Source organism: Alteromonas sp. G4i13, from assembly GCF_054960505.1.
In genome coordinates this window covers 1-57,671 of the sequence record NZ_JBHNYX010000026.1, presented here as the reverse complement: position 1 = coordinate 57,671, position 57,671 = coordinate 1, and the positions used below count along the sequence as shown (strand labels likewise).

The window sequence follows — 57,671 nt, the reverse complement described above, 5'->3', positions numbered from 1 at the left end:
CGGGTTACGTCAAACTGCTTGCCTACTTCTTCAAGGGTGTGGTCAGTATTCATGTCGATACCGAAGCGCATACGAAGTACTTTTGCTTCACGGGCTGTTAGGCCTGCTAATACTTCCTGCGTTGCATCTTTCAAGCTACCGCCAGTTGCTGAGTCGAGGGGCTGAATAATCGTGCTGTCCTCGATAAAGTCGCCAAGATGTGAATCTTCATCATCACCGATAGGGGTTTCCATCGAGATTGGCTCTTTAGCAATTTTAAGTACCTTACGAATTTTGTCTTCAGGCATTAACATGCGCTCTGACAACTCTTCAGGGGTAGGCTCACGACCCATTTCCTGAAGCATTTGACGAGAGATACGGTTAAGCTTGTTGATCGTCTCAATCATGTGAACAGGGATACGGATAGTACGCGCCTGGTCAGCAATAGAGCGAGTAATCGCCTGACGAATCCACCACGTTGCATAAGTTGAGAACTTATAACCACGACGGTATTCGAACTTATCCACCGCCTTCATTAGACCAATGTTACCTTCTTGAATAAGGTCTAGGAATTGAAGACCACGGTTGGTGTACTTCTTAGCAATTGAGATAACAAGACGTAAGTTAGCTTCAACCATTTCTTTCTTCGCGCGGCGTGCTTTCGCTTCACCGATTGACATGCGACGGTTGATGTCTTTGATATCTGCGATCACCAAGCCAGTTTCCTGTTCAACTTGGTTCATCTTGCTAATACAGCGCTCAATTTCTTCCTGATTTACAGCAAGGTCAGCGGCGTATGGTGCACCTGATTTAACTGCTTCATGTAACCATGCATTAGACGTTTCGTTGCCCGCAAATGCTTTGATGAAGTCTTTCTTCGGCATTTTTGCGTTAACCACGCAGAACTTCATTACTAGGCGCTCTTGAATACGCACTTTGTCCATCATCTCACGCATGTTCTTAACCATGCGATCGAACTGTTTTGGAACTAGGCGGAATTCTTTGAAAACATCGCTTAATGCATTGATTTGCGTGCGAGAGTCAGCATGAGCACGGCCTTTCTTCTCGATAACTTCACGAGTTTTAAGGTATTGCTCACGAAGCTCAGTGAAACGCTCACGGGCTAACTCTGGGTCAACACCGCTATCGTCTTCGTCACTATCGTCATCATCTTCATCGTCGTCTTCATCATCTAACTCTTCTTCAGATAATTCAGAACCAACGTGAGTAGCCGTTGGAGCAAGGTCTTGCTCATCGTTAGGATCAACAAAGCCAGAGATGATGTCGCTCAAGCGAATTTCTTCTGCTTCGTAAAGATCCCACTGGTCTAATAGATAAGTGATAGCTTCTGGGTATTCAGCAACTGAACATTGTACCTGGTTGATACCATCTTCAATTCGTTTAGCGATTTCAATTTCGCCTTCGCGAGTAAGAAGTTCAACCGTACCCATTTCACGCATGTACATGCGAACTGGGTCGGTCGTACGGCCAATTTCACTTTCTACAGTAGCTAGTGCCTGAGCTGCCGCTTCTGCAGCATCTTCATCAGCATTCGCTTCTTGCATGAGAAGTTCGTCTGCATCAGGAGCTGATTCAGAAACTTGAATTCCCATGTCGTTAATCATGCGGATTATGTCTTCGATTTGATCAGAATCGACAATATCTTGCGGCAGGTGGTCGTTTACTTCTGCAAAGGTTAAGTAACCTTGCTCTTTACCTTTTGCAATCAGGAGTTTAATCTGAGACTGCTTGCTTTGCGCCATATAACCTACACTTCTCACATTCAATTAGTTTGCAATAGAAAAGACAACATACGTCTAGGTATGTTCCCCGTTCTGCTGTAGTACTGCTTTTGTATCAAGGCCGTTAATGCTCGATGCCACGCTGGTCTAAACCATTATGTTGCGATGCACATCTGCTCGGGTTCGGATCTGCCCGTTATGTTCGGCTATATCTTTGCTACTCGTGCTGCTGTATTTTTGTTCACTTTATAGTGAATGAGACACGTTTATCTGTGTCCACAGCGAATTAGCCAGTATAGCAGAATAAGCGGTGGTTTTACCAGATTGATGGCCGATTTTTTAGCCAGTGTTTTTAAGCTATGAAACAGCACATACTTACAGCGCGTATTCTTGCTAAATTAATCTCGTTAACTCAATCTCACTAACACAAGCGTTTAAAAAAGCCTTATGCAAAAGCCTACAGAAGAACAGGCTAACCTCTAGGTCAGTTTGCCCAAGGTTAACTCTTCTGTCTTTCCCTCATAAGCAGGTTCAATTCCTGTTTTTCCGCCTGTGTCAGCGGCTGAACCCGCGAGCGTGAAATTAAGGTTTCAATGCGGCTATCGAAATGCCCGTCCAGTAAGCGAGCGAAGCTGTCGTTATAAACCCGTTCAGCATCCTCGTCTTTAACCAAGTGTTCTTGTAACAATAATTTCGCGATAGTAGAAGAATGGGGATGGTCGCGGAAATTTTCAACAAGCTGCGCGGTTTTTGCTTGAGGGTGACTCACGCAATAGCGATGCACATCGCGTAATAAATCCATGCCAGCAGCGTTGCTGCCCGCAAAAATATCAATTTGAACGTCTTCACATAGTGTGGCTAATTCAGGTTTATCAAGCAGCAAGCGTATCAGCATACGAAGCGGTGACAGTTTAGGCTTGTTTACTTGATTGCGATTCGGAGAATAAGCTTGCTTCGAACCTTGATTGGCTTTGGTGATATCTTGCTGAAGTTTAAACCGATCGAACTCGCCAGTGTGCTTGGCTAATTCTTCCAGCAGCATTTGCTTTTGATCATCACCTAATGTGCTCTCGATAAGCGGCATTGCCGCTTTCTTAAGGGCAATTTTACCTTCCGGCGTGCCCACATTGTGCGTCTTTAATAAGTTTTCAAAGAAAAAGCGGGATAAAGGCATGGCGTCATTTAGCATCTCCATAAACGCATCTTTCCCCACCTGACGCACCATAGTGTCAGGGTCTTCGCCATCGGGTAAGAATAAAAACGAAATACGTACGCCGTCTTTTAGTGCGGGTAGGGCGTTTTCTAACGCGCGCCATGCGGCCTCACGACCAGCGCGGTCACCGTCGTAACAACACACAATGTGAGACGTAGCGCGAACCAGCATTTGAATATGTTCAGGCGTGGTAGCTGTACCTAGCGCAGCAGTAGCAATATTAATATCGAACTGACTGAGTGCCACTACGTCCATGTAGCCTTCTACAATAACGACGGTATCCAGGCTACGATTTTTTTGTCTGGCAGAATAAAAGCCAAAGAGCTCACTGCCTTTGTGGAAAATGCGGGTTTCTGGCGAGTTTAAGTATTTAGGGCCGCCGTCATCTAATACTCGGCCACCAAAACCCACCACACGACCCCGTTTGTCCCTGATAGGAAACATAATGCGGTCGCGGAAGAAGTCGTAGGTACGTCCTTGGTCATTCTTATTGACTAGCTTTAAATCGACCAGCTGTTTGACGCGCTGTGGATCTTTGCCAAAGGTATTTAGCAGTGCGTCCCAACTGTCTGGCGCGTAGCCAATTTCCCATAGCTTAACGATATCGCCGCTTAACCCACGGTTTTTCAAATAGTCGATGGCTTTTTTGCTATTACCATTTTGGCGTAACTGATGCTGGAAGAAGCGCGCAACTTGCTCCATGACTGCATAATCGTCTTGCTGTTGCTGCTTTTTCTCTTCGCTCATGGCAGGGCGACTGCCTTTTTCACGGGGGACTTCAAGCCCGTGATAGCGCGCTAGCTCTTCAATGGCCTCGACAAATTCTAAGCGGTCGAATTCCATAATAAACGAGATAGCGTTACCGTGAGCGCCACAGCCGAAACAGTGGTAAAACTGTTTGTCTTGACTAACAGTGAAAGATGGCGACTTTTCGTTATGAAAAGGGCAGCACGCTTGGTAGTTTTTACCTGCTTTTTTAAGTTTAACTCGGCTATCTACCACTTCTACCACATCGGTACGTGACAGCAAGTCGTCTATAAAATCGCGAGGTATCTTTCCAGCCATGAGGGTACTTTCAAAAAGGGTTAGTTAAAAAAGAATGAGAAAAGCACAAGTCGTAACTGCGCTTCAAGCGACAGGCAACAACATTACGAAAACAGTAATCTACTGTAACAGGGAAGTATAAAAATGAGAACAATGAAGGTGTGACAATGCACACCTTCTACACGCTTCACTTTTACGAAAGGGCAGAGTTTAAGCGTTCAAACGCGCCTTAATTTTTGCACTCAAAGCACCCATGTCGGTGCGGCCTTGAACCTTAGGTTTCAAGGCGCCCATGACTTTACCCATATCCTGCATACCCGATGCTCCAGTCGCAGCCATGGTTTCGTCGATAAGTGCATTTAGCTCATCGTCAGTCAAAGGCTGAGGTAAGAAATCTTCAATGTAAGTGATTTCTTCACGCTCTTTGCTAGCTAGGTCGTCGCGATTGGCTGCGTCGTATTGCGCGGCGGCGTCTTGGCGCTGCTTAACCATTTTGGTCAGTACCGCTAAGATTGCGCTGTCGTCTAGCGTAATTTGTTCATCGATTTCTTTTTGTTTAATGGCAGCCATTGCCATGCGAATAGTACCAAGACGTACTTTTTCTTTTGCACGCATCGCATCTTTTTGCGCTGCTTTTAAATCATCAATTAGTGCCATGATGTTTCCTGATTTTTTATTAGTAGAGTTTATACCAATCCGCATAGATCATTGCCCACTCAGAAGGCGCTGGCAAGTTTCCTAGCGAAGCGTGGGAATGCAGGAATGGTTGTTCCCTTTCAAATTCCCAGAATGAAGCTAGGAAGCTTGCCAGACCTTCCCGAAGGGCGAGTTTAAAATGTCCGTACTCTTTGTTGTGTCACCTTGATGTAGAACCACTATACCTGCGGTAACACGCCGCGATTACGAACATTTTAAATCTCGCTGAGTGGATAATCATCTATGCGGACTGGTATTATTAAGCCCCAGGTTGAAAATCAAATGCAACCATTTGAAAAGGAAAAAATGGAGTCGATAAGAATAAGGCCAAAAAATAGAGGCCCAGAAACGCGAAAGGTGCTGCAATTGCAACACCTTTCAGACTCGTTACTTAACCCTATATTAGTAGAGTTTTACGCGACGTGCGTTTTCACGAGCTAGCTTCTTAAGATGACGCTTTTTAGCGGCAGCTTTCTTGCGCTTGCGTTCCCAAGTTGGCTTTTCGAAGAATTCACGACGACGAACTTCAGAAAGAACACCTGCTTTTTCACAAGAACGCTTAAAACGACGCAGCGCCACATCAAACGGCTCGTTTTCTCTAACTTTAACGATAGGCATTAAACACTCACCTCAAAACTTTTACTGTGTAAATCCGGGTAAAATTGTGCGCTAAAAAGGCCACCCGGGTTAAAAATGGTGCGAAATTCTAATCATATCTACAGAGAAAGTAAAGGATGAATTGCCAAAAAATAGCCAATATTGTGCATTTACCGTTCATTTACCTGTTCACTGGCATTCCATGAATGCAGGATTAAAGGTAAACTCTGCGCTCGTTAAGCACCGTGTTGTTTAACTCGGCTTGTATAAGCGCCCTTTTCAGAATGTTTTCTTGCTCAATTCCCTTTTGAAAAATGAGTGATCAAAAGTGTGGAATCAGATGATCCTGAGTAGGGTAGTGTTATGATCGCGGCGGGATCATAAAGATGATCGCATCAGATCGCCAGAATTATTTTCTCAGTTTTTGATATTTGCTTAGTCATTATGGTTCTCAACAATTGTGTGAACACGTGTTGTGATAAAAAGACGACAGCAAATCCAAAAACGAAGCATTGAAGTTAGTAGTAAAAGGGTTACTCCCCATGCGTATTTTAGGAATAGAAACATCTTGTGACGAAACTGGCATCGCCGTTTACGACGATGAAAAAGGGTTGCTGTCGCACGAACTATATAGCCAAGTAAAGCTGCACGCAGACTACGGTGGTGTTGTGCCTGAACTTGCGTCACGGGATCACGTGAGAAAGATCATTCCTTTAATTGAAAAGGCTATGGAAGACGCTAACACCCAACCATCAGAGATCGACGGCGTTGCTTTTACCCAAGGCCCCGGTTTAGTGGGCGCATTGTTAGTGGGTTCGTCTGTCGGGCGTTCATTGGCCTACGCGTGGAATGTGCCAGCAGTGGGCGTTCATCATATGGAAGGGCATTTATTAGCGCCTATGCTTGAAGACGACGCTCCTGAATTTCCTTTCGTTGCTTTATTGGTTTCAGGTGGCCACTCAATGCTAGTTAAAGTCGAAGGCATTGGTCAATATGAAGTACTTGGTGAGTCTATTGATGATGCCGCTGGTGAAGCCTTTGATAAAACCGCCAAGTTACTTGGCCTTGATTACCCAGGCGGCCCTCTTTTAGCAAGATTGGCTGAAAAGGGAGAAGCGGGACACTATAAGTTTCCTCGCCCGATGACCGACAGACCAGGACTAGATTTCAGTTTCAGTGGTTTAAAGACCTTTGCGGCGAACACCATTCGCGATGCTGACCTAACTGGTGGTGATGCTGAGCAAATTAAAGCCAATATTGCCTACGCGTTTCAAGAAGCAGTAGTTGATACGCTTATTATAAAATGTAAGCGAGCATTAAAGCAGACTGGCATGAAGCGTTTGGTTATTGCTGGCGGCGTAAGTGCAAATACAATGTTGCGCAGTGAGATGAAAGCCCTGATGCAAGAGCTAAAAGGTGAGGTGTTTTATCCTAGCTTAGCGTATTGTACAGACAATGGTGCCATGATTGCCTATGCGGGCATGCAGCGTTTGAAAGCTGGGGAAACCTTGGCCTTGTCTTCACAAGCCAAGCCGCGCTGGCCCCTTGATACTTTATCGGCGATTTAGGTATTCATAAAAAACCGGTAATTAGGCGCCACACCTCGTTGTAAACGCTACTATGTCTTCCCTAAGTTCACTGGGGAAATATTGAGCATAGCAAGCAGGTAAAACAAAAAAGCATAAATAGAAGGCAATGGGAGCGCATTCCATTGCCTTTTGTTTTACTAAAATGAACATTGAGTAAGGACGTTAAACACCATGCGCTTAGCAACAGACGGAACAAAACAAAATGCACCGCTATTCTATTTAGCATTGTCGTTATTTATTTCGCTTACCTTTGCAGCGCTCACTGCGTCCAATGCATTTGCATCAAGCAAAGCACCCTTGAATGACTTTGTAAAAGGCCTGAAGCAAGAGCAGCAAGATCAGTATGTCGTGCTCATTTCTCTTGATGGATTTCGCCACGACTATATCGAATTACACAACGCGCAACACCTTGGTGCTATTGCAAAGAAAGGGGTAAGAGCGTCGTCTATGACCCCTGTTTATCCTTCAAATACTTTTCCCAACCATATTTCACTGATCACTGGGTTATTACCGAAACACCACGGCATCGTGAACAATCGATTTTTTGATAAGTCTCGCCCAACGAAAGAAGGCTACGCGCAGTACAAGCTGGGTTACGGCGGCATGGACAGCACGTGGATTACGGCAACGCCGCTATGGAACTTAGTGGAATATCATGGCATGAAGGCAGCTACCTTCTTCTGGCCAGAGTCTGATTCACGCATATCAGGTACCTTGCCTAGCTACTTCTATCACTACTCTAAATACGCCGATTACCAGCAGCGGGTAGATCAGATCATAACTTGGTTGAAACTGCCTGAGGTGTCGCGCCCTCGCTTTATTGCGGGTTATTTCTCGCTTACCGATTCGGTAGGACACGACGAAGGACCTTTTGCCGACAAAACCAATGATGCGGTGCAGGAAGTGGATGCACTTATTGGTCAACTTTATGAACGCATTAACGCATTAGATTTGCCGGTAAACTTGGTGGTGGTGTCGGACCACGGCATGACACCCATTGATGAAAGTCAGCTTATAGAAGTTGAGTCTTTATCTATACCTGATAGCTTCATTATTGAAAATGAGGGAGCGCAAGTCCATCTTTACGCCAAAGCGGGCGTGAACGATAAACAAATCACCGAAGAAACAGAACGTCTTACCCATATAGCCGAAAACCGATACATTGTGCTTAACGATACCCAGCGCGCCGAGCGACATATGGAAGTGGGAAATAGAACCGGCGATATTATTATTGAGATAGCCCCGCCAGCACGCTTTAAAAACGCCAACAGCATGCATATTAGTAAAGGTGGGCATGGCTACATGAACACGCTGCCTGATATGGGGGCGACGTTTGTAGCAGTGGGACCTGCGTTTAAAACTAATACCACCCTACCTGTGTTTAGCAACCTGGAGGTTTATCCTGCGTTGGCCAAAATACTTGGCATTGCGCCGGTTACGCCGATAGATGGTAAGTTAGATGTGCTGGAAAAGGCGCTTACTCTTTAACTTTTCCCTTATCCCATACTTTACTCTCATTGCCCGCTAGAAGTCGGGCAATGTTGTCTTTGTGGCGTAGAATGATAAGCAGCGAAAGCATTGCCACGGGCACAGTATATAAAGGCTTAATTAAAAATGTAAATAACGGCGCAAGAGATACTGCGATAAGCGCGCCCAATGAAGAATAGCCCGTAAGAAACACCACTACTACCCAACTCAAAATAAGCAAACCTGCTAAATCGAGGCCTATAGGGAGCATAGCGCCAAACGCAGTGGCGACGGCTTTTCCACCTTTGAAACCAAAATAGAGCGGAAAGATATGCCCCAAGCACGCGAAAATAGCAATGACGCCTAACATGATTGGCTCTATGCCCAGAAAGTAACTGCCGTAAACGGGAATAGTGCCTTTTAGTATATCCATGACAAGCACGAGGAGTGCTGGAACACGACCGCCCAGTCGATACACATTGGTAGCACCTGGGTTTTTAGAGCCGGCGGTTCGTGGGTCTGGTAAACCAAACAGCTGGCTTATAACCACAGCACTTGAAAGTGAACCGAAAAGATAGGCAACAGCGATCATCAAAAGAGTTAGCGAAATCATTTTGTCATTCTAATTATTAAAAATATTGCCTTTTATTACGTTAAATTTGGTGTGTGCAAGTTCAATGGGCTTTAGTCGCATTAAATTGTGAAACCTTGGTTGCTCCCAGTTGTCATACAGCGGTATAGTTGTGCCACACAAGCGTAAAGCTACTCCATCCAAACGCGATATACCACCGTTTACCAGCAATATGTGGGTGAAAGCGCAGTAGTAAGACCAGTAGTAGGGCCAATAAAAACGGCGATAAACTGGTTTGATAACAGTACAAGATGAAAAATTCCATGGGAAAAATTTATATAACAGGGCTTGAAGTAGACACCCTGATTGGTGTTTATGATTGGGAGCGAGTAAGAACCACCCAGCTACTTCTTGATGTAACACTTGATGTTGATTTAAGCGCTGCGATGCAAAGCGACGATGTTGCAGACACTGTAGACTATGCAAAAGTGGCAGAGTGTATTGTAGAAGTAGGCAAAGAAAGCACATTTGAGCTACTTGAAGCTCTAGGTAATAAAGTGATGGACGCCGTTCTTGATAATTTCACCGTTGCGTCAATAACGCTTAAAATTGTTAAGCCTAATATCCTTCCCAATGCGCAAACGGTTGCTGTTGAAATGCGTAAAGAGCGCAATTAATGTCACAACACACCATCTTAATCAGCATTGGCTCTAATATTGAGCGCGAGCATTACACTAAGCAATCTTTGGTTGCCCTAAAACAACACTTCTCTGATGTTACAGTGTCTTCGGTTTACGAAAGCGAAGCGGTGGGCTTTAACGGCAGCCCTTTTTATAATGCTGCTGCCCGTGCGACGACGTCAAAAAGTATTAAGGAAGTGTGCACAACCCTTAAAGCCATTGAGAAAGACAATGGCAGGGTGCATACAGACAAAAAATTCTGTGCCAGAACCCTTGATCTCGACTTGCTTACCTATGATAGTAAGGTGACCACAACCCCTGTGGTTTTACCTCGCGAAGAGATTTGCTACAACGCGTTTGTGCTTTGGCCGTTAGCTGAACTTGTTCCCAACGACATTCACCCTGAAACGCAAGAAACCTATGCCAAAATGTGGCAAAACTTTGATAAACAGAAACAGCAATTATGGCCGATTGACTTTACTTGGAGTTAAGCAAAGGAATGACACTTTTTGAAATTATTATTTTAGCAATTATTCAGGGCGTTACTGAATTTCTTCCTATCAGTAGCTCTGGACACTTGTTGTTGCCCGCTGAACTTTTTGGTTGGGTAAGTCAGGGCTTAGCGTTTGATGTCGCCGTTCATGTGGGAAGCCTGCTTGCGGTTATGATCTATTTTCGTCAAGAAATCGCTCAGATGACCGTTGCGTGGGTAACACAAGGGTTTAGCAAGCAACAATCTACCGACAGTAAGCTTGCTTGGTACGTTATTGTGGCAACTATTCCAGCGGTTATTATTGGCTTTTTAATGAAAGGCTGGATAGAAGAAAACGCACGTACGGCGCTGGTAATAGCGGGTACCACTATTATTTTTGGTTTGCTGCTATGGTACGCCGATGCCACTGCAAAACGCGAACAAGAGCTAGAAGGACTGACACTTAAGCAAGCCATCTATATCGGGTTAGCCCAAGTATTGGCACTCATTCCTGGCACATCTCGCTCAGGTATTACGATGACCGCAGGTTTGATGTTAGGCCTTAAGCGCGAAGCGTGTGCACGCTTTTCCTTTTTGCTGTCTATTCCAGTTATTTTAGGCGCGGGGCTTTTAGCCACTCTCGACCTGCTTAATGCCAACGAAGCGGTAGACTGGTATGCGCTGCTTTATGGCGCGGCGTTTTCATTCATAAGTGCCTACCTTTGTATCTATTTGTTCCTAAGCTGGATATCGCGTATCGGCATGCTGCCTTTTGTTATCTATCGCTTGGCGTTGGGCGTAATACTACTGTGGTTTGTTTTCGCTTAAGTAAAGAAAAAGGGCGTTGTCCTTCGTATAAGGGGGGCTTCGTATGAGGGGGGTTATTCGCATGAGAATGTGCCCCAGCGCCGCACAATAGCACTTAATTTTTAATTATGTTCGCAGGCTAATGTTTTAACACCGCTAACATAATTGGTAATCACCTAATTGGTAAGGGAGTGAGATATGGCAGAAACAATATTTGATAAAATCATCAGCAAGGAAATTCCAGCGGACATATTGTACGAAGATGAATTGGCGCTGGCGTTTAAAGATATAAACCCTCAGGCACCGACTCACTTTCTGGTTATTCCGAAAAAGCAAATTGCAACGGTAAATGATATAGCCGAAGAAGATCGCGAAGTGGTGGGGCACTTGTCATTTGTTGCAGCAAAAATTGCAAAGGAGCAAGGGTTTGCTGACCAAGGCTTTCGTACGGTAATGAACTGTAATGAATACGGTGGTCAAACGGTGTATCACATTCATCTTCACGTGTTGGCAGGCAAACCGCTAGGCTGGCCTCCGTTTACTGAAAATATGAAGCAACACGTAGAGTAGCGTGGAAAGATAAGAACACAAAAATGCCGCCCTTGATAGTTATTTCAGGGCGGCATTTTTATTTAATGAGTACAGTGCTTACTTAGTTAGCAAGCCCCAGTACTTTCTTACCTTGGTTGAAGTGAATATCAACTGGAATGCTCGCTGCCTCTAGGCGCGCTAAATCCGAAGCAAGATCGGGTTTAATTACACCCATAGTTTCTACTAGCTTCGCTACGCCATCGTAATCGCCGTCACCTTGTAACGTAAGGATTAGTTCAGATAGTGCTTCTACTGCGGCGCCCATCTTCTCCATATTTACGCGATACATGCCGTCTTCTGTTTTCTCGAAGGCGCCTTGCTGGGCAAAAAAGTTAAAGCGGATCATGTTCGCTTTTCCGTGTGCAGAACTTGCGCCGAAACGCACAGAACGGAAAATGCCAGCCATAAAGGTAACGTAATAATCTTCTAGTGTACCTTCAGTGATTTCACCTTTTTCAAGAAGACTTTGTACCATATACAAACCTAGTATATCCGCTTTGCCTTCTTCAAGAGCCGACGCATGCTCTTTAAGTGCTCCGCGCACAGTCCCTGTACCATCTAGGGTGTTCTTAATCCCTAAACCGTGTGCCACTTCATGAAACATGGTGTTCGCGAAAAAGGCGTCAAACGTAATGTGTTCACGTTGCTCTGGTACAATTAACGTATCCGCAATAGGCACCAAAATAGTATCGAACTTTGCACGCATTGCGTTTTTAAGCTGCAGACGGCGGGTACCTTTTTCTAGCTGTACTCGCTCATCATTGGGCAAGTTAATTGCAATGGTCTTACTGCCTGCATTAGAGTGGCCGGCATAATAAATAACATCATAAGCGTTAAGGTCTGCATCAGAACCTGGCATTTCCGCTTTATATGCCTCAGCAACCGGAAGGCCTTGCTGTAATTCAGGTAAGAAGGCCGCGTATTTAGCTAGCTTTTCACTCCATGCTAAATCTTTAATGAGTACATAGGCTTCAAACGCTGCGCGATAGCCAAAGAGTTGATCTTCGTAGCTTTCAATAGGACCGATAACCAGCTCAATAGGGTTGGTTTTCATATCCATCCACGCCATGTCAGAAGCCAGGTAGTCGTTTGATAGTAGGGCTTCAGAACGCAGCTGCAAATATTGTTTAAAGCTTTCATCTTCAGCAAGCTCTGACGCTTTTTTAAGTAAGTCAGATGCCTTCATTAATTCGCTTTTAAAAGCTTCAGAATAAGGCACCGAATAAAGGTTGCCCGCTTCATCGCGCTTCACCATGGAATAAAGGCCTTGTTTGTCGCCAAAATCTGCCGTGGCAAATTCCTTTTTTTCCATATCATGGGGATAGAACTCAGCGCCCAGCGCTTTGTCTTCATAGCCACTTAAAAAAGGTGTATCGCCATTTAAACGATCCCAAGGTCCATAGTTTATCGCTGCAAAGTGGCGAACTTTTTCGTCACTAATTGACGAAAGAAATGCATCTTTATCTTCAAAGAACGCTTGTTTCCAGAACAAGTCGTCCATGATTTTCGATGCATCAATTAACAGTGAAAGCATTTTGTGTTGATTGTCACTAAGGTGTGACAAATCGCTGGTAAGATCTACGCCGTGATAAATAGATAAGCGAGACTCATCAACAAGTAAGGTTTGCTCGGAAGCGGTTTCAGGCTTTGCTGTTTGAGTTGGTGTTGTATCGGCGCTTTTGCTGCACGCGGTCAGCATAAATAAACCCGCTACTGCAGCTGCAATAGGAGAGTAAGTTGTAATTGTTTTTTTCATAATGACTCTTACCGTGTGGTTTAACCGCATTGATTTAAAGTATGCGGGGCGGTGAATAGATAGCTCACTATAGCTATGCTTTTGATTTAATACAAAAGTATGAAAAATATTTGCTTAATATCAATAGTGGTTTGCTACCAGTTGACTATACTTTAAAAAAGCTCTGGTGGTTCTGCCGTTGCTAATGATTCGCATCGACACTGTATTTTTTTAGTTGGTCGAAACTAAAGAGCTACTATAGTATGGTGATAGAAATACCATAATAAAACAATAAACGGTTTGTATTTTAGCGTGAAGCATAGAGGCCTATGTTAGTTAACGCACGGAATGCAACGCACAAACATCGAATCTATTTTAGTCATCAGTTTTGCTGGTGGTCGAGATGATTAACTGGTAAAGCAACCTATCGCCTTCACGAGGCTATTTGGAACTTTCTAAGGGTAGAAATATGTCTACACAGAACGCGCTTTCAACCATTTTGGTTGAAAAAATTAACAATGACACACTCGTCCTTCCCACGCTTCCTGCTATTGCATTGAAAGTCCGCAAAGCGGCAGACGATCCCGACATTAATTTAAACGCGATGGGAGATGTGATTGGTCAAGATCCATCGCTTAGCGCAAGAATGATTAAAATTGCGAACAGCGCTTACATGGGCCGCAGCGTAAAAGTGACCTCTATCAGCCAAGCGGTGACTCGAATTGGTCTGCGCCAAATTAAGAATATTTCTACAGCATTGGCCATGGAGCAGCTATTCGTTTCTAAGAACGACGTTGTCGCACGCTATTTGCAGCAAGAGTGGGCAAATACAGTTAATATCGTGGCTAACTCTATGGCGGTGCTTCAGCTTTACATAGCGCGTACCAAAAAGCGTGAAATGAGCATGGATACCATGACACTAGCGGCACTGGTTCACAACATTGGTGTTCTGCCTATTTTGACCGAGGCTGAGCGTCACCCTGAAGTCTTTGCGAACCCTTCATTCCTTGAAGTGGCAATCGATAAATTAGCTGGCCGTATTGGTGCAAGCATTATGACAGAGTGGGGCTTCGGAGAAACCTTCGTTAACGTTTCAAAAAATTGGAAAGACCTAAGCTACATGCCAGAAGAGTTAACCTACATTGATTTCGTTCGTGTTGGCGCTGCAGTCTCAGGTGCGGTAGACAGTCAAAAAGATGCGATCTTAAACTTAGCTATTCAGCGCGGTGTGGTTGAAGATATGGGCGAGCTTCATTCTGATGAGTTTGAAGAGCTTGCAAGCGCAGCGAAGCAGATCTTCTTGTAAGTGTTTTAAGCGACAAAATACTGCAAAGGCCGGTACTGAAGCATAACTTCAGTACCGGCCTTTTCGTTATGGAAAGCTGACAATGAAACAGCACAAAGCAAATAAATGCTGCTACGCGCTAACAGGCTTCTTTTGAACGTAAAGCAGCAATAAACCTAACCCCAATCCCCACACCGCTGAGGTCATGGAATATAAACTAAATCCTGACGCCGTACACAGCATGGTAAGCAACGCAGGAGCCCTGTGGTGCTCTACTTCCATAGCGCGAACCACCGCTCCTTGCAGCGTAGCTAATAGGGCTAGTCCAGCAAGCAGATGAATAATGATACTGGGCATACTCACAAATAGCGCAACGACCACAGACGCTAATAACCCCATGAACAAATACGCCACCCCCGCTGCTATAGCGGCTTTATAGCGCTGCGACTTTTCATCATCCGCTTGCTCGCCCATGCATAGCGCTGCTGTTATCGCCGCTAAGTTAAAGGTAAAACCACCGAAAGGTGCTAATAAGGCTTGAACAATGGCAATGCCTGACAAAATGGGTTTGTGGTCGGGCGTATATCCATGGGCGTGATGAATAGCTATGCCTGGCAAGTTTTGAGAAAGCGTGGTGATAAGAAAAAGGGGAAATGCTAATCCAATGGCAGCACTCAGTGAGAAAGTGGGCGTTACCCAAATAGGCTCGGGCAGGGTGAATATTGATGGCAGCCCTGGTGAGTCGCTTGATAGAGCAACCACACCATCTGCACTACTCATAAACAAGCTAATGGTCACCGACATGATCAGCAACAACAGCATAAGGTAGCGGGGAAATAGTCGACTTCCTACTAAATAAGCCGCGATAAATAACGCAACTAAGTACGGTGCGTCATTAACATCACTGAATATCGCAAGGCATATAGGTAAGAGAATGCCGGCCAAAAGCGCCGATGAGATTGCAGGGGGAATCCGACTTATTTGTTTGAGCAGGCTACGGCTTTGCGCAGTTACAAGAGAAAGCAAGGCACATAGTATAAATGCACCAATGGCTTCACTTAAACGGTAGTCACCGATACTGGTTAACAAAAAAGCCGCGCCAGGGGTAGACCAAGCGGTAACAACGGGCAGTTTGGATAGCCACGAGAACAGAATGCAGGTAATGCCCATACCGAGCCCAAGCGCCAACAACCAACTCACTACCATGTCGTCGCTGGCGCCGGCTTTACGCGCTACATCAATGATAATGACAACAGAACTACTGTAACCTACTGTAACCGCGGTTAGCCCTGCGCTGATATGACTTAACTTCCACTTGCTCATGAAAACCCTCGTGATGGAATTTCGATTTGGAATCGACCGAGCGATGAAACACGCTTTTAGTGTCTATCGAATGTGCTACTCTACCTTTTTGTGCGCTATAACGTACAATAGTTAACTTAACATCTGTGCGTTATAGCGCACAACTGGTTTATTAAACTCAGCGTCAAAATAAAAGGCCTTCATTACATGACAAAAGCAAATGCGCAGCCTTCTGCTATTTCAAGAAGTATTGCACACCACCTGCAGTCTGTTCGTAAAGCTCGGGGGCTTTCCCTTGATAAAACCGCGCAGTTGACGGGAGTGTCTAAAGCCATGTTGGGGCAAATAGAACGAGGCGAGTCTAGCCCCACAATCGCTACCTTGTGGAAGATAGCAACCGGTCTTGCGTGTTCTTTTTCTTCTTTCTTGTCAGGTGATGAAACCGCACCTACGTCCCAACATGCCGACAACAAGTTCGCTAACGACCCAAACGTAACCATAAAAACGCTATTTCCGTTTAACTCAGCCACCCAGTTTGAAATGTTTGAACTATGCTTAACGGACTTTCATGAGCAGCACTCTTCGGCGCATCAAATAGGCGTCACCGAACATATTCACGTACTACAAGGAAAGTTAGGGGTTTTGCAAGATGGTCAATGGCAAACTTATCAAGCGCAAGAGCAGTGTATATTACGCGCAGACCAGCCCCACGGTTATCGAGATGAAGTAGGAGAAACGCGCTTTATTGTGGTTATTCACTATCCAACTTAAAGCGGTTGGGCAACTTTCTTGCAAAAGCTAGGAGAAAGGCTAGGAAAAAAGCGAAGAAGTATTTGCGCTACATGACGGTTGCCACAGTTCAAACAAGCAAGTTAATTAACAGAGCCTAATAAAAAGCCTAACTACCCCTAGGTAATTAGGCTTTTCGATAGCGCTAGGCTATCTTTTTCATCGGCTTAATATTTATTTGCCATAAGTTTATAAACTATCGTCGTTAAGATTAAGCGCACCACGAAGGAAGTTAAGCAGTGTACAAATTTCGGCTGACATAAGCGCGAACTCTGCATCAAGGCGCGCTTCAACCTGATCTTTTGGCACATCGTCAGTTTCTTCTTTAATGCGATCGGTGAACTTAACACGTTTAATGGCGCCATCCTCACACATAATAGCCGTCAACGTCTCTGCATATTCGAATGCAACCTTTTGAACCAGCTTACCGGCATCCAAATGAATACTAATTTCTTCGCTGTCTAACGGCTGGTTTTTACAACGAATAACGCTGCCAGTGTCATCGGTAGATTTAAGTTCAGCTTCTTCAAGTAGACCTACACCTTCTGGTGTTGACTCAGTAACCCAGTGCGTAAGCTCGCTTTGAAGGCTTCTACGCGTAAATGGCACTACTGGAAGTGAGCCTATGGCTTTTCTTACCATGGCCAAAAAGGCTTCGGCTTTGCCATCAGATGATGCGTCTACTACGACTAAGTTGTCAGCAAGCGAAATAAAGCCGTGAGTGTAGGTGTTTTTCGTAAATGCCTGGGGCAGCAAGCGGGTTTGAATTTCTTGTTTAAGATCTGCCTTGGCTTTTTTACCTACCGGCGAACCGGTTTCCATTTCAATTTTGGCCACCATTTCGTCAAGCTCGGCATTTACCACTGCGCCGGGCAAGATCTTTTCTTGTTTCTTTAGGGTTATCCAAAAACGCTGTTGAACAACATGGAACATGGTGCCTTGCTTACCCGCCTGAGAAAACGGAGAGGCGAACCCCATGGTTGCTAAGTCTTGGCTACCGCACGGGCGAAAAGCGTGTTCGTTAAGGGCACGTTCTAAATCGCCCTCGTCTAGCGATAACGGCTGAGTAATTTGATAGGCTTTTACATTTTTAAACCACATAGTGTAAGCATTCTCTTGATAAAAATAGGGCGCAAGCCTACCAACGTAAGACTCGCGGTGCAATTGAATAAAAGGCCCTAGAAAGCGGGCACCTTAGATTGATAGTGGCAAGAAAGGTTAAGCACTCTTTTTCGGAAAACGAATGGTGTACTGTAAGCCGTTGCCAAGCGTACTGTCGGCCTCTATATGTCCATGCAGTGACTGCGTAACTAGGTTGTACATAATATGCGTGCCTAGACCGCTACCACCTTCTCCGCGTTTGGTAGTAAAGAAGGCATCAAACAACTTACTGAGCTCTTCTTCGCTTAAACCTTTTCCGTCATCTTGGTAGTGGATCACAACATTATTACCATCTTCTTTTACATCTAGTGTTACAGAGCCGGCCGCTTTGCCTTCAAAGCCGTGCGTAATTGAGTTAACCACCATATTGGTAACGATTTGAGCGATGGCGCCAGGTGCACAGGTCACAACTAAATTATCGGGGCAGGATACGTTAATTTGATGTTCAGTATGCTTAAAACTTGGCTTAAGTGACTGAATAATTTCGTTAATATAGTCGCCCAACACAAATTCGCGCTCGGTTTCACTGGTCTGGTCAACGGCCACCTGTTTAAAGCTGGCGATAAGATCAGATGCGCGTTCTAGGTTACTTAAAAGTAGTAGCGCAGTTTGTTCTGCTTCATCGATGAAGCTTGCCATGTTCTTACTGGTCAGGCTTTTATCTTCGAAGTCGGTTTTTAAATTGTTAAGTCGCTCTTGTAGAAAGCTGGCAGCGGTCACACTCACGCCTAATGGCGTGTTTACGTCATGCGCGATACCGGCCACAAGACCGCCCAGCGACGCCATGCGCTCCGACTCGACTAATTGCTCTTGCGCTTGATGAAGTGTATCCATCGAACTGGCTAGCTCTTGGTTACGTTTGCGCAGTTCGGCTTCTATATACTGACGATTTTCGTTTTCTTGGCGAAGCTCTCGTTGGTGGGCAATAAGCTCGTCTTTTTGCTGCTCTAAGTCGAGCATGATCTGAGACAACGACGCTGTTTTCTTTGCCACTTCTTGTTCTAAAATCAGGTTTTGGTCGTCTAGCTTCTTGTTGGCAAGAGTGAGTTCATTCTGCGCGTCTTTCAGCTTATTGTTTGAAATAATCAGGTCGTCAATAACGTGGTTGTAAGATTCCTTAAGCTGTAATAGCTCGTTGTCATCATCGAGCTTTATGCTGAGTTTGCTCTCTTCTGGGTGTTGAGGATCGAAATTACCCATTTGCTCGGTAATGGTTTGCAGCGGTTCAGAAAGCATGGTGCGAAATGCGGTCATGAACAAGAAGACCAGAAAGGTGGTTTTTACTAACGCATTACCGATAAGAAAAAATACGCCTACTTCAATACGGCTAAAAATAGTATCAAAGCTAGAATACAAGGTAACGTCGCCAACCGTAGATTCGCGACCTGAGAATTTAAATACTAGTGGGAAGCTGTAGCTAAATACGCCGCCGGGATGATCTTCAATTATTTCACGGTCAACCGGAGCAGGAGAGCGCTGAGCACGGATGCCGTACTCGGCAATGTAGTTACCGTTTTCACCACGAACTTGAAGCCCTTCAACAATAGGCAATGACATAAGGCCTTCGGCGATGGCACGCACTTGGTCGTGGTTAAGTTCCCACAAAGCGCGGGTCAGGCTAGAAGAAAAGGTGTTTTTTAGCGTTTGAAGCTCGCCTTCAACGTGATTTTTCGTGCTGAGGTATTCTGTAAAGATCTGTCCTACCGTCACTAGCAGCGTGAGAGAAAAGTACACTGACAACACTCTGGCTAAGAGTTTCCTTGATAACCCTGTCTTGACCGCAGCCATCGATAAACACACCCCTGTTACATCAGACCTTTTAAATCACCGACAACGCTTGGTAGTTGCTCACCTTTGCAACAATAACAGTCGGTTTTATGTAATTTCAAGAATATGCGTAATCGTATGAATAAACAAGATTATGTATTTAAACTTTGGAACAAGCTTGTATTAAACTTGACACATAAATGTAATCGTTTTAATAAAACTGTCACAGACCACATTAATAATAACGGCGTTTAAAAATGAGCAGGAATATTACGATGTCTCGTACAGTGTTGGTGGTTGAGGACGAAGCGCCTATCCGTGAAATGCTTAAGTTTGTGCTTGAGCAATCTGGTTTTAACATTATTGAAGCCGAAGATTTCGACATCGCGCAAGAAAAAATTTGCGAACCTTACCCAGATTTAATCTTACTAGATTGGATGTTGCCGGGAGGAAGCGGTGTACAGCTAGCTAAAAGTTTAAAGCAGCACGAGTTTACTCGTGACATTCCCGTCATCATGCTTACAGCCCGTGGCGAGGAAGAAGACAAAATTCGCGGCCTGGATGCAGGTGCTGATGACTACGTTACTAAACCATTCTCGCCGAAGGAACTTGTGGCAAGAATCAAAGCAGTGATGCGAAGAGTTACGCCTACATCAAGCGAGGAGCCCATTGAATTTAATGGTCTTAAACTTGAACCGGTATCACATCGCGTAATGGCGAATGAAGAACCGTTAGACATGGGGCCGACTGAATTTAAGTTGTTGCACTTCTTTATGACGCACCCAGAACGTGTCTATAGCCGAGAGCTACTGCTAGATAATGTTTGGGGAACCAATGTTTATGTAGAAGACAGAACGGTAGATGTACATATTCGACGTCTACGCAAAGCTATCTCTCGCCACGGACATGATGCTATGATCCAAACAGTACGCGGCGCGGGTTACCGTTTTTCTACTAAGCTGTAATAGATGTAGTGTTTAGGGAGTAACATGGTGTTATTCCCTTGATGTCGCTGCGCCATCTGGGCATGCGCCCAATTCCACCTTAAACAACGCGAGCTATTTCATGTATTACCCGTTCTCTTGGTTGAGAAGTACATTGCGCTTAGTGCTATTCCTTGTGGTTTTTGCGCTAGTCGGGTGGTATTTAGATGATATGTTATTCGCCGTTGCCATTGGCGCAACCCTGCTACTGCTATTTAACTACTGGCATCTATACAAGCTAAATCGCTGGTTATGGCATAGTCGTAAAATGTCTCCACCTACCGTGCGTGGCGTGTGGGAACATATTTATGAAGGTATTTATTACCTTCAGCGTCGTAACCGCAATAAGCGCAAAGAGCTTGGTGAATTGGTAAAGCGCTTTAGAGAGGGTTCTGAAGCCTTGCCTGATGCGGCGGTAGTGGTTGATGCTAAGGCCTGCATTATTTGGTGTAACCGCCTTGCTCGCTTGGATTTAGGGCTTAAATGGCCGCAAGACTCTGGGCGTCGAATCGACAACTTGTTGCGCCATCCGGAGTTTATTCAGTACTTTCATGCAGGGAATTATAAATACCCCATTGAAGTACCGTCGCCTACCAACCCCAACAAAACCTTTGAATACCGGATTATGCCTTATGGCGATGAGCATTTGTTGCTGATTGCCCGTGACATAACGCGGGTGTCCCAGCTTGAAGAAATGCGTAAGGACTTTGTGGCAAATGTGTCTCATGAATTGCGTACACCGCTAACGGTCATTAACGGATACCTTGAAATTCTTCCTATTGATGAAGACTCCGATCCATTCATGCAAAAAGCGATGAAAGAAATGACATCGCAAACCCACCGTATGCAAAACTTGATAGAAGACTTGCTGGTGTTGTCGCGCATTGAAGCAAGTTCGGAACGCATCTACGAAAATGTTGTGAATATTCCTGTGGTCCTTGCGCAAGTGGAAAGAGAAGCGCAGGCGCTTAATAAAGAGAAAAACCACACAATAAACTTCCACATCGACAAAGAACTCTATGTTTTCGGTGTAGAGACCGAGCTTCGAAGTGCTTGCTCAAACCTAGTGTTTAATGCGGTGCACTACACACCTGCTGGTGGCAAAATTAATGTGTACTGGCGACGTAAACCAAATGGCGCGCAATTTTCTGTGGTAGATAACGGTGATGGTATTGAGCCAAATCATCTAAACCGTCTTACCGAGCGCTTTTATCGCGTGGATAAAGCGCGCTCTCGCAAAACCGGTGGCTCTGGCTTAGGTCTTTCCATTGTAAAACATGTACTAAGTCATCATAATTCCCGTTTAGATATAACCAGTTCATTGGGTGAGGGTAGCAATTTCTCGTTTGTGCTGGATAACGAGTTGATTGCAGAGCAACTGTAACCCTAAGAGGCGAGAAGTGTTGGTGAGCAAAAAGCATGACAAGATGAAAGAGCAACGCTATCGCCTTTCAACGTTACTTTTAGTAATAGGCTTATTGTTACCATTTGGAACCCTGGCTGATTCTCAAAATACTCAAAGCTCGTCATCTGCTTCTGGTAGCTATCAAGTACCTGCCTATGAACGTAAGCCTGGGGTGGCAGGAAAAATATCCTCTGTTGGCTCAGACACGCTGGCAAACTTAATGACCTTTTGGTCACAGGAATTTAAAACCCTTTATCCTCAGGTCGGCTTTCAAATACAGGCGTCCGGTTCATCTACCGCTCCGCCGGCACTTATTGAAGGTACTGCCACCATAGGCCCTATGAGCCGAGAATTAAAGCCCAGTGAAATACGGGATTTTACGCGAACCCACGGTTACCCGCCTACGGTATTAAAAGTGGCAATGGATGCCATCGCCATTTTTGTGGATAGACGCAATCCGCTGCCGGGTATGACCCTTGAGCAAGTTGACGCGGTGTTTTCTGAAACCCAGTTTTGTGGCAGCAATACAGCCATTACCAATTGGTCTCAGCTCGGCGTTGACGATATAGGCTATCGTTCTCCTATCAGGCTGTACGGTCGAAATTCAGTATCGGGTACTTACGGCTTGTTTAAAGTGATGGCGCTGTGCGATGGTGACTTTAAGAATACGGTAAACGAACAACCTGGCTCTGCATCTGTAGTATTGTCCGTGGCCAGCGGTACAGGCGCGATTGGCTATGCCGCTTACGGCTATAAAACCGCAGGAGTTCGCGCTCTGCCTTTAGGTGAGTCGCTAGATAGCTTAATCCCTCTTTCTATTGATACGGTGCGCAACGAAACGTATCCGTTTGCCCGTTTTCTTTATTTAGTGATAAATAAAAAGCCTGGTGAGCCTTTACCTACTCTGGAAAGGGAGTTTTTGCGCTATATCTTGTCACAGGAAGGGCAGCAGCAGGTGTTAAGAGACGGATATTTCCCCATTCGTGAAGACGTACTGGTACGCCAACGCCGACTGCTTGACGAATAATAAGTGCCATTCAGAACAACGCTAACCACTCTAATGCCGCTGAACAAATCAACAAGTTTTTTAGGTGGAAGCCTCTTTAAAGTCTACTTCACCCTAGCTGCAATGTCATAATTACGTCACAAATCAAGAAGGTATATTGACGAAAATCTGACTAATTGCGATTAAAAAAAGGGGCGGTTGATAATAAATAAAGTCTACGTTCGGTCAAAAATTTCAGATTTTTACCAATTAAGTTTTAGAAAAATATACAAAAAACAAATTCTCAGTAGCCAAAGTAAGTCTTCTAAACGTGTTTCTAGCCCAAAATTGAACTTTTTCTATGAAACTTTTGTTACAGCGACTTAATGTAACAAATGTGTCATCTACCTCAGTTAAAGTTTCCGCGTTTTCAAAATCCATAACTATACCGTACCTGGAGAAACACATGGAACTTAAGCAACTTTTCAAGGCTTCAGCTATTGCTACTGCACTTGTTCTAGCAGGCTGTGGCGGCGATATTAATATCAGTGAAGGTGATATTGATAACAGCGTAACTAATAATAATGGTGGAAGCACTGGTGGCGATACTGGTGGCGATACTGGTTCAGATGATACAGCTCCAGGTGAAGTAAGCTCTTTCCTAAGTGGTGAAGTTTCTGATGCGTTCGGCCAGTCGGTTGAAGTACGTGTTCTTTCTGGTCGTTTAACAGCTGATGATGCTGACGCTCAAGGCGTTATCACGCTAACTAATGACACAGTGTGGGCACTTGAAGGACCAGTATTTATTGGTAACGACAAAGCAGACAGCGTAACGCTAGCAATCGAAGAAGGTACAATCATCTTTGGTCGCACTGGTGCAGATTACCTTGTAGTTAGCCGTGACTCTCAAATTGAAGCAGAAGGTACAGCATCTTCTCCAATCATCATGACATCTTTCAACGATGTTGTAGGTGACGAAGTTGGAGCAGGCCAATGGGGTGGTGTGGTTATCCTTGGTAACGGTACTTCAACTAAATGCCCGCAAGACGGCTCTGACTGTGCGCTTCAGGTTGAAGGTGCAGAAGAGGGTGCAGTATTTGGTGGTACAGACGATACAGACAGCTCTGGCATCCTTAAATACGTAGTAGTGAAATACGCTGGTTTTGAAATTGCGCCAGACAACGAACTTAACGGTATTACATTTGGTGGTGTTGGTTCAGGTACAGAAGTTGACTATGTACAAGTACACAGCAACGCTGATGATGGTGTAGAATTCTTCGGGGGCGCGGTAAACGCGAAACACTTAGTTTTAACAGCTAACCAAGATGACTCAGTAGACTGGGACAACGGTTACAAAGGTAAGCTTCAGTATGTTTACGTTCAGCACGCTGCTGACAACTCTGACGCAAACCGCGGTATTGAAGGTGACGGCGACGGTGGTGACGGCCTAGAATTCTCTAAGCCAATGATCGCAAACATGACAGTTATTGGTAACACTTTCGATACAGCTGACGCTGACTCTGAAGGTTTACTACTTCGCGACCAAACTGGCGCAAACCTAATGAACTTTCTTATCACTGGTCCAGAAGCAATGGGCGAGTGTTTAGAAATGGACACTGACGAAACGGTTCAAGCTAACCTTTCTGACGGTGACCTAACCATGACTTACTCAGCAATTGCTTGTTCTGAGCCGTTCAACACGCCAGAAGGTGCAGTTGACCTTGAAGCATGGTTTACTGGTCAAGAAGGCAACCAGTTAATCGCATTTGAAGACCGTGCAAATCTTGGTCTTAACCCCGACGGCACGCTTACAGCGCAAAGTGAACTTCTAACAGCTGGTGGCGATGCGTCAACATTGCTTGATACATTCTTTGAAGCAAACACATTCATTGGTGCGATTGGTGAAGACGACTGGCGTCAAGGTTGGGCATTTGGTTTCGGTGGCGGTAACATCGAACTAGTACAATCTGCTTCTGGCTGTCCATCAGGTACGACTTCTATCACGCCAGTAGACGGTTCAACCACTACGTGCGAAGTGTCTGGCACTATCACGTCTGACCTTACGCTTACAGAAGGTAACTTCTACGCGCTTTCAGGTGCAGTATTCGTAGGTGGCGACAAAGAAAACAGCGCAACCCTTACTGTTGAGCCAGGCGTTACCGTTTACGGTGCATCGGGTAATGACTACCTAGTAATTAGCCGTGATTCAGAAATCAATGCAAACGGTACTGCTGAAAACCCAATTACTTTCACATCACGTGACCACGTTGTTGGCGGCCTTGAGGCGGGTGAAGCTGGACAATGGGGCGGCATGATCGTTCTAGGTAACGGCGAATCAACTAAGTGTCCTCAAGACGGTACAGATTGTTCACTTCAAGTTGAAGGTGCACAAGAAGGTGCAGTTTTCGGCGGAACTGACAACACAGATAGCTCTGGTACACTTCGCTACGTTCGCGTAATGCACGGTGGTTTTGAAATTGCACCAGATAACGAACTAAACGGTATTACGTTTGGCGGTGTGGGTTCTGGTACTACTGTTGAGTATGTACAAGTTCACAAAAACGCAGACGACGGTGTTGAGTTCTTCGGTGGTGCAGTAAACGTTAAGTATCTTACGCTAACAGGCATTCAAGATGACTCAGTAGACTGGGATAACGGCTACGTAGGTAAGCTTCAGTTTGTACTTGTTAAGCACGCTGAAGATAACTCTGATGCTAACCGCGCAATTGAAGGCGACGGTGACGGCGGCGACGGCACAGCGTTCTCTAACCCTATGGTTGCTAACATGACTATCATTGGTAACGAGTTCGACACTGCTGATGCAGACTCTGAAGGTGTTCTACTTCGCGACCAAACTAATGCACAACTTTACAACTTTGTTGTAACTGGTCCAGCGGGTATGGGTGAGTGTTTTGAAGCCGACTTAAGCGATGGCGATACTACGCTACTTGCTAACATGGATGGTACCAACACGCCTCAGCTTACTTTTGAAACATCTGTACTAGCGTGTGCTGAAAACATCAAAGACTCTGGCGACTTTAGTCAAGAAGATTGGTTCACTGCGCAGGCAGGTAACAGCCTACTTGATAACACTGCAACAGTACTTAACGGTATTTACACAGTAGATGCAACAGTAGCGACTGACGTATCGACGCTAGACAGCTTCTTCTCTTCAGTAGACTTTATCGGCGCAGTTAAAGACGCTGATAACGACTGGACTGCGGGATGGACTGTTGGTCTTGAATAAGACTCAGTTCGCATAGCTAAAAACAAGCAAGTGCGTTGCAAAAGTGGCGCACTTGCTTTTAAGTTTGTAAAACACGAATAATTATCGTGAAAGTATTCCTTTCTAAAGAGGTTCATCATGAACAGACCTGCTAACAGGTTTCTTCTAAAGCCCATTAGCTTAGCCGTTGCAGCAAGCATTTTGTTTCCAACGACTATAGCCAACGCTCAATCAAACGAAGAAGAAGTGATTGAGGAAGTTGTCGCTACCGGTACGCGCTTAAAAGGTACCGCGACAGCAGTAATGGAAGAACGTAAAAATCAAGCCTTCGTAGCTGACATCATGGGTGCTGAGCAGATAGCTCGTACTGGTGACAGTGACGCTGCGGGCGCACTTCGCCGTGTAACTGGTCTAACACTTGTAGATGGTCGTTTCATCTATGTTCGTGGCCTTGGTGAGCGTTACTCATCAACACAATTAAACGGCGCAATCGTGCCAAGCCCAGATCCAACGCGTAACGTTATCCCTCTCGACTTGTTCCCGTCGAGCATTATCGAAAGCCTTGCGGTTCAGAAATCGTATTCACCATCTATGCCCGCGGCATTCGGTGGTGGTAACGTAAATATCCGATTGAAATCTATACCTACACAGCGTGTTTTCAACGTATCGGCTGCGGTTGGTATCGATACGGAAAACTCTGGTGATGTGTTAGATTATGCTGGTGGTGGACGCGATTGGACAGGTGAAGACGACGGTACTCGTGGCGTTTCAGCAGCTATTCAAGAACGTTGGGATTCAAAAAATTTCTTAGACGATCTTGAGCCAGAAGAAGCATTAGAACTATTCAAAGGTGTTAATAGAGAATACGGGCTAGAAAGAGAGTCTGCCGATCCTGACATGCGCGTTAATGTCACTTATGGTGACAGCTATGATTACGATGACGACTGGCGCTTTGGCTTTTTGGTAACTTCACGTTATTCAGCCCAAACCCGCTCTTCTGAAGAATACGAGCTACAAGACCCTGACTTAGTCGGCGATGACATTATCAATGTACGCTTCTTTGATGATATCCAAGGTACAGAGCAAACGGTGACTTGGTCTTCACTATTAACACTAGGTGTAGACTATAACCGTCAACATCGTATTGATTATAGCCTTATCGTGCTAAACGATACGCGCGACGAAATCCGCGAGATGTTCGGTAATACTGAAAACCTGAACCAAGCAGAAGGCTTGCGTATTAGAGATATTGATGTTCAGTACGAAGAACGCTCGCTATATACCAATCAACTTAAAGGCCAGCATACAATCCCAGAGCTAAACTTCATGGGTATTGACTGGACATACTCATTAGGCCGCTCGGTACGCTATGCGCCAGGTAACTTCAATGCACGCTTCGTTATGGAAGATGTGAATGAAGATGGTATTTTTGACGATGAAAACGAAATCTTCTTATCTGATGCACAAACTGCTGCTCGTTATACTTTCCAAAATCTTCACGACCGCTTGGAGAACTTTGGCTATAACGTGACTTACCCGATGACAATGGGTAAGTGGGAAACTGAGTACAAAGTGGGTGCAAGCTTTGTAACCAAAACTCGTACTGCAGAAAACCGCCGTTTCGATATCAATACGTTAGGTGTTGAAGACCGTTCAATATTAGATGGTAACGACTTTAGCGAAATCTTCAGCGACAGCGTTTTAGACACCCTGTCTTTGTCTAGCCGACCTATCATTCGTGATACGACTATTGCTGGTGATGACTATGTAGCGGGTCAAAAAATTGATGCGTACTATCTAGAAGCTGATTTCTTCTATGACAACAAGTGGCGTTTCACTGGTGGTGCCCGTTATGAAGACTTCCGTCAGGTAGTGGCGCCATTGGATCCGCGAACAAACCAATTTGACTTGAGTGATGAAGCAGATCGTTCACAGCTAGCGTTTCAAGAAGACGGGTTTTATCCAGCGCTTGCTGTAACTTACTTCTTAGAAGACGATATGCAGTTAAGAGCGAGCATCGGTCAAACAGTTGTGCGTCCTGATCTTCGTGAAGTGTCATCAGCAACTTACCTAGACCCATTAACTAACTTCCCGATTGCAGGTACACCTGGTGTAAGCACAACAGATATCATTAACTATGATTTACGTTGGGAATGGTACCGTGAAGCAGGCAACAACGTATCGGTAGGCTTATTCTACAAAGACATGGAAGCGCCAATTGAATCGGTACAGTCTCCAGCTCAGGATGGTCCACCGCTAATTCGTATTGCTAACGCAGAATCTGGTGAGGTTTATGGTGTCGAAGTTGAATTCCTACAAGATTTGGCCTTTATTGGTGACGGTATCTGGGACAACTTGTTTACTACAGGTAACATCACTGTCAGTGATTCTGAAATCGTATTAGATCGTCAGAATATTGTTGAGCAAACCGGTGTTTCTGCGGCGATTACTAATGTTGAGCGTCGTATGACGGGTCACTCTCAGTATGTACTTAACATGCAGTTGGGTTATGACTCAGATAACGGTGAACACTCTGCCTCACTCGTCTACAACGTATTTGGTGAGCGTATTCTAATTCCGGGTATCGACGGTTTCGACGATAACTTCGAACAACCATTCCATTCACTTGATATGGTGTACAAGTATTACCCAGACTTTAATAGCACTGTCACATTACGCGTTCAAAATATTCTAGGTGAAGATCGTGAAATTGAATTCAATGATACGTTGCTTAGGTCGGAGACAAGGGGTACAGGTATTAGGTTGTCATATAAATATGACTTCTAAACCTTAACTTATTACAAAGGCCGCTAACCAGCGGCCTTTTTTATGTGCAATAGATGACACTTTTGGTCTATTTATGACAGTTTCGTAATAAAACTGTCACAGAAAACTCCTATCCTACGCGCAGAAATTTATAGTCGGATACAACCGATTTCTTTTAACTTTAAAGGTTTGAATGTATGAAGCTTATCAATGCCTTGCTTGTGGCAGGTGCGCTAGCAGCGACACCCGTGCTTGCACAAGACGATGAAGTCTTAAAACCCGTTGTCGATGAGGCAGCGAAAATAAACGAGTCAGCGGCGAAATCGCAAGAAAAGATCAACGGTATTACCGATCAAATCGACAGCAAACTTCAACAGTTCAAAACATTGATGAAAGAAATCGAAGGCCTTGAGGTTTATAACACTCAGCTTCGTAAGCAAATCAATAACCAAGAACAAGAAATGGCAGACCTAAATGCTGCTATCGATGAAGTGTCTGTTGTTGAGCGTCAAATCACGCCACTAATGATGCGCATGATTGACGGCCTAGAGCAATTTGTTGCGCTAGACGTACCATTCCTTCCAGAAGAGCGCGCAAATCGCGTTGCTGACCTTCGCGCTATGATGGACCGTGCCGACGTTGCTGCGTCTGAGAAATTCCGCCGCGTAATGGAAGCGTATCAAGTAGAGATGGACTACGGCCGCACTATGGAAGCGTACAGCGGTATTCATTCAATTAACGGTCAAGAGCGTGACGTTGAATTCCTACGCCTTGGTCGCACAGCGCTAATTTATCAAACACGTGACGCAAGCATGCAGGGTGTTTGGAACAAGCAAACTCGTCAGTGGGAAGAGCTTGATAGCAGCTACCGTACACAAATTACAAAAGGTCTGCGCATGGCGAAGAAGCAACTTGCACCAGACTTGCTAATGCTGCCAGTGGCAATTACAGACTAAGAGGTTGATGAGAATGTTTAACACAGTAAAACGTATCGCTGTTGGTCTAGCAGCCCTTAGCATCAGCGTTGGTGCTTTCGCACAAAGCGACCGTGCCATGGACTTAGACGCACTTCTTAAGCAACTAGAAGAAGGTCAGTTCGCACAGTCTCAGCAAAACAAACAGCGCGAGCGTGATTTCCAAGCGCAACGTGCAGAGCAAGATCGCATTCTTCGCGAAACTCGTGAAAAGCGCGACCAAATGCTTGCACAATCAGAGCAGCTTGAAACTCAGTTCGAAGAAAACGAATTCAAACTGGCTGACTTAAACGGTGCACTAGACACACGTCTTGGTTCACTTAAAGAGCTATTCGGTGTGCTTCAGCAAATCGCTGGCGACACCAAAAACAAATTCTATAACTCAGTGGTTTCTGCACAAATCCCTGGCCGTGCTGACTTCCTTGATAAGATGGCACAAGACATGGGTTCAAGCTCAAAACTTGCATCAATTGAAGAAATTGAGCGCGTTTGGTTTGAAATGCAACGCGAAATGACTGAAGCCGGCAAAGTCACTACGTTCAAGACAGACGTTGTTGAAGCGGGCGGTGAAAAAGTGAATAAGTCTGTTGTTCGCGTAGGTCCTTTTGCACTTGTTGCTGATGGTAAATACCTAGAGTACAACGGTGTAACAGGTACAGTATCTGAACTTGTACGTCAGCCTGCTGACCGTTACATGGATTCTGCTGCTGAACTACAAGCATCAAGCGGTGAATTAGTGCAGTTCGGTATCGACCCAACGGGTGGTTCAATCCTAGGTCTTCTTGTTCAAGCGCCTAACCTTCAAGAGCGTGTAGAGCAGGGCGGTGTTGTAGGTTACATCATTCTTATCGTTGGTGCATTCGGTCTTCTACTTGCCCTTGAGCGTCTTGTAACGCTGACGCTTATTCGCATGAAAGTGAACAAACAGCTTAAGAGCAAAGAAGTAAACACAAACAATCCGCTTGGCCGTGTACTTAAAGTACGTGACGAGCACCCAGACGCCGACGTTGAAGCACTTGAACTTCACCTTACAGAAGCGATTTTGGGCGAAGTGCCTAAGTTAGGTCGTAACCTAACTATCATTAAGATTATCTCTGTTGTAGCACCGCTTATGGGTCTACTAGGTACGGTAACCGGTATGATCAACACCTTCCAGGCTATCACCTTGTTTGGTACGGGTGACCCGAAACTGATGGCAGGTGGTATTTCAACAGCACTTGTAACAACAGTACTAGGTCTAGTTGTAGCGATTCCAATGACACTGCTTTATGCAATGCTTAACACACGTTCTAAGAACATTGTGTACATCCTACAAGAACAGGCGTCTGGCGTAATTGCAGAGCGCGCTGAGCGAGGCTAATCATGATCGAGTTTCTAGAAGCAATTCGCGATTTCACAGAAACAGGTGGCCAGGTTCTCCTGGTCATCGGTCTGCTGATATTCGTTATGTGGCTTTTGATCCTCGAGCGTGCGATGTATCTGATGGTTTGGCACAAGCAAGCCAAGAAAGAAGCGATAGCAATGTGGACAGCACGTGCCGATCGCTCTTCTTGGTTCGCAGAGCAGGTTCGTCAGAAAACAATTTCACAGTTAACCATGCGCCTAAACGGCAGCATCCCAATTATCCAGTCACTGGTTGCGCTTTGTCCGCTGCTAGGCTTGATGGGAACGGTTACCGGTATGATTGAAGTGTTCGATGTAATGGCGATTGCGGGCTCAGGTAATGCTCGTTCAATGGCGTCAGGTGTATCGAAAGCCACTATCCCCACAATGGCGGGCATGGTTGGCGCACTTTCAGGCGTATTCGCCGCTACTTGGTTAACTCGTATGGTGAAATCAGAACGCACGCATCTTGAGGATGCATTGATTATTCAACGTTAATGCTAGCTAAGCGTTAAGGTAAGGTATTTATTATGAAGCAGCACTTTCAAAACTTAGTCGATGAAGAAGAAGCAGCCATCGACATGACGCCCATGCTGGACGTTGTATTTATCATGTTGATCTTCTTCATTGTGACTGCGTCATTTGTGAAAGAAGCGGGTATCGATGTTAACCGTCCAGAAGCAGCAACTGCTGTGAAAAAGGATCGCGCTAATATCCTTATCGCTATTTCAGATAAAGGCGAAATTTGGATTAACAAGCGCCGTATCGACGTTCGCGCAGTACAAGCGAACATTGAGCGTCTTCGCGCAGAAAACCCACAGGGTTCTGTTGTAATTCAGGCTGACAAAAAAGCCACAACAGAAACACTGATTAAGGTTATGGACGCGTCGCGAGCCGCTGGCGTTTACGATGTTTCGATTGCAGCCCAAGAGCAATAAATCATGCCACGATATTTAATCGCATTTGTTATTTCCCTTGCGATCACGTTAGGCCTGTTCTTCTTGATGCAATCGCTTATCAAGATGGGTGGCAGCGCACTAACTGAGCCGCCTAAGGGAAGCGTGCTTGACTTCGTAAGGGTTAAGCAGGATGAACAGGTTGAGAAAAAAGATCGTAAGCCGAAGAAGCCACCTAAGCCTGAAGAGCCGCCACCGCAAATGGAGCAGCCTCAAATGGACTCACCTTCTCCAGATGCTGAAGGTACGTCGATGGATTTTGGTGCTGAAGTTGGAGACGACATCTCCCTAGAAGGCGGGTTGGCCCTCGAATCCGGTGACGGTGAATATCTTCCTATCGTTAAGGTTGCGCCAGTTTATCCACGACGTGCACTTCAGCGAGGTATTGAAGGTTTTGTTATTGTTGAATTTACAGTAACTAAGCAAGGCGCAGTACGCGACCCAATTGTTGTTGAAGCTAACCCTTCAGGTATTTTTGAACAAGCGGCTATAGATGCAGCCATGAAGTTCAAATATAAGCCTCGGGTAGTAAATGGCGAAGCAACGGAAGTGTCTGGTGTACAAAACCGTATTACGTTCCAAATTGACGGGTAACAGAACATGATGAGAAAACAGACGAATACATTGCTTAGTGCACTGGCGTTTGCATTTGCATCGGCCACTGTATCTGTACCTGGTATGTTGGTTGCGAATGACGCTGTTGCGCAAGAGGCTGAGCAGCAAGATGGACAAGAGATAAAAGCTAGCGATAAGCAAACCCGTCGCGTGCCTACGCTTCGCGGTAAAGTCTACGAGCAGCTAGCGCGTGCACAAACGGCAGCTGATGAAGCGGGCAATGTAGAAGAAGCTATTTCCATTTTGAAAGAAGTGGAAGATAAGTCTCATTCTATGAACGCCTACGAAAAAGCGATGATGTACAACTTTTTCGGCTTCATTTATTACAACAACGAAGACTATACAAAGGCGTTAGAATCGTTCGCGAAAGTCGTAGAGCAGCAGCCTATTCCTGAAAAGTTCGAAATGACTACACTTTTCAGTTTGGCGCAGCTTAACCTTATGCAGGGTAATTACGACGAGACCATCACCTACTTAGAGCGTTGGGAAAGTCTTAATGCGGGCCCTGTACCGGTGAAAAACAAAGTGATAAAGGCTCAAGCGTACTATCAGAATAAACAGTACGAGCCAGCCGCAACGTGGATTTCTGAAGCCGTTGCCGATCACGAAGCGGAAGGCATGATCCCTGACGAAGGTTGGTTAATACTTCAGCGTGCTATTTTCTATGAACTCAAGCAGCCTGAGAAGGTTAAAGACGTTCTGGTTAAAATGGTGAAGCTATTTGACGAGCCTAAGTATTGGATCCAGCTAGCGGGTATGTACGGTGAGCTAGGCGAAGAGCGCAAGCAGTTAGCCATCATGGAAACCGCTTATCAACGCGGGTTTGTTAATACGTCAGCTGACGTGTTTAACATGGCACAGCTTTATTACTATCACCGTGTACCTTATAAAGGTGCTAAGTTGATGGAGCAGGCAATGAACGACGGCGTGCTAGAGAAAAACTTGCGCAACCTTAAGTTCTTAGGCCAAAGCTGGTCGCTTGCCAAAGAGCAAGACAAAGCCATTCCCGTTATGATGCAAGCGGCTGAACTGTCTGAAGACGGTGAGTTAGATGCACAGTTAGCACAAATTCTTCTTAACGAAGAGCGTTTCGACGATGCAATTGCTGCGGCAGACCGAGCGGTTGAAAAAGGCGATTTGAGAAACCCTGGTTTGGTTTACCTAATTAAAGGCATGGCACTTTACAACAAGAAGCAATATGCCCTTGCGCTTAATCAGCTAGCTGAAGCAGAAAAGCATCAGAAGAGTCGTGCCATGGCACAGCAATGGAAGCAGTTTGTACAGGGCGAAAAGCGTCAGGCAGACGCCATTGCAGCTGAGCTAGGTACAAGTTAAAAATCGTACTTTCGTTAATACATCATTTAAAAGGGTCGAATAATATTCGACCCTTTTTTATGCGCTAGGGAAAAGCACTTTGGGCTTCGTCGTACGCTTTTTGGAGCTTTTGTTCTGATATATCGGTGGCAATAGCAATTAGGTGGTCTACCCGCGGCGACGACTTGATGACGGGAACCAGAGTGGTGAATACGTACTAAGGCTCGCCCAACTTAGTCAGACTATGTACTTCGCCTTGCCAGGTTTGCCTTGAGATAGTGAAACAAAAATATCTGATTTTTCGATGGAAAACGCGTAAAACTGGGTATTAAGCGCCGCGCTGAATGTGCGGCGCTAGTGGGGGAGTCATTAAGCCGAACGAAGCTCTCTACGTAGAATTTTTCCGACGGTAGATTTTGGTAGCTCGTCAAGTATCGTGATCGACTTAGGGATCTTGTAATTTGTGAGGTGCTGTTTACAAAAATCAATGACGTCTTGTGTTGATACATCGCTTGAAACAGTAATAAATGCACACACTCGCTCACCGGTCTTTTCATCGGGTTTACCCACAACTGCGGCTTCCATCACGCTAGGGTGCGTTGTAAGAACATCTTCAACCTCGTTTGGATAGACATTAAACCCAGAGACAATAATCATATCCTTTAAACGGTCTACAATTTTAGTTGCCCCAGACTCGGTGCGAATGCCAATGTCCCCGGTTTTAAAGAAGCCATCTTGGGTCATGACTTTGGCAGTTTCGTCGTCTCGGTTCCAATAACCCAGCATAACCTGAGGTCCGCGAACTGCAATTTGCCCTGACTCGCCTTCGGCCACCGGCTTATCATGGCTATCCAGTAACGCAACTTCAGTGCCTTCTAGTTCGTGCCCCACCGTGCCAATCTCTTCTTTACCTGGAATGTTAAAAGATACAACTGGCGCAGTTTCTGATAGCCCATAGCCTTCGGTGATGGTGTTCCCGGTTACGTCTTGCCAAATGGATACTGCGGCTTGAGTAAGTGCGGTGCCGCCAGACATCGTGAGGTGTAATTTAGAAAAGTCTAACTTTGCAAATTCAGGGTGTCTCCCAAGACCAACAAACAAGGTGTTGATCCCCATGAATGCTGAAATTTTATGGGGCTTGAGTGTTTGAATGAAACCATCGATATCCCGCGGATTGGGTATAAGAATTATCTGAGTACCTTTGGCAAAGAGCGCCATCATTCCAACCGTAAATGCATAAATATGATAAAGCGGTAATGGGCATACCAATACTTCTTCACCATCTTTGAAGCCCTCACCAATACGGTCGAGCATTTGGATGCAGTTAGCTAAAACGTTTTTATTACTTAAGGCTGCGCCCTTCGATACCCCTGTAGTACCACCAGTGTATTGCAACATGGCAAGTTCATCTAGAGCAATAGAAGGACGTTCAAATGCAGGCAGTGTATTGCCTAGCTCCACTGCTTGTGTGAATGAAACCGTACCATCGAGATTTGGTGCAGTGTTAGGGTCTAAAAGCTCTGTTGCCGATGTGGTGATAACGGTTTCGACACTAGTATCATCTTTTATGCTAGAGAATTTGGGGAGCAAATCACCCAGAATAACCAGAGCTTTCGCGCCACTATCAGTGAACTGGTGCTTCATCTCGCGTTCGGTATAAAGCGGGTTTGTATTTACTACAACAAGGCCTGCGCGTAAGGCAGCATAAACAACAATAGGGTTTTGAATTAAATTAGGAAGTTGTATGGCGACTTTGGTACCAGGAGACAATTTAGCTTCGTGAACAAAGTAGCGGGCTAACGCTGATGAGTTACGGTCAATCTCGGCAAATGTAAGTGTTTGTCCAAGCGCCGTATACGCTGGCCTGTCGGCAAATTTTTGCAAAACGCGTTCAATATAATCGGCTAAGCAGGTCACGTTATCAGGATAAGTTATCATGTTGCTTGTTCCTAGTAGGGCAAAGTAAGTAGGGTGTTTATGCCTTACAGTAGCAAACTTAACTTTTCATTTACATCAGGGTTGGGTTATTTAGTATTATAATTTTTAGTTATCAATTGTTTGTAGAACTATTACTTAAGTAACTATATAGCCCACCAGCACAGATGCCTGCCATGCATTGCGCGGTAAGTCCTAAGGTAGTGCGAGCGCCTGCAATTAGGGTCACATTCAATATGGGCTGCATGGCAATGAGCATTAATAAGAACGACAGGCCTCCCGCTATTGTGAAAAGAATAAATCGGGTCCGGTTGGAAGAGCCACTAGCATTTTGATTAATTCGTTTAACAATGAAATGTGTCGCCAAGAACGCCAACAATAAGGTAATGGCAATAATCACGCCGTAAGTAGGCAAAAGGCCTAGTGCATCTTGCCATATCATGAAAAACCAATCGCTTGGATTCATATCGACATCAATTCGAATGAGTCCGATTAAAACGGCACACGAGTGAAACGTACTTGCTAGTAGAAAGCCGACGGCCCATGATGGTAAAAAATGGAAAATAGTGCGTCGTATTAGGTTGTTCATTTTTGTAGTCCAAGATTTGTCGCACAGTGTATTAGAACAAGACTCAACAGGCCTCAAATAGTTTGAGCGTGGCAATAGGGTATACCATAGTATGTTAAGTAAAAGAGGACAATCACAATGAAGTCATGGCGTTCGATGATCAGTTTACTGGCTTTTTCTTCATTGGGAGCTGCTTTAGCTCCTGCTTTTGCCGTAACTACTGCCTCTGAACTCACTCAAAAGCACGCATCTAATACTGAGCAACGTGAAGCAGGTAGCTCAAATCTAACGGCCTATGAAAATTTTGACCAGCATGTCGTGACAGAAGATATCGCTACCTCATTGGCGTTTCCCAAGGCCTTAACGACGGTTATCGATAAGGCTCAGGCAAGTACCCATATATTGATAGTAACGCGAGATGGTGAGCTGGTAATTATTGACAATAAGGGGGAAAGTGCGCGGTTTTCTTTAATGCTCGATGACTTGTACACCAAAGGGCAAGGAGGCGTACTCGATCTTCTTATACCTTCGCAATTCCCTGAAGACAGAACCGTGTTGCTGAGTTATTCCAAGGGGAGCGATAGTGCAAACCGTCTTGCCATAGTAAAAGGACAGCTTTCCCTTACTTCTGGCATAACTAACATTCAGCCAGTGTTAGCACTGGCACAAGCCAAAGACACGCCTGTGCACTACGGTGGGAAACTGCTTCAACTAGAGGGCAGTGCTTTAAACACAAAACAGGGCTTTTTGGTTACGACAGGAGATGGCTTTGATTATCGCGAGCAAGCGCAAGTTATCAGTTCACAACTAGGAAAAGTGCTAGGGTTCACAATAGACGGCAAGCCGTTGGCCAACCCTCCTTTTCCTGATAACCCCTTTATTTTTAGTATTGGACACCGCAATCCCCAAGGACTTGTAAAGGGGAGTGACGGCAACCTATTTTTGAATGAGCACGGCCCAGATGGCGGTGATGAAGTAAATCTTCTTCAACAAGGCGCAAATTATGGTTGGCCAGTTGTTACACTAGGCAAAGACTATTCCGGCGCTAGAATTTCGCCTTTTTCGACCTATCCGGGAATGACTGGCCCCATTGTAGACTGGACACCTTCTATAGCGCCATCCTCCATGATCTACTATTCCCATGGGCGTTTCCCGATGCTAGCTAATACGTTACTTGTTACCAGTTTGAAAGCCAAAGCTTTGTATGCTGTTAGAGCCGTATCGAACGAATATATCTCTACAAAAATTTTTGAGGGACCTGGGGAACGGCTGCGGGATATTGCGCTTGATCATCAAGGTAACCTGCTTCTTTTGACCGATGGTGAAAATGGAAGAGTGATCGAGGTATCGCCAAGAGGAAATTAGGCACAGAAAACATTAATAAATGAAATTTTGTTTCAAAATTGATGGTAATTTGTACTGGTAGCACCATAAATAAAATGAATGTCTGTCATAAGTGCAACACTATTATTTATCTTTATTGGTCAAACCATTCAAGCTAAATATCGTCATTGATTTCAAATGGTTTGCTTCTAACTGCATGAAATTATTGGCTTAATTTTGCTTTTAATTAAAATTCGTTTTTCTAGTAAAAATGTAAGTGCTTTAACACAACGACAGTTTAGGCGGGTGAATACCTAACTGTTTACTTTCAGTCATTACGTAACCGCTAAAAATCGGTTAAAATATCCCTCATTTTTATATGCGTATAGCTAAGACCGACTTAACACTACGCCCAAGTAAAACTAAGACCGAGAGAACTATATGAGTTTGTATTCAGAATATCTGGCAGAGATCGAAACCCGTAAAACGGAACTAGGTCTTAACCCTAAGCCAATCGACAGTGCAGATCTGCTGTCTGAAATTATTGCTCAAATTAAAGATACAACAAACGAGCATCGCGAAGACTCTCTAAAATTCTTTATCTATAACACGCTTCCAGGTACTACACCTGCGGCGGGTGTTAAAGCACAATTCCTAAAAGAAATTGTACTTGGCGAAGAAAAAGTAGAAGAAATTACCCCTGAGTTTGCGCTTGAACTACTTTCACACATGAAAGGTGGTCCGTCTGTAGAAGTACTACTAGACCTAGCACTTTCTGATGACGAAGCGGTTGCTAAGCCTGCGGCAGAAGTATTGAAGACTCAAGTTTATCTATACGAAGCTGACACTGAGCGTCTTGAAAATGCATTCAAAGCTGGCAATGCTATTGCTAAAGACGTACTAGAAAGCTACGCAAAAGCTGAATTCTTTACCAAGCTTCCTGATGTTCCAGAGAAAATTGAAGTTGTGACTTACATCGCCGCTGAAGGTGATATCTCAACTGACCTTCTTTCTCCAGGTAACCAAGCGCACTCACGTGCCGACCGTGAACTTCACGGCCAGTGCATGATCTCTCCTGAAGCGCAGCAAGAAATTGTTGAACTTGGTAAGAAGCACCCGAATGCTAAAGTGATGCTTATCGCTGAAAAAGGCACAATGGGTGTAGGTTCATCTCGTATGTCTGGTGTGAACAACGTTGCACTATGGGCAGGTGAGCCAACAAGCCCTTACATTCCATTTGTAAACAAAGCGCCAATTGTTGCTGGTACTAACGGTATTGCGCCAATCTTCCTTACTACTGTTGACGTAACCGGTGGTATTGGTCTTGACCTTAAGAACTGGGTTAAGAAAACTGATGAAAACGGTGAAATCGTTCGCGATGCAAACGGTGACCCAGTACTTGAAGAAGCTTACTCAGTAGCAACTGGTACTGTACTAACTATCGATACTAAGGCGAAGAAGCTTTACAACGGTTCAGAAGAACTTGCTGACGTTTCTGCATCATTTACTCCTCAAAAAATGGAGTTCATGAAAGCCGGTGGTTCTTACGCAGTTGTATTCGGTAAGCAGCTACAGTCTTTCGCAGCACGTACTCTAGGTACAAAAGCGCCAGCCGTATATGCAGCGTCGAAAGAAGTGTCTCACGAAGGCCAAGGCCTAACAGCGGTTGAAAAAATCTTTAACCGAAATGCAGTTGGCGTAAATTCAGATGCTCCGCTTCACGCGGGTTCTGACGTACGCGTTAAAGTAAACATTGTAGGTTCTCAGGATACGACTGGCCCAATGACGTGCCAAGAGCTTGAGTCAATGGCCGCTTCAACGATTTCTCCTGTTGTAGATGGTGCTTACCAGTCTGGTTGTCACACGGCATCAGTATGGGACAAAAAAGCACAAGCTAACATTCCTAAGCTTATGTCGTTCATGAACAACTTTGGTGTAATCACTGCACGTGATCCTAAAGGCGTTTACCATGCAATGACTGACGTTATTCACAAAGTGCTTAACGACATTACAGTAGACGATCGTGCCATTATCATCGGTGGTGACTCGCACACGCGTATGTCTAAAGGTGTAGCATTCGGTGCCGACTCAGGTACGGTAGCACTAGCTCTTGCAACGGGTGAAGCGGCAATGCCAATCCCTGAGTCTGTGAAAGTTACTTTTAAAGGTAGCATGAAAGAGCACATGGACTTCCGTGACGTGGTTCACGCGACTCAAGCGCAAATGCTTAAGCAATTCTCTGGCGAGAACGTGTTCCAAGGTCGTGTAATTGAAGTTCAAATCGGTACTCTATTGGCTGACCAAGCATTCACATTCACTGACTGGTCTGCAGAAATGAAGGCGAAAGCATCAATCTGTATCTCAAATGACGAGACAATGATTGCGTCGCTTGAACTTGCTAAGAGCCGTATCCAAATCATGATCGACAAGGGCATGGACAACGAAGCGAACATGCTTCAAGGCCTAATTGACCTAGCTGATAAGCGTATTGCTGAAATCAAGTCTGGTGAAGAGCCAGCGCTTGCGCCAGATGACAACGCGAAGTACTACGCAGAAGTGGTTATCGATCTAGATCAAATCGACGAGCCAATGATTGCTGACCCAGACGTAAACAACGAAGACGTATCTAAGCGTTATACCCACGACGTTATCCGTCCAGTTTCTTACTACGATGGTAAGCCAGTAGACCTAGGTTTCGTTGGTTCTTGTATGGTGCACAAAGGCGACATGCAAATCATCGCACAAATGCTGCGTAACCTAGAAAAGCTTAACGGTTCTGTTGAATTCAAAGCACCACTAGTTGTAGCTCCACCTACATACAACATCGTTGACGAGCTTAAAGCGGAAGGCGATTGGGACGTTCTAGCGAAATATGCAGGCTTCCAGTTTGATGATGCTAACCCTAAAGAAGTGGCGCGTACTAAGTACGACAACATTCTTTACCTAGAGCGTCCTGGATGTAACCTGTGTATGGGTAACCAAGAAAAGGCTGAGCCTGGCGACACAGTTATCGCGACATCTACACGTCTTTTCCAGGGTCGTGTTGTAGCTGACTCTGCTGAGAAAAAAGGTGAATCACTACTAGGCTCTACACCGCTAGTAGTACTTTCAACGGTTCTTGGTCGTTTCCCAACGACCGAAGAGTACAAGCAAGCGGTTGCAGGCATTGACCTAACTAAGTTTGCTCCACCTTCTGAAGACTTGGCCGTTAAGCCTAAGTTCGAAGCAGATGTAGCTGTTAAGCGCGTATAAGTACTTAACGCTTTCAAACGCATTTAAAAGCCCCAACCTCGTTTGGGACTTCAGACTGTTGAAAAAGCCCCAGACGAAAGTCTGGGGCTTTGATCTAATAGGCATAGTGAAATTCGGAGTGTTCACCATGCTAACCCCAAAGTCTCCACAACAATACGAGTTTGAAACGGTATATATCAATGAACTGGTGCCAGAAGACCACTTGGTTCGTCTGAGCACGATGCCATCAGGTTTATGTTAATAGACAAAAGCGCTTGCTTGGAAACTTACAAACTGCGACGTGATAAAGAAAGAACGGCAGGTGAAGCGTTTGCTGAAGACGTGCTGATCTCAGTTATTGATATTATTACCGACTAGAGCCTTTTCAATTAAGCGAAAAAAACCTTCCTGCGTACAGTTATAAAAATAAAGAAGGCAGAGTAATTTACTCTGCCTTCTTTGTTTTTGCTTCTCTATTAAAAGCGTTAAAGCAAGCAAAGGTTAACACGTTATAGGAAGAGCCGATGCGAAACTTTTTGACTGCTGTATGTGTACTTTCAATCACCGCCATTGCTAACGTTAATGCTAATCACATGCTCGATACTGTCGAGGGGCTGCAGCTTGCTAAGCAATACGATCAAAGTCGCACTGATATTAACGTAGCTGACTATTGGGTTAGTGAGAAGCTAGACGGTATTCGCGCAAGATGGAACGGTACTGAATTACTGACCCGTAATGGGAACAAGATATTCGCGCCAACATGGTTCACCGCTAACTGGCCAGAAACCACTATTGACGGTGAACTTTGGATAGGAAGAGGGGAGTTTGAACGTACGGCTTCTATTGTGCTTTCAACGCTGACAAACATCGAGCCGCATTCTGTCGCTAACGCTTCATCTAGCACAGTGTCTTCAGCAGACACTATTGCCGCAGCAAATTCTCTATCTGCAAAACGCTGGGCCAAAGTTAGATTTATGGCCTTTGACATGCCTATGATGGGTGAGCCCTTTGGTCGGCGACTCAACATGCTTAACAGCCTAAGTAAATCTACACCCAATCCAACGTTTGCAGTTATCCCTCAATTTAAGCTTACGTCTATTGCTTCACTTGATGAAAAGCTGGAGCAAGTAACCCAGGAAGGCGGAGAAGGGTTAATGCTTCATCATGAACAAGCGCTGTACACATCCGGGCGAAGTGACAAGTTGCTCAAAGTAAAACGCTTTGAAGATGCAGAAGGGAAAGTACTGGCACTGCTTCCGGGAAAAGGACGATTTAAGGGAATGATGGGCTCGCTTCTTGTAGAAACGCGAGAAGGCATTCAATTTAAATTAGGAACGGGCTTTTCAGAAAATGAGCGCCAATCTCCGCCCGCTATCGGTAGCTGGGTAACCTTTAAGTACTACGGTTTAACGAAAAATGGAAAGCCAAAGTTTGCAAGCTATCTTCGCATTAGACCTCAGACAGACTTGCCCAAATAACACTTACTTACTGCCAGTATAGTCACAATGAACTGCCTCTCACTTACTGGTATTAATCGTTTACGGTTTGCTTTAATTGAAGAAGCATCGTATACAGCTAACCCTTGTCTTTATCTCTAAAAGCCTTATAACTTACTCACAGGTTAATTACTAAAGTCGCTTTATTGAATTTCAATTAATCGCTTTTTGCGTTTAAAAGTAATGCTATGAATAGCGATTATAAGTGAATTAAAAGGGCTTAAAATTTAAAAAATGAGTCCGTGAAGTTATACTGTTGATGATTTATTAAACACACCTTGCGTCAAGTGCGTACAAGACCGTTTACTCCCATTGCGCAAGCTAACTTAGAGGAAGAGACTGTGTTACAAGACTACCGCAATCACGTTGAAGAACGTGCCGCCCAAAATATTCCACCTAAACCGCTTAACGCTGAACAGGTAGCTGGCCTGGTTGATTTATTAAAGAACCCGCCAGCAGGCGAAGGGGACTTTCTTTTAGAATTGCTGTCAGAACGTGTACCGCCTGGGGTTGATGAGGCAGCTTACGTTAAAGCTGGGTTTTTAAGTGCAATCGCAAAAGGTGAAGACAGTTGTGAGCTTATCTCTAAAGAGAAAGCCGTTGAACTGCTAGGAAATATGCACGGTGGCTACAACATTGCCACTTTAGTGGAGCTACTTGATGATAAAGCGCTTGCGCCGTTGGCAGCAAAAGAGCTGAAACATACCCTTTTAATGTTTGATGCTTATCACGATGTGGAAGAAAAGCACAAAGCGGGTAACGAGCATGCCACTGACATCATTAAATCTTGGGCTGAAGGTGAGTGGTTCACGTCGCGCAAGTTAATGGACGATAAAATCACTTACACCGTGTTTAAAGTAACAGGTGAAACGAACACTGATGATTTGTCGCCAGCCCCTGACGCATGGTCTCGTCCAGATATTCCTCTGCACGCCCTGGCAGCTTACAAAATGCCCCGCGAAGGTTTAGAGCCAGAAGAGCCTGGTGTAAAAGGCCCAATGGCGCAAATAGAACAAGTTAAAAGTAAGGGCTATCCTGTTGCTTTCGTTGGTGATGTAGTTGGAACCGGTTCGTCACGGAAGTCGGCAACTAACTCTGTGTTGTGGTTCTTTGGTGAAGACTTACCGGGTGTGCCTAATAAGCGTGGCGGCGGCGTGTGCATTGGTTCAAAAGTTGCGCCTATCTTCTTTAACACTATGGAAGATGCCGGTGCATTGGTGTTTGAAGCCGATGTAGACAAAATGAACATGGGTGATGTGATAGACATCTATCCGTTTGAAGGCAAAATCACCAACCATGAAACCGGTGAACTTCTTGCAGAATACAGCTATAAGTCGAAGGTGATTCTGGATGAAGTGCGCGCAGGTGGGCGTATCAACCTGATTATTGGTCGTGGCCTTACCGAGAAGGCGCGTGAGACACTAGGTTTAGGCCCAACGGACTTATTTCGTACGCCTGAACAGCCAAAAGACAGTGGAGCGGGTTTCTCGCTAGCGCAGAAAATGGTGGGTAAGGCGTGCGGTGTCGACGGTATTCGCCCAGGCACCTACTGCGAACCTAAAATGACAACCGTGGGCTCGCAAGATACTACAGGCCCCATGACCCGCGATGAGCTTAAAGACCTAGCCTGTCTTGGCTTTACTGCCGATTTAACCATGCAGTCATTCTGTCACACCGCCGCTTACCCAAAGCCGGTGGATATAGAAACGCAGCACACGCTACCTGATTTTATAATGAACCGCGGTGGAGTATCGCTTCGTCCTGGTGACGGCATTATACACAGTTGGTTAAACCGCATGCTGTTGCCTGACACAGTAGGCACGGGTGGTGACTCGCATACTCGTTTCCCCTTAGGCATTTCATTCCCTGCAGGTTCAGGCTTGGTCGCGTTCGCTGCGGCTACTGGCGTTATGCCGCTAGATATGCCCGAGTCGGTATTGGTGCGATTTAAGGGTGAAATGCAGCCGGGCATTACGCTACGCGACCTAGTACACGCCATTCCGCTGTACGCCATTAAACAAGGGCTGTTAACGGTCGAGAAAAAAGGCAAGATCAACGCCTTCTCTGGCCGTATTTTAGAAATCGAAGGGCTAGAGAACTTAACCGTAGAACAGGCGTTCGAGCTTTCTGACGCATCGGCGGAGCGTTCAGCAGCCGGTTGTACTATCAACTTATCTGAAGCGTCGATTGCTGAATACCTGCGTTCAAACATTACCATGCTACGCTGGATGATTAACGAAGGTTATGGCGATCCACGTACCTTAGAGCGTCGCGCGCAAAAAATGGAAGAATGGTTAGCTAACCCTGAATTGATGCGCGCCGATGCAGACGCTGAATACGCCGAGGTTATCGAAATCGATCTTAACGAAATTAAAGAGCCTATTGTGTGCTGCCCTAATGATCCTGACGATGCGAAAACCTTATCTGACGTTGCAGGTGATAAGGTAGACGAGGTCTTCATTGGTTCATGTATGACAAACATTGGTCACTTCCGCGCAGCGGGTAAGCTACTTGAGCAATACAACAAAACACTGCCCACCCGTTTATGGATGTCACCACCGACTAAGATGGACAAAGCTCAATTAATGGAAGAGGGCTATTACAACATTTATGGTCGTGTAGGTGTGCGTACGGAAATGCCGGGCTGCTCACTATGTATGGGTAACCAAGCAAGGGTGGATGCGGGAACAACCGTACTTTCCACGTCTACTCGAAACTTCCCTAACCGCTTGGGCGATGGGGCGAATGTTTATTTGACCTCAGCAGAGCTTGCTGCGGTGGGTGCCATTGTTGGGCGCATTCCAACTGCCGAAGAATACATGGAATACGCCAGCAAAATTAACGCAATGTCGGGTGAAGTATTCCGCTACTTAAACTTCGACAAAATGCCCAGCTTTAAAAAGGCTGAGGAAGAAGCAAAAGCGCGCATTATTCCAACATTGAATGTTGCTTAAAATAGTGTATAAACTACAAAGCCGGTGACCGTTAGGGTGACCGGCTTTTTTATGGCGAAAAGGAATGTCTAATGGGAAAATCTTTCTTTATTGTTGCTGCACTTGTATTAACCTTAGGGTGTGCAAAAGCGCAGGTTGACCCTGTATCGTCGCTGAATTCAGTGGACTTTGAATCCATTACACTTGAGATTGGCGGCAAGCACTATGAAGTTGAGTATGCCAAAACCTTTGAACAACGCGCACAGGGTCTTATGTTTCGCAAAGCCTTGTGTGAAGACTGCGGTATGTTTTTTAAGTTTTCTAGCCCAAAGTTTGCGGGCATGTGGATGAAAAATACCTTTGTTCCTCTAGACGTAGCATTTATCGACAGAAAAGGCGTAATAACGGATATAAAACCTCTCACTCCGCATAGTTTGGAGTCGGTCGGATCATCGAAAGAGGTACTTTACGCGTTGGAAATGAACCAAGGGTGGTTTGCCGAGAATAATATAAAAGTAGGCGACCAAATAACGATTGATTAACCGCGCAAAACGCGCGGTTGCTGCTAGCGAAATGCTAGTTTTATTCTGGAGTTAAATATAGTGACAAATGCCTTATCGATAGCTAAGTTCGGTGGAACTAGCGTTGCGAATTACGAAGTAATGCAAAACTGCGCCCGAATTGTTGCCGGTAATGACAAAACGCGCATTGTGGTAGTGAGCGCTGCGGCAGGTGTAACCAATCACCTGGTAAGCTTAGCGCACACACCTATGACGCAACAGCAAATTGAAGAGACTTGTCAGGCCATTATCAATATTGAGCTTGCCATTCTTAACAAGTTGAAAGATAAAGACACGGTTGAGCCAAAACTCAACGACTTGTTAGATGAAATGCGAAGCTTAGCGTTTCATGAAGAAATCCTTCACCGTGATGATTTAAAAGATCAGCTGCTTTCAATGGGTGAGCGGATGTCATCGCTGATGTTCTCTTCAGTGCTTGCAGAGCAGGGCGTAAAAACCATGAACTTTGACGTACGTAAGGTGTTACGTACGGACAGTGAGTTTGGAGAAGGTGCGCCGCAAATCGAAGAAATCGAAAAGCTGTCTAAACAATTGCTGGCACCTGAAATTAAAGACGCGATAGTGGTTACTCAAGGCTTTGTTGGTGCTGACGAGGAAGGCCGTACTACAACGCTAGGTCGTGGTGGTTCAGATTTTACGGCGGCGCTACTTGCTGAAGCGCTTGATGCCGAATCGTGTGAGATTTGGACTGATGTAACAGGGGTGTACACAACTGACCCGCGCATCACGCCAGCTGCTCATCCGTTACCTGAACTCAGCTTTGAAGAAGCGGCGGAAATGGCCACCTTTGGTGCCAAGGTACTACATCCTGCCACTATGGAGCCTGCGCTTCGCAAGGACATAAAGGTGTTTGTAGGCTCTAGTAAGGAGCCAGAAAAGGGCGGTACTTGGATTGTGCGTGATTGTGAGCACGAACCACCGTATCGCGCTATTACTCGCCGTAAAGAGCAGGTAATGGTGACAGTGAAAACACCGAAGATGATGTATGCGCAAGGCTTCCTGCAGCAGGTATTTGCCATCATCGCTAAGCACAAGCTAAGTGTTGATTTGGTTACCACGTCAGAAATCTCGGTATCTTTTACCCTTGATAACCCTGCAAACTCTGTGGCTCAGCGACTAAACAAAGAAACCATTGCTGAACTTGAAACTATCTGTGATGTGAAAGTAGAAAAAGGTTACGACCTTGTCACGGTTGTAGGTAACAACATGCAAACCGCTGTTGGTGTTTCTAGCAAGATTTTAGCTGCGGTTTCAGATTTCAACCTGCGTATGATTTGCTTTGGCGCCAACCCGCACAACCTATCGTTCTTGGTTAACGAGACCGACAGTGACCACGTGGTTCGCAAGCTTCACACGGCGTTATTTGAATAAGCACCTACTGTGCTGAATGACCCCAAAAAACGGTCGCCTTAAAGGCGGCCGTTTTTATTTCACATCAGTTTGTAGATGATTTCAAAATGTCGACCGGTACAATGATTTCGTGACGTTTATTCCACGGTAGGGTGAAAGGCGAGTCGTAGCCCATATAGCTAGGTTCACCATCAAGCTCAATATTATTGTCCCTAAGGGCTTTAAGCAGTTTATTCGTATACTGCTTCTTATCGCTGTCCTTGTTGAAACCTGAATAACGAATAGCGGCTACCGTTCTCGCTGGTACAGTAACCAGCGATACATCTTTGTGCGTAGGCACAGGAGCGCTTTTAATGTCATATTTGCTGGGCAAGAAAAACATCATTGTTTCTGAAGATGAGACTTCGACAGGAGAGGTCATTGCAATTTCTTGAGAGCGCTTTCCAACTTCTACGGGGGACGTCATTGACACATTGCTACTGGATGTATTCTCACCAGAGATATAATTAAAGAGTAGTTGAAATGCTCCGTTATCTTCATTCCCACTAGACATTACGCCTAACGCTTCATTGTAATGCCTCACTTCAATATCTTCATCAAGGGTCTCGATAATGGAATAGGGAAGGGTTTCTGTATCTTTGTAATATGATGGCTCAGCCTGGATCATTGTTGACGCCAATAAAGTAGTAATGAAAAGAGGCAAGCGAAAACGGGAAAATATCATTCTTTTTTAGTGGTTTGTTACGAATAGTCCTTATACGAATTAAAGCCGATTAATGCTCAGTTAAACTGTTCTAAAGTAACTATCTATGCATTCCTAAAGTGTGCCAGATTAATTGTTAGACACAAAAAAGGGGCTAAAAGCCCCTTCTTAAAACAGGTTTGTAAAAAGCGTTACACTTTAAACTGTCTGATAGACTGTTGTAACTCTTCAGCAAGTCGAGCCACTTCATGGCTAGACTCAGACGTTTGCTGTGCTCCAGCTGTCGTCTCTTCAGCGATACCGACAATAGTTTCAAGCTTTTCGCTGATCTCTTGTGATACCGTATTCTGTTCACGGGCAGACTGCTCAATTTGAGAGCTCACGTCATGGGCTTTGTGAACGGCGTCTGAGATGATATCCAACGCCTGTGTAGCCTTTTCAGTTTGTGCCACACACGCCGCAGTTTGCTCTTTACCTTGATTCATCACCGATACCGCTTTTTCAGCACCCGCTTGAAGCACTTCAATCATAGCGTTGATTTCTTGTGTCGATTCTTGAGTTCGGCTGGCAAGGGTTCTCACTTCATCAGCAACAACCGCAAAGCCTCGACCTTGTTCACCGGCACGCGCTGCCTCAATAGCAGCATTCAAGGCGAGCAGGTTGGTTTGATCTGCAACACCACGGATAACGTCTAAGATGCCACCAATGCTTGCGCTGTCTTGATGAAGCTTATTGATAACGTCTGCCGCTTCTTGAACGTCACGAGATAAGATCTCAATGGTGTTCTTATTCTCTAGTGAGATTTGGCGCACGTTCTCAGCCTCAGCATCCGCATGGCGAATTTGACTTAGTGTATCTTCAGCGTTTTGCACAACCAGCTGCGACGTAGAGTGCATTTCTGTGGTTGCTGTTGCTACTTGGCCAATTTGTGATTTCTGATCCTGAATTGAATGCGTCGTTTGCGCCGTCACTGCAGACGTTTGTTCTGAGGCGGCTGCCAGCTGTTCAGCACGAACGTTAATGGCTGTAATGAGCTCCTTCAGGTTTCCAATTAGCGTATTGCAGTTTCGGGCTAAAAGACCAAATTCGTCTTGCGCCGAATCGTCTAGACGGTGAGTAAGGTCACCCGATGAAGCCACCGTCAGAAGTTCATTTACACGATAAAGCGGACGTGTGATTGCGCGAACGGTCACGTAGCCAATAAATGCTGCTACTGCAATCGAGATAATAACAACCACAATAACGAACGTGTTGCCCGTCGCAATGGCGCCGTTAACCTGACTTTCTACATGTGACGCTTTCTTGTCTGCAAGATTGAGCAGGTTTTCTAGAGCGACAACCGCTTGCGCGATATTTGAGTCTGAAGCGTTAAGCGCTTTTTCAGCATCATTTCTGCGCTCTAGACGATCAACATGAAGCTGAACCACGCCATCGTTAGCTTTAATCGCATTGATTGCGTTGTTAACCAAGTCGTTAATATCATCAAGAGTACCAGAATCATCGCGGCCGCCCGCAGTTTGCATCATGTCGCTTAATTGCGTGACCACTTTCTCGACAACCAAATCAACTTCGTTGCCTAGCGTTTGTGAACGAACCAGTGTCTCTGTTTTAATGTACTCGTATGAAACCGTTAGCAAAGAAAGCAGCGACGTCTCAAGTTGACTGCCGATTTCTGCCGCACGTCGTAGGTTAGGGTCGCGCTGAACAGCATCTAAGTCTGAGAAGTCTAGAAGGTAGGTAGATGCATCGTCTGCGTTGTCTTCAGCGTCACCCAGTCTGTCTTGAATTGTGTTGCGTATATCAAGATACATTTGGTGATTTTTGTACATCGCTTCAACATTGGTGATATATGCTTCATATGACTCACGTACAGTATTCAGCGTGCTCTTTAGTTCAGGCTCGTTATTAACGGCCTGCGCCAGTTTCTTATATTCACTCTCAAAGGTGTCTTTGGCAGAGTTAAAAGACGCTCGTTTGTCTTTTAAGCCATTTAGATCTTCTTCGATGTAGCTCTCGAAGGTAAGTCGGCCCATATTGAGAAAGCTGGCTTTAAGTGCATTGCTGCCTGCTACTGTGGGTAATGCAACGTCATTTACTTCTTCCGTTGCTGAGCCTATTGAGTTGAGGTTATAAAGTGAAACAACACTAATGACGATCAGAAGTGCGCTAATCGCTACAAATCCCCCGATTACGCGTGTGGCTACCGTTATTTTCATCGGAACTCCTGGATGAGTGTTTTTTATTTTTATCCCTAACGATATTACCCGTCTCAGCAAACAAAATATAGCGATTAAAGAAGCTAGTTTGCTTAATTACTGAGTAGATAATGAGACATTATCGTTACTATCGTAAGTAAGTGTATCGGCTACAATAACTTAATGTTTATTTTATTTAGCACTTAAGTGTAGAAAGTTTAACTGGTAATACCAGTTGGTGCTTAAAATTATACACGTAAATATGTGAGAATTGGATAATTGCGGAGCCAGTAAACTCTGGTTTTAGGCAGAAACACTCACAAGCGAAGCGGAGTTCAGGTTTAGCAAAGTCATGCTTTGCCCCCAAACATAGCCTGTATCTAAGCCGATAAATTGATGACTGTTCGTTTGGCCCGACAGAGCTGCCCAATGCCCAAATACCACTCGTTGATCGTCACCGAGCTTTTTATTCTCTACTTCAAACCATGGTTTTAACGTGCTACTAGTGCTGTGGGATACTGCGCTGGGATGAGATTTGTTATCAAAATCGAGTGTGCCATCGGTATGAACAAAACGCATGCGCGTACACGCATTCACAATAAAACGCAGTCGCTCATCACCCTTAAGTTTATCTGACCAGTTGTTGGGTTTATTACCATACATTTCTGAAAGAAAAGCAGCGTAATTGTCGGATTTTAGGATGTTGCTAACTTCGTCACTAAGTGAAACGCACTCATCGATAGACCATTTAGGATAGAGTCCAGCATGCACCATTACTGATTGCTCATCTAACTTCATTGCCAACGGGAACTGACGCAACCAGTCAATAAGTTCGGCCAAGTCTGAAGCATTAAGTAGAGGCTCTAATTTGTCGGATTTTTTTGCTTTGCGGATGCCGTTTACAACGGCAAGTAAGTGAAGGTCGTGGTTTCCTAAAACACTGCTAAACTGGCTGCCGAGAGACTTTAAAAAGCGCAATGTGCTCAAAGAATCTTCTCCTCGAGCAACTAAATCACCTACTGCGAGTAGCGTATCGTTTTCTTCGTCGAATTTTACTTTATCTAACGCGCGACGAAGACCATCGTAACAGCCTTGTATATCACCAATGACGTACGTGTTACCTTGCGACATAGAAACCTTAATGAAGAATACTTGGAATGGCTAATCGGAAAACGTCGATAGGAACGCGAAAACGCTCGCCGCTCTCTAATTCCATTACATAGTAGCCTTCCATATTCCCAACCGGCGTGTCAATGACAGCGCCACTGGTATAGTCAAAATGCTCGCCCGCTTTCATGATAGGTTGCTTGCCTACAACCCCATCACCTTCAACTTCTGATGTTTTGCCATTTGCATCGGTAATTTTCCAGTAGCGACTGAGTAATTGCACCGTATGGTCGCTATTGTTCTCAATCGTAATGTGGTACGCGAAGGCAAATTGCTTTGAATCTGACGGAAGGTGGTCGGGAAGGTGACGGGTTTTCACCCGCACCTTAATATCAAGTACATCCATAGAGAACTTACTGCTCTTGTTGGTGCTCTTTTGCCGACACAGCGTTTGCTATTGTGGCAAAATCGTTAAGTGATAATACTTCTGCGCGAGAGGTAGGATCGATACCTAGCTCACGGATCTCCTCTTCACTTAAACTGTCTTTCAGCGAGTTGCGAATGGTTTTTCGGCGCTGGTTGAACGCTTGTGCACAGACGCGCTCAAGCGTATTTACAGACTCAACGTCTACTGGCGGAGCCTGATGCGGCACTAGCTTCACTACTGCAGAATCAACCTTCGGGGGTGGCTTAAAGGCACCCGGCGGAACATTGAGTACCGGAATGACGTGGCAGTAATACTGCGCCATAACGGAAAGCCTGCCGTAATTCTTAGAACCTGGTCCTGCTGCCAAGCGGTTTACCACTTCTTTTTGAAGCATAAAATGCATATCTTCTATGCAGTGAGCATGATCAAAAAGGTGAAACATTAGTGGTGTCGAAATGTTGTAGGGCAAGTTACCAAATACGCGAAGCTTTTTGTCTTTGACTGGCATTTCTTTGCACAAAGCACCGAAATCCATTGTCATCGCATCTTGTTCAATAACCGTTAGCTTATTGCCGTTAAATGGATGGTGTCTCAATCGCTTAGCAAGATCTCTGTCTAGCTCAATGACTGTGAGTGCATCTACTTCTTCACAAACAGGATCTGTTAATGCGCCTAAACCTGGTCCAATTTCTACCAGGTTTTGTTCATTTTGTGGCGCGATGGCCGCAACAATCTTGCCTATCACGTAATCATCGTGAAGGAAGTTTTGTCCGAATCGCTTTCTGGCCGTATGGCCTAAGTGTGTTTTACTCATTGTTGATGATGTGCAAGCTCGATGGCTTTTTCCAATGCTTTTCTGAAACTACCGGCGTCGGCTTCACCTGTTCCTGCTAAGTCTAATGCAGTACCGTGATCTACCGATGTACGAACGAAAGGTAACCCTAGCGTGATATTCACTGAAGCCCCAAAACCCTTATATTTTAGCACGGGTAAGCCTTGGTCGTGATACATAGCCAGCACTACGTCAGCATTTTCCAGATATTTGGGTTGAAATATGGTGTCTGCAGGTAGAGGGCCTGTGATCTTTAAGCCTTCTTCTCTTAGTTCGTTAAGCGCCGGAATGATGGTATGAATTTCTTCAGTGCCAATGTGACCATCTTCACCCGCGTGAGGGTTCAAGCCACACACATAAATGTGAGGCTCTTTAACGCCAAACTTCAATTTAAGGTCGGTGTTGATGATATGAATGACCTTATGAAGACGCTCTCGGGTGATAGCTTTCGCTACATACTCAAGGGGAATATGCGTGGTGGCAAGCGCTACATTAAGACCTTCAGTTGCCAGAAGCATAACCACATCAATGGTATTGGACTGATACGCAAAAAACTCAGTATGACCGCTGAATGATACCCCTGCTTTGTTGATAATGCCTTTGTGTACGGGGCCGGTAACGACGGCGTCGAAGTCGCCATCCATATTTGCCTGACACGCCTGGCGCAGAGTTTCTACTACGTATAACCCGTTTTCGCTATCAAGCTCGCCTGGCGTAACGTCAACGGATTTATCTATTTGCTTTATAAACAACGAACCCGCATCTTGAATTTGCGGGTTAGTGGCATCGTAATCGATTAGCGTTAATGGCAGCCCCAAGGCGCTTGCTCGTGCTTTGAGCATTTCGCCATCGGCAAACACGACAAGCTGCGCTTGCCATGCTTCCTGGGCCAGTTTTATGATCAAATCTGGCCCGATACCTGCCGGTTCTCCCGGCGTTATTGCTATTTTAATTGGTGTACTCATGAATAACTTATTGTTACGAGTCGACAACTTCTACGTAAGCGGCATCACGCATCTCACGTAACCAGTTCTCGGTTTCCTCTGAAAATTTACGGTTGAAGATAAGCTGGTAAGCTTTATCTTCTTTGCGCTTATCGGTAGCGTCATCAATACGACGTTCAATAAGCTGAATTAAATGCCAGCCGTGCACGGTACGAACAGGTTCACTAAATTCTCCAGGCTCAAGCTGTGCAAGTGCGTCTTTAAACTCAGGCACGTAATTATTTGGATCCGACCAGCCAAGCTCGCCACCGCGAAGGGCTGAACCAGGATCTTCTGAATGCTCTTTAGCTAGCTCTGCAAAATCAGCTTCACCATTTTTCACCTCTTCCTTGAAGCGGTTTAGCATGGCTTTAGCTTTGTCTTCGCTAAGAATGATTGACGGCTTAACAAGAATGTGGCGAGAGTTTACTTCTTCCACCGTGACTTTCTCAATACCGCGCGTATCTAATACTTTTAGGATATGAAAGCCTGCACCGCTTCGAATAGGACCAACAAGAGCATCTTTGTCTTTGTTTTGAATAGCTTCAGCAAAAAGCGTCGGCATGGCGTTAATGTTAAGCCAGCCCATGTCACCGCCTTCGAGCGCTTCGTTACCTGATGATGACGCAATGGCGATTTTAGCAAAATCAGAGCCTGACTCTAATAGTGAAATGACTTTGTCTGCACGCTCACGTGCCGATTGAATATCATCATCTGTAGGCTCTGGCGGGAAACCAATAAGAATGTGACCTAAGCGATATTCAGCTTGAGTAGCGCCCTGCTGTTCCATCAGGTCAATCAAGGTTTCAATTTCTTGAGGTGTAATATAAACACGGCGACGTACGTTAGCACGACGAACTTCACCCATGATAACTTCTTCGCGAATGTCTTCGCGGTAATCATCGTATGCAATACCTTCTGCCGCTAATTGGGCACGAAGTTCTTCAATCGTTGCATTTTGATTCGCTGCAATGTTGCTAATGGTTTGCTCTAACTGTGGATCGCTAATGCGAATACCCATACGCTCTGCCATTTGAAGCTGAAGGCTCTTAGTGATTAAACGCTCAATGGCCTGTGTACGAAGCGCACGATCTGACGGTAGCTGTTGATTATTAGCTTCTGCGTTGCGTTTAACGTCTTGTACAAGGGCATCAATTTCGCTTTCAAGCACAACACCTTGGTCAACAATTACGGCCACGCGGTCAAGCATGACCTCTTGCGCAACACTGTTAAACGAGAGTAGGGCACCTAACATCAATGCACGGATAATGAACTTCATACACACTCTTTTATTATTGGTTGATTGCATTTAAGCGCTGTAAGCGCTCAACTGCGGGTTAATTTAAACTATAAGGCTGACGATAGCCAAACATACCGTCTTGAAGCATGCTTCTTTGGGTACCAGATGACCCGATGCCTTTGAAAATAAATTGTAGCGATATTCCAGAATCAAAATCGTCTGTTGTCTGTTCGCCGCTAGCATTGTAACGGTTGTTCAGACTGCGCTGCGCAACTAATCGCACCGCCCAACAGCATGATTCATACTGGATACCTGCATAGGTTTCTACACTTCTATTGCGTTCAAGATCTCGGTAAATACGGCCAACCCACTGCCAATTTTCAGAAATAGGCCAGCTTGCCGAAATACCAATTTGATCTATGGTTTCACCACTGAGATCGCGAACATAGCGATGACTTAATTGAATAAAGCGCGAATCATCCTTGCGGTATTCAATACCCACACTGCTTAAGTCAACTTTGTCTGTGTCAGTGGTCACTTGCACATCAGAATGGAAGAACCAGTTTTTATTAAAGCGCCAATCCACTTCAGCGGCGAGCGCTGAACGATCTTGATTCTTGGTTGCCGCAATGACTTTGTTATCTTCAAGGTAGAATATCTGACCCACACTAAGAACAAATTGTTCCCGATTGTTTTTATCCAACATGCGTGTGGTCGCGCCAAGGGTGATTTGGTTGTTATCGCTTATTCTATCAAGGCCAGTAAATTCCTGACCTCTAAACAATCCTTCAACGTCGGTTAACAGCGGCGTTGAGTCATAGAATCCAATCGCAGTTTGGTCTTCATACGATGTATAAAGATATTGAATCTTTGGCTCTAAAGTCATCGACATATCGTCGCTGAACCACGATTTATCCCTTTCAAAATATAATGCGCCATAAAGGCGAGCTTGTCCTAATGTGCGTTCAACATCTTCTTTTAAGTCAGTTCCTTCAACATTGTCTTGTTGATAAACCGTTTGAAAAAGCGTGGTTTCTGCGACAAGTTCACCCCATGCTGCGCGAAGCGGCACCGCTAAAGTAGGTGCAACGTGAAAACGAGTAGCCGTTGGAGCGGTATCGAGAGTATTGTCAAAGTGTGCGACTTCTGAGTCTAGGTTGAACTCTAGATATTCACCTAACGCTTTGTTGTAGTTGATTTTGATCTCAGGTACGGCGCGATAGCTATCTGCAGTATTACCCAGTACTTCAAAATCTTTTATCTGCATATTTACGGATAGATTTTGCGAGTAGTAACTTAATCCAACGCTACGATATAGGTGGGTGTCAGCGCGACTGTAATAATCTGAACCAAGGTCAACTAAATAGTTGTCGTCACTTAATCCGTTGAAATCAACGTTTAGTAACCAGTTGTCAGCTATAAGCCCTTGATGCTCCAAGCGATAAAAATATCGGTCAGGGTTCCCACTAATATCTGAGTCGCTCGGCAAGTACTCCACGTACGCTTTGCCTTGGCTACGCTCCGTTAGATAACGGAACTCAGTATTCAACTGAAGACCGCGAAGGGTCATCAATCGCGGTGAGATGGTCATGTCATAGTTGGGGGCAATGTTCCAGTAAAAAGGCTGCGTATAGTCGACGCCCGTTCTGCTTGAACTGGTTAACTCTGGAAACAATAAGCCCGTTTGGCGCTCGTTGCTAACAGGGAACGCAAAATACGGTAAATAAAACACTGGAACATCGGCAATGTAGAAGCGTGTGTGTTTGGCTTGGCCCCATACGGTCCCTTTTTCCAAACTAATTTCACTGGCGCGTATTAGCCAGTCTTCATCGCCTTCAGGACACGTAGTGAAGCTAACTTCTTTGAGCACAATTCCCGTGTCTGTATCTAATACAATATCTTTTGCGGCTCCCTGACCCACAAAACCCGTCAGCTGATAGCGGGTATTTTGCATTTCTAAGCGCTCTTCTTCAGAGCGAAGGGTCACGGCATCACTTTCTACTTTTAACTGCGAGTCTTGATACGTTACGTCGCCTTTCGCAATAAGGTCTCTGCCACTTCCGTTAATTTGTGCTTGAGATGCACTAATTACCGCAGTATCTGACGTGATATCAACATTACCAGAAAACAGCGCTACGGTATCTTGGATAATTTCAGTACGGTTAGCTTCAACTTTAACGTGGCCTTTGGGCATTAATGCCTGGCTACTGAAAGTAACAGGTTCGACTGAGCAGAATGCAAGAGGGGCTGCATCTGACGTTGGTTTAGAATTTGAAGCTGTCGTTTCCTGTGCAAACGCGACTGTAGGCAAAAGAGTCGCGGAAACAAGCATGGCGCAGGTGTTTTTCATGCGTTAATGGGCGGCCTGTTTTGTTGTATGTTGCTTTTAAACCCAAGTAAGACGACGTCCGTCTCGGTTAGTTCGACATAACGTTTAAAAAAACAGTGATAATGCACATTACTTCTTGGCAAAGAGTTAATGTAGCTTTCACTCGCTATTACTATTTATATAAGCGCTCAATTCTAAGCACTTCTGTCGTAATTACCAACCATTCAGACAAAAAAATGCACTTTTATATGCACAACACATCAAAGACGGAGGCAATTAGTGGCAGTAAGCTTGATTTCAAGCTGCACAAGCCCTAGTTAATTAACTTATGTATTTGATATGAT

General features: G+C 45.1%; 44 protein-coding genes (1 of these 44 running past the window's edge). 25 read left to right on the top strand and 19 right to left on the bottom strand.

What is annotated here, in order from left to right; translation table 11 throughout:
* The 4 genes from rpoD to rpsU all read right to left on the bottom strand — a co-directional run.
* Positions 1-1,742: the 5' portion of an RNA polymerase sigma factor RpoD gene (rpoD, locus tag ACFI6J_RS13660; protein WP_014948265.1), read on the bottom strand. 91 nt of this gene lie to the left of the window's left edge; 1,742 of the gene's 1,833 nt are visible here — the first part of the coding sequence; it begins with the start codon at positions 1,740-1,742; its stop codon lies beyond the left edge, outside the window.
* Positions 1,743-2,220: 478 nt separating this feature from the next.
* Positions 2,221-3,999 (bottom strand): DNA primase, encoded by a 1,779-nt coding sequence (dnaG, locus tag ACFI6J_RS13655; RefSeq protein ID WP_039219851.1) that lies wholly within the window; start codon positions 3,997-3,999, stop codon positions 2,221-2,223.
* A 189-nt stretch (positions 4,000-4,188) separates the two neighbouring features.
* Positions 4,189-4,635 carry a GatB/YqeY domain-containing protein gene (locus ACFI6J_RS13650; protein WP_012517256.1) on the bottom strand — a complete coding sequence of 149 codons (447 nt, stop codon included), beginning with the start codon at positions 4,633-4,635 and terminating at the stop codon, positions 4,189-4,191.
* Between the two features lie 441 nt (positions 4,636-5,076).
* Complete coding sequence (gene rpsU, locus ACFI6J_RS13645) at positions 5,077-5,292, bottom strand: 30S ribosomal protein S21 (RefSeq protein WP_012517258.1); 216 nt, start codon at positions 5,290-5,292, stop codon at positions 5,077-5,079.
* Between the two features lie 521 nt (positions 5,293-5,813).
* Between rpsU and tsaD the strand changes: the two genes are divergently transcribed.
* Both tsaD and ACFI6J_RS13635 read left to right on the top strand, forming a co-directional pair.
* Positions 5,814-6,839, top strand: a complete 1,026-nt coding sequence (tsaD, locus tag ACFI6J_RS13640; protein WP_039224515.1) for a tRNA (adenosine(37)-N6)-threonylcarbamoyltransferase complex transferase subunit TsaD — start codon at positions 5,814-5,816, stop codon at positions 6,837-6,839.
* Positions 6,840-7,031: 192 nt separating this feature from the next.
* On the top strand, positions 7,032-8,348 hold the full coding sequence (locus ACFI6J_RS13635; RefSeq protein ID WP_061439555.1) for an alkaline phosphatase family protein: 1,317 nt from the start codon (positions 7,032-7,034) through the stop codon (positions 8,346-8,348).
* Here the strand turns inward: ACFI6J_RS13635 and plsY are convergent.
* Positions 8,338-8,940, bottom strand: a complete 603-nt coding sequence (plsY, locus tag ACFI6J_RS13630; RefSeq protein WP_014948270.1) for a glycerol-3-phosphate 1-O-acyltransferase PlsY — start codon at positions 8,938-8,940, stop codon at positions 8,338-8,340. The genes ACFI6J_RS13635 and plsY overlap by 11 nt on opposite strands.
* Positions 8,941-9,221: 281 nt before the next feature.
* Between plsY and folB the strand changes: the two genes are divergently transcribed.
* The 4 genes from folB (at position 9,222) to ACFI6J_RS13610 (ending at position 11,427) form a co-directional block, all read left to right on the top strand.
* Positions 9,222-9,575: a dihydroneopterin aldolase gene (folB, locus tag ACFI6J_RS13625; protein WP_014948271.1), complete on the top strand. Its 354-nt coding sequence runs from the start codon at positions 9,222-9,224 to the stop codon at positions 9,573-9,575.
* The gene (gene folK / locus ACFI6J_RS13620; protein ID WP_462586220.1) at positions 9,575-10,069 is read left to right on the top strand and encodes a 2-amino-4-hydroxy-6-hydroxymethyldihydropteridine diphosphokinase; all 495 of its coding nucleotides are present in this window, start codon (positions 9,575-9,577) and stop codon (positions 10,067-10,069) included. The genes folB and folK overlap by 1 nt, the downstream gene beginning before the upstream one ends.
* Positions 10,070-10,077: 8 nt before the next feature.
* Positions 10,078-10,878 (top strand): undecaprenyl-diphosphate phosphatase, encoded by an 801-nt coding sequence (locus ACFI6J_RS13615; protein ID WP_462586219.1) that lies wholly within the window; start codon positions 10,078-10,080, stop codon positions 10,876-10,878.
* Positions 10,879-11,055: 177 nt separating this feature from the next.
* Positions 11,056-11,427 (top strand): histidine triad nucleotide-binding protein, encoded by a 372-nt coding sequence (locus ACFI6J_RS13610; RefSeq protein WP_462586218.1) that lies wholly within the window; start codon positions 11,056-11,058, stop codon positions 11,425-11,427.
* A gap of 82 nt (positions 11,428-11,509) precedes the next feature.
* Here the strand turns inward: ACFI6J_RS13610 and ACFI6J_RS13605 are convergent, their stop codons facing one another.
* Positions 11,510-13,204 (bottom strand): dipeptidyl-peptidase 3 family protein, encoded by a 1,695-nt coding sequence (locus ACFI6J_RS13605; protein WP_061439557.1) that lies wholly within the window; start codon positions 13,202-13,204, stop codon positions 11,510-11,512.
* Positions 13,205-13,652: 448 nt separating this feature from the next.
* On the opposite strand from ACFI6J_RS13605, the gene ACFI6J_RS13600 reads away from it, so the two are divergent.
* Positions 13,653-14,489: an HDOD domain-containing protein gene (locus ACFI6J_RS13600; RefSeq protein ID WP_014948276.1), complete on the top strand. Its 837-nt coding sequence runs from the start codon at positions 13,653-13,655 to the stop codon at positions 14,487-14,489.
* A gap of 111 nt (positions 14,490-14,600) precedes the next feature.
* Here the strand turns inward: ACFI6J_RS13600 and ACFI6J_RS13595 are convergent, their stop codons facing one another.
* Positions 14,601-15,791 (bottom strand): benzoate/H(+) symporter BenE family transporter, encoded by a 1,191-nt coding sequence (locus ACFI6J_RS13595; protein ID WP_014975686.1) that lies wholly within the window; start codon positions 15,789-15,791, stop codon positions 14,601-14,603.
* Between the two features lie 186 nt (positions 15,792-15,977).
* On the opposite strand from ACFI6J_RS13595, the gene ACFI6J_RS13590 reads away from it, so the two are divergent.
* Positions 15,978-16,541 carry a helix-turn-helix domain-containing protein gene (locus ACFI6J_RS13590; RefSeq protein ID WP_014948278.1) on the top strand — a complete coding sequence of 188 codons (564 nt, stop codon included), beginning with the start codon at positions 15,978-15,980 and terminating at the stop codon, positions 16,539-16,541.
* Between the two features lie 207 nt (positions 16,542-16,748).
* Here the strand turns inward: ACFI6J_RS13590 and rdgC are convergent, their stop codons facing one another.
* The gene (gene rdgC / locus ACFI6J_RS13585) at positions 16,749-17,660 is read right to left on the bottom strand and encodes a recombination-associated protein RdgC (protein ID WP_014948279.1); all 912 of its coding nucleotides are present in this window, start codon (positions 17,658-17,660) and stop codon (positions 16,749-16,751) included.
* Between the two features lie 117 nt (positions 17,661-17,777).
* Positions 17,778-19,508, bottom strand: coding sequence for a sensor histidine kinase (locus ACFI6J_RS13580; protein WP_041449809.1), 1,731 nt, complete (start codon positions 19,506-19,508; stop codon positions 17,778-17,780).
* A gap of 254 nt (positions 19,509-19,762) precedes the next feature.
* Between ACFI6J_RS13580 and phoB the strand changes: the two genes are divergently transcribed.
* From phoB to ACFI6J_RS13525, 11 genes are all read left to right on the top strand, one after another.
* Positions 19,763-20,452: a phosphate regulon transcriptional regulator PhoB gene (gene phoB, locus ACFI6J_RS13575; RefSeq protein ID WP_014948281.1), complete on the top strand. Its 690-nt coding sequence runs from the start codon at positions 19,763-19,765 to the stop codon at positions 20,450-20,452.
* Between the two features lie 100 nt (positions 20,453-20,552).
* On the top strand, positions 20,553-21,854 hold the full coding sequence (gene phoR / locus ACFI6J_RS13570; protein ID WP_156085937.1) for a phosphate regulon sensor histidine kinase PhoR: 1,302 nt from the start codon (positions 20,553-20,555) through the stop codon (positions 21,852-21,854).
* 16 nt (positions 21,855-21,870) lie between these two features.
* Positions 21,871-22,902: a PstS family phosphate ABC transporter substrate-binding protein gene (locus tag ACFI6J_RS13565; protein WP_156085938.1), complete on the top strand. Its 1,032-nt coding sequence runs from the start codon at positions 21,871-21,873 to the stop codon at positions 22,900-22,902.
* A 424-nt stretch (positions 22,903-23,326) separates the two neighbouring features.
* The gene (locus ACFI6J_RS13560; RefSeq protein ID WP_061439559.1) at positions 23,327-26,107 is read left to right on the top strand and encodes a hypothetical protein; all 2,781 of its coding nucleotides are present in this window, start codon (positions 23,327-23,329) and stop codon (positions 26,105-26,107) included.
* Between the two features lie 117 nt (positions 26,108-26,224).
* Entirely contained in the window at positions 26,225-28,873 is a 2,649-nt protein-coding gene (locus ACFI6J_RS13555; RefSeq protein ID WP_168533576.1) for a TonB-dependent receptor domain-containing protein, read from the top strand.
* A 176-nt stretch (positions 28,874-29,049) separates the two neighbouring features.
* A complete protein-coding gene (locus tag ACFI6J_RS13550) occupies positions 29,050-29,808 on the top strand; it encodes a DUF3450 domain-containing protein (RefSeq protein ID WP_014948287.1) in 759 nt (252 codons plus the stop codon).
* Positions 29,809-29,821: 13 nt separating this feature from the next.
* Positions 29,822-31,186: a MotA/TolQ/ExbB proton channel family protein gene (locus tag ACFI6J_RS13545; protein ID WP_014948288.1), complete on the top strand. Its 1,365-nt coding sequence runs from the start codon at positions 29,822-29,824 to the stop codon at positions 31,184-31,186.
* A 2-nt stretch (positions 31,187-31,188) separates the two neighbouring features.
* The gene (locus ACFI6J_RS13540) at positions 31,189-31,707 is read left to right on the top strand and encodes a MotA/TolQ/ExbB proton channel family protein (protein WP_012517279.1); all 519 of its coding nucleotides are present in this window, start codon (positions 31,189-31,191) and stop codon (positions 31,705-31,707) included.
* A gap of 32 nt (positions 31,708-31,739) precedes the next feature.
* A complete protein-coding gene (locus tag ACFI6J_RS13535) occupies positions 31,740-32,147 on the top strand; it encodes an ExbD/TolR family protein (RefSeq protein WP_014948289.1) in 408 nt (135 codons plus the stop codon).
* Positions 32,148-32,150: 3 nt separating this feature from the next.
* The gene (locus ACFI6J_RS13530) at positions 32,151-32,759 is read left to right on the top strand and encodes an energy transducer TonB (RefSeq protein WP_014948290.1); all 609 of its coding nucleotides are present in this window, start codon (positions 32,151-32,153) and stop codon (positions 32,757-32,759) included.
* A gap of 6 nt (positions 32,760-32,765) precedes the next feature.
* The gene (locus ACFI6J_RS13525) at positions 32,766-34,115 is read left to right on the top strand and encodes a tetratricopeptide repeat protein (protein WP_462586217.1); all 1,350 of its coding nucleotides are present in this window, start codon (positions 32,766-32,768) and stop codon (positions 34,113-34,115) included.
* A 348-nt stretch (positions 34,116-34,463) separates the two neighbouring features.
* On the opposite strand, the gene ACFI6J_RS13520 is transcribed toward ACFI6J_RS13525, so the two are convergent.
* Positions 34,464-36,032, bottom strand: coding sequence for an AMP-binding protein (locus ACFI6J_RS13520; RefSeq protein ID WP_462586216.1), 1,569 nt, complete (start codon positions 36,030-36,032; stop codon positions 34,464-34,466).
* A gap of 112 nt (positions 36,033-36,144) precedes the next feature.
* Complete coding sequence (locus tag ACFI6J_RS13515) at positions 36,145-36,618, bottom strand: hypothetical protein (RefSeq protein WP_253819426.1); 474 nt, start codon at positions 36,616-36,618, stop codon at positions 36,145-36,147.
* Positions 36,619-36,735: 117 nt separating this feature from the next.
* Between ACFI6J_RS13515 and ACFI6J_RS13510 the strand changes: the two genes are divergently transcribed.
* The 6 genes from ACFI6J_RS13510 (at position 36,736) to lysC (ending at position 47,532) form a co-directional block, all read left to right on the top strand.
* Positions 36,736-37,962, top strand: coding sequence for a PQQ-dependent sugar dehydrogenase (locus tag ACFI6J_RS13510; RefSeq protein WP_462586215.1), 1,227 nt, complete (start codon positions 36,736-36,738; stop codon positions 37,960-37,962).
* Positions 37,963-38,361: 399 nt separating this feature from the next.
* Positions 38,362-41,172 carry a bifunctional aconitate hydratase 2/2-methylisocitrate dehydratase gene (locus ACFI6J_RS13505; protein ID WP_374960422.1) on the top strand — a complete coding sequence of 937 codons (2,811 nt, stop codon included), beginning with the start codon at positions 38,362-38,364 and terminating at the stop codon, positions 41,170-41,172.
* Between the two features lie 503 nt (positions 41,173-41,675).
* Positions 41,676-42,629 (top strand): DNA ligase, encoded by a 954-nt coding sequence (locus tag ACFI6J_RS13500; RefSeq protein WP_187446185.1) that lies wholly within the window; start codon positions 41,676-41,678, stop codon positions 42,627-42,629.
* Between the two features lie 359 nt (positions 42,630-42,988).
* Positions 42,989-45,601 (top strand): bifunctional aconitate hydratase 2/2-methylisocitrate dehydratase, encoded by a 2,613-nt coding sequence (acnB, locus tag ACFI6J_RS13495; RefSeq protein ID WP_462586214.1) that lies wholly within the window; start codon positions 42,989-42,991, stop codon positions 45,599-45,601.
* A 71-nt stretch (positions 45,602-45,672) separates the two neighbouring features.
* The gene (locus ACFI6J_RS13490) at positions 45,673-46,122 is read left to right on the top strand and encodes a DUF192 domain-containing protein (RefSeq protein ID WP_014948302.1); all 450 of its coding nucleotides are present in this window, start codon (positions 45,673-45,675) and stop codon (positions 46,120-46,122) included.
* 60 nt (positions 46,123-46,182) lie between these two features.
* Entirely contained in the window at positions 46,183-47,532 is a 1,350-nt protein-coding gene (lysC, locus tag ACFI6J_RS13485) for a lysine-sensitive aspartokinase 3 (protein ID WP_462586213.1), read from the top strand.
* Positions 47,533-47,596: 64 nt separating this feature from the next.
* Here the strand turns inward: lysC and ACFI6J_RS13480 are convergent, their stop codons facing one another.
* The 8 genes from ACFI6J_RS13480 to lptD all read right to left on the bottom strand — a co-directional run bounded on the left by ACFI6J_RS13480 (position 47,597) and on the right by lptD (position 57,348).
* The gene (locus ACFI6J_RS13480; RefSeq protein ID WP_014975692.1) at positions 47,597-48,178 is read right to left on the bottom strand and encodes an SOUL family heme-binding protein; all 582 of its coding nucleotides are present in this window, start codon (positions 48,176-48,178) and stop codon (positions 47,597-47,599) included.
* 227 nt (positions 48,179-48,405) lie between these two features.
* Positions 48,406-50,430, bottom strand: coding sequence for a HAMP domain-containing methyl-accepting chemotaxis protein (locus ACFI6J_RS13475; protein ID WP_014948305.1), 2,025 nt, complete (start codon positions 50,428-50,430; stop codon positions 48,406-48,408).
* Between the two features lie 282 nt (positions 50,431-50,712).
* Positions 50,713-51,540: a symmetrical bis(5'-nucleosyl)-tetraphosphatase gene (locus ACFI6J_RS13470; protein ID WP_156085947.1), complete on the bottom strand. Its 828-nt coding sequence runs from the start codon at positions 51,538-51,540 to the stop codon at positions 50,713-50,715.
* Between the two features lie 7 nt (positions 51,541-51,547).
* The gene (gene apaG, locus ACFI6J_RS13465; RefSeq protein ID WP_014948307.1) at positions 51,548-51,922 is read right to left on the bottom strand and encodes a Co2+/Mg2+ efflux protein ApaG; all 375 of its coding nucleotides are present in this window, start codon (positions 51,920-51,922) and stop codon (positions 51,548-51,550) included.
* 7 nt (positions 51,923-51,929) lie between these two features.
* The gene (gene rsmA / locus ACFI6J_RS13460) at positions 51,930-52,757 is read right to left on the bottom strand and encodes a 16S rRNA (adenine(1518)-N(6)/adenine(1519)-N(6))-dimethyltransferase RsmA (RefSeq protein WP_462586212.1); all 828 of its coding nucleotides are present in this window, start codon (positions 52,755-52,757) and stop codon (positions 51,930-51,932) included.
* Positions 52,754-53,740, bottom strand: coding sequence for a 4-hydroxythreonine-4-phosphate dehydrogenase PdxA (gene pdxA, locus ACFI6J_RS13455; protein ID WP_014975694.1), 987 nt, complete (start codon positions 53,738-53,740; stop codon positions 52,754-52,756). Before pdxA ends, rsmA begins: the two co-directional genes overlap by 4 nt.
* Before the next feature lie 13 nt (positions 53,741-53,753).
* Positions 53,754-55,067, bottom strand: coding sequence for a peptidylprolyl isomerase SurA (gene surA / locus ACFI6J_RS13450; RefSeq protein ID WP_342290482.1), 1,314 nt, complete (start codon positions 55,065-55,067; stop codon positions 53,754-53,756).
* A 28-nt stretch (positions 55,068-55,095) separates the two neighbouring features.
* Positions 55,096-57,348, bottom strand: a complete 2,253-nt coding sequence (gene lptD / locus ACFI6J_RS13445; RefSeq protein ID WP_462586211.1) for an LPS assembly protein LptD — start codon at positions 57,346-57,348, stop codon at positions 55,096-55,098.
* Between the last annotated feature and the right edge of the window lie 323 nt (positions 57,349-57,671).

Excerpts from the sequence above, each read along its gene's own strand:
- ACFI6J_RS13525 (WP_462586217.1), top strand. The coding sequence starts at position 32,766 with ATGATGAGAAAACAGACGAATACATTGCTTAGTGCACTGGCGTTTGCA.
- ACFI6J_RS13580 (WP_041449809.1), bottom strand. The coding sequence starts at position 19,508 with ATGGCTGCGGTCAAGACAGGGTTATCAAGGAAACTCTTAGCCAGAGTG.
- ACFI6J_RS13590 (WP_014948278.1), top strand. The coding sequence starts at position 15,978 with ATGACAAAAGCAAATGCGCAGCCTTCTGCTATTTCAAGAAGTATTGCA.
- ACFI6J_RS13610 (WP_462586218.1), top strand. The coding sequence starts at position 11,056 with ATGGCAGAAACAATATTTGATAAAATCATCAGCAAGGAAATTCCAGCG.
- ACFI6J_RS13480 (WP_014975692.1), bottom strand. The coding sequence starts at position 48,178 with ATGATCCAGGCTGAGCCATCATATTACAAAGATACAGAAACCCTTCCC.
- rsmA (WP_462586212.1), bottom strand. The coding sequence starts at position 52,757 with ATGAGTAAAACACACTTAGGCCATACGGCCAGAAAGCGATTCGGACAA.
- ACFI6J_RS13535 (WP_014948289.1), top strand. The coding sequence starts at position 31,740 with ATGAAGCAGCACTTTCAAAACTTAGTCGATGAAGAAGAAGCAGCCATC.
- ACFI6J_RS13595 (WP_014975686.1), bottom strand. The coding sequence starts at position 15,791 with ATGAGCAAGTGGAAGTTAAGTCATATCAGCGCAGGGCTAACCGCGGTT.
- ACFI6J_RS13550 (WP_014948287.1), top strand. The coding sequence starts at position 29,050 with ATGAAGCTTATCAATGCCTTGCTTGTGGCAGGTGCGCTAGCAGCGACA.
- ACFI6J_RS13545 (WP_014948288.1), top strand. The coding sequence starts at position 29,822 with ATGTTTAACACAGTAAAACGTATCGCTGTTGGTCTAGCAGCCCTTAGC.
- ACFI6J_RS13515 (WP_253819426.1), bottom strand. The coding sequence starts at position 36,618 with ATGAACAACCTAATACGACGCACTATTTTCCATTTTTTACCATCATGG.
- ACFI6J_RS13520 (WP_462586216.1), bottom strand. The coding sequence starts at position 36,032 with ATGATAACTTATCCTGATAACGTGACCTGCTTAGCCGATTATATTGAA.
- ACFI6J_RS13500 (WP_187446185.1), top strand. The coding sequence starts at position 41,676 with ATGCGAAACTTTTTGACTGCTGTATGTGTACTTTCAATCACCGCCATT.
- rdgC (WP_014948279.1), bottom strand. The coding sequence starts at position 17,660 with ATGTGGTTTAAAAATGTAAAAGCCTATCAAATTACTCAGCCGTTATCG.
- ACFI6J_RS13605 (WP_061439557.1), bottom strand. The coding sequence starts at position 13,204 with ATGAAAAAAACAATTACAACTTACTCTCCTATTGCAGCTGCAGTAGCG.
- lptD (WP_462586211.1), bottom strand. The coding sequence starts at position 57,348 with ATGAAAAACACCTGCGCCATGCTTGTTTCCGCGACTCTTTTGCCTACA.
- rpsU (WP_012517258.1), bottom strand. The coding sequence starts at position 5,292 with ATGCCTATCGTTAAAGTTAGAGAAAACGAGCCGTTTGATGTGGCGCTG.
- phoB (WP_014948281.1), top strand. The coding sequence starts at position 19,763 with ATGTCTCGTACAGTGTTGGTGGTTGAGGACGAAGCGCCTATCCGTGAA.
- ACFI6J_RS13540 (WP_012517279.1), top strand. The coding sequence starts at position 31,189 with ATGATCGAGTTTCTAGAAGCAATTCGCGATTTCACAGAAACAGGTGGC.
- folB (WP_014948271.1), top strand. The coding sequence starts at position 9,222 with ATGGGAAAAATTTATATAACAGGGCTTGAAGTAGACACCCTGATTGGT.
- ACFI6J_RS13490 (WP_014948302.1), top strand. The coding sequence starts at position 45,673 with ATGGGAAAATCTTTCTTTATTGTTGCTGCACTTGTATTAACCTTAGGG.
- ACFI6J_RS13650 (WP_012517256.1), bottom strand. The coding sequence starts at position 4,635 with ATGGCACTAATTGATGATTTAAAAGCAGCGCAAAAAGATGCGATGCGT.
- tsaD (WP_039224515.1), top strand. The coding sequence starts at position 5,814 with ATGCGTATTTTAGGAATAGAAACATCTTGTGACGAAACTGGCATCGCC.
- dnaG (WP_039219851.1), bottom strand. The coding sequence starts at position 3,999 with ATGGCTGGAAAGATACCTCGCGATTTTATAGACGACTTGCTGTCACGT.
- ACFI6J_RS13600 (WP_014948276.1), top strand. The coding sequence starts at position 13,653 with ATGTCTACACAGAACGCGCTTTCAACCATTTTGGTTGAAAAAATTAAC.
- ACFI6J_RS13510 (WP_462586215.1), top strand. The coding sequence starts at position 36,736 with ATGAAGTCATGGCGTTCGATGATCAGTTTACTGGCTTTTTCTTCATTG.
- apaG (WP_014948307.1), bottom strand. The coding sequence starts at position 51,922 with ATGGATGTACTTGATATTAAGGTGCGGGTGAAAACCCGTCACCTTCCC.
- ACFI6J_RS13505 (WP_374960422.1), top strand. The coding sequence starts at position 38,362 with ATGAGTTTGTATTCAGAATATCTGGCAGAGATCGAAACCCGTAAAACG.
- ACFI6J_RS13555 (WP_168533576.1), top strand. The coding sequence starts at position 26,225 with ATGAACAGACCTGCTAACAGGTTTCTTCTAAAGCCCATTAGCTTAGCC.
- folK (WP_462586220.1), top strand. The coding sequence starts at position 9,575 with ATGTCACAACACACCATCTTAATCAGCATTGGCTCTAATATTGAGCGC.
- ACFI6J_RS13475 (WP_014948305.1), bottom strand. The coding sequence starts at position 50,430 with ATGAAAATAACGGTAGCCACACGCGTAATCGGGGGATTTGTAGCGATT.
- ACFI6J_RS13560 (WP_061439559.1), top strand. The coding sequence starts at position 23,327 with ATGGAACTTAAGCAACTTTTCAAGGCTTCAGCTATTGCTACTGCACTT.
- ACFI6J_RS13615 (WP_462586219.1), top strand. The coding sequence starts at position 10,078 with ATGACACTTTTTGAAATTATTATTTTAGCAATTATTCAGGGCGTTACT.
- ACFI6J_RS13635 (WP_061439555.1), top strand. The coding sequence starts at position 7,032 with ATGCGCTTAGCAACAGACGGAACAAAACAAAATGCACCGCTATTCTAT.
- pdxA (WP_014975694.1), bottom strand. The coding sequence starts at position 53,740 with ATGAGTACACCAATTAAAATAGCAATAACGCCGGGAGAACCGGCAGGT.
- ACFI6J_RS13530 (WP_014948290.1), top strand. The coding sequence starts at position 32,151 with ATGCCACGATATTTAATCGCATTTGTTATTTCCCTTGCGATCACGTTA.
- phoR (WP_156085937.1), top strand. The coding sequence starts at position 20,553 with ATGTATTACCCGTTCTCTTGGTTGAGAAGTACATTGCGCTTAGTGCTA.
- ACFI6J_RS13470 (WP_156085947.1), bottom strand. The coding sequence starts at position 51,540 with ATGTCGCAAGGTAACACGTACGTCATTGGTGATATACAAGGCTGTTAC.
- surA (WP_342290482.1), bottom strand. The coding sequence starts at position 55,067 with ATGCAATCAACCAATAATAAAAGAGTGTGTATGAAGTTCATTATCCGT.
- plsY (WP_014948270.1), bottom strand. The coding sequence starts at position 8,940 with ATGATTTCGCTAACTCTTTTGATGATCGCTGTTGCCTATCTTTTCGGT.